At 74.2% G+C, this 56,183-nt stretch carries 53 protein-coding genes and 2 pseudogenes (1 of these 55 running past the window's edge); 31 read left to right on the forward strand and 24 right to left on the reverse strand.

The genetic code is table 11. From position 1 onward, the window contains the following. The first annotated feature begins 543 nt into the window (after positions 1-543). Both G9H71_RS14730 and G9H71_RS14735 read left to right on the forward strand, forming a co-directional pair. A complete protein-coding gene (locus G9H71_RS14730) occupies positions 544-1,488 on the forward strand; it encodes a hypothetical protein (RefSeq protein ID WP_166283147.1) in 945 nt (314 codons plus the stop codon). A gap of 260 nt (positions 1,489-1,748) precedes the next feature. Further along, a pseudogene (locus G9H71_RS14735) lies at positions 1,749-3,007 on the forward strand (IS110 family RNA-guided transposase). 438 nt (positions 3,008-3,445) lie between these two features. On the opposite strand, the gene G9H71_RS14740 reads toward G9H71_RS14735, so the two are convergent. Together G9H71_RS14740 and G9H71_RS14745 are read right to left on the reverse strand one after the other, a co-directional pair. Continuing rightward, positions 3,446-5,137: a DUF6297 family protein gene (locus tag G9H71_RS14740; protein ID WP_166283149.1), complete on the reverse strand. Its 1,692-nt coding sequence runs from the start codon at positions 5,135-5,137 to the stop codon at positions 3,446-3,448. Continuing rightward, positions 5,134-5,796 (reverse strand): ATP-binding cassette domain-containing protein, encoded by a 663-nt coding sequence (locus G9H71_RS14745; RefSeq protein WP_166283151.1) that lies wholly within the window; start codon positions 5,794-5,796, stop codon positions 5,134-5,136. The genes G9H71_RS14740 and G9H71_RS14745 overlap by 4 nt, the downstream gene beginning before the upstream one ends. 78 nt (positions 5,797-5,874) lie before the next feature. Between G9H71_RS14745 and hrpB the strand changes: the two genes are divergently transcribed. The 6 genes from hrpB (at position 5,875) to G9H71_RS14775 (ending at position 11,690) form a co-directional block, all read left to right on the forward strand. After that, positions 5,875-8,361, forward strand: a complete 2,487-nt coding sequence (hrpB, locus tag G9H71_RS14750; protein WP_166283153.1) for an ATP-dependent helicase HrpB — start codon at positions 5,875-5,877, stop codon at positions 8,359-8,361. A 59-nt stretch (positions 8,362-8,420) separates the two neighbouring features. Then, a complete protein-coding gene (locus G9H71_RS14755; protein ID WP_166283155.1) occupies positions 8,421-8,816 on the forward strand; it encodes a hypothetical protein in 396 nt (131 codons plus the stop codon). A gap of 2 nt (positions 8,817-8,818) precedes the next feature. Further along, positions 8,819-10,024 carry a glutathionylspermidine synthase family protein gene (locus G9H71_RS14760; protein WP_166283157.1) on the forward strand — a complete coding sequence of 402 codons (1,206 nt, stop codon included), beginning with the start codon at positions 8,819-8,821 and terminating at the stop codon, positions 10,022-10,024. A gap of 25 nt (positions 10,025-10,049) precedes the next feature. Further along, complete coding sequence (locus tag G9H71_RS14765) at positions 10,050-10,466, forward strand: DUF350 domain-containing protein (RefSeq protein WP_166283159.1); 417 nt, start codon at positions 10,050-10,052, stop codon at positions 10,464-10,466. 7 nt (positions 10,467-10,473) lie between these two features. Further along, complete coding sequence (locus tag G9H71_RS14770) at positions 10,474-10,866, forward strand: potassium channel family protein (RefSeq protein WP_166283161.1); 393 nt, start codon at positions 10,474-10,476, stop codon at positions 10,864-10,866. A 353-nt stretch (positions 10,867-11,219) separates the two neighbouring features. Further along, positions 11,220-11,690, forward strand: coding sequence for a hypothetical protein (locus G9H71_RS14775; RefSeq protein WP_166283163.1), 471 nt, complete (start codon positions 11,220-11,222; stop codon positions 11,688-11,690). A 157-nt stretch (positions 11,691-11,847) separates the two neighbouring features. On the opposite strand, the gene G9H71_RS14780 is transcribed toward G9H71_RS14775, so the two are convergent. From G9H71_RS14780 to G9H71_RS14795, 4 genes are all read right to left on the reverse strand, one after another. Beyond that, positions 11,848-13,641, reverse strand: a complete 1,794-nt coding sequence (locus G9H71_RS14780) for a thiamine pyrophosphate-requiring protein (RefSeq protein WP_166283165.1) — start codon at positions 13,639-13,641, stop codon at positions 11,848-11,850. Continuing rightward, a complete protein-coding gene (locus G9H71_RS14785) occupies positions 13,634-13,891 on the reverse strand; it encodes a hypothetical protein (RefSeq protein ID WP_166283167.1) in 258 nt (85 codons plus the stop codon). Before G9H71_RS14785 ends, G9H71_RS14780 begins: the two co-directional genes overlap by 8 nt. 29 nt (positions 13,892-13,920) lie before the next feature. Then, positions 13,921-16,953 carry an AfsR/SARP family transcriptional regulator gene (locus G9H71_RS14790; protein WP_166283169.1) on the reverse strand — a complete coding sequence of 1,011 codons (3,033 nt, stop codon included), beginning with the start codon at positions 16,951-16,953 and terminating at the stop codon, positions 13,921-13,923. A gap of 214 nt (positions 16,954-17,167) precedes the next feature. Then, entirely contained in the window at positions 17,168-17,851 is a 684-nt protein-coding gene (locus G9H71_RS14795) for a TVP38/TMEM64 family protein (RefSeq protein WP_166283171.1), read from the reverse strand. Between the two features lie 169 nt (positions 17,852-18,020). On the opposite strand from G9H71_RS14795, the gene G9H71_RS14800 reads away from it, so the two are divergent. Next, entirely contained in the window at positions 18,021-19,112 is a 1,092-nt protein-coding gene (locus G9H71_RS14800) for an MFS transporter (protein ID WP_331273015.1), read from the forward strand. Here G9H71_RS14800 and G9H71_RS14805 read toward each other — a convergent pair. Further along, positions 19,106-20,041, reverse strand: coding sequence for an NAD-dependent epimerase/dehydratase family protein (locus G9H71_RS14805; RefSeq protein WP_166283173.1), 936 nt, complete (start codon positions 20,039-20,041; stop codon positions 19,106-19,108). The two genes, G9H71_RS14800 and G9H71_RS14805, sit on opposite strands and share 7 nt — an antisense overlap. 81 nt (positions 20,042-20,122) lie before the next feature. On the opposite strand from G9H71_RS14805, the gene G9H71_RS14810 reads away from it, so the two are divergent. From G9H71_RS14810 to G9H71_RS14860, 11 genes and pseudogenes are all read left to right on the forward strand, one after another. Beyond that, complete coding sequence (locus G9H71_RS14810) at positions 20,123-20,788, forward strand: TetR/AcrR family transcriptional regulator (protein ID WP_166283175.1); 666 nt, start codon at positions 20,123-20,125, stop codon at positions 20,786-20,788. Positions 20,789-20,932: 144 nt separating this feature from the next. Then, positions 20,933-23,443, forward strand: a pseudogene (locus G9H71_RS14815) (DEAD/DEAH box helicase); the annotation flags it as partial. A gap of 110 nt (positions 23,444-23,553) precedes the next feature. Continuing rightward, positions 23,554-23,838: a hypothetical protein gene (locus tag G9H71_RS14820; protein WP_166283179.1), complete on the forward strand. Its 285-nt coding sequence runs from the start codon at positions 23,554-23,556 to the stop codon at positions 23,836-23,838. Between the two features lie 68 nt (positions 23,839-23,906). Further along, on the forward strand, positions 23,907-24,608 hold the full coding sequence (locus G9H71_RS14825; protein ID WP_166283181.1) for a DUF4230 domain-containing protein: 702 nt from the start codon (positions 23,907-23,909) through the stop codon (positions 24,606-24,608). 144 nt (positions 24,609-24,752) lie between these two features. Then, entirely contained in the window at positions 24,753-25,694 is a 942-nt protein-coding gene (locus G9H71_RS14830) for an ABC transporter ATP-binding protein (protein WP_166283183.1), read from the forward strand. After that, positions 25,691-26,515: an ABC transporter permease subunit gene (locus G9H71_RS14835; RefSeq protein ID WP_166283185.1), complete on the forward strand. Its 825-nt coding sequence runs from the start codon at positions 25,691-25,693 to the stop codon at positions 26,513-26,515. The genes G9H71_RS14830 and G9H71_RS14835 overlap by 4 nt, the downstream gene beginning before the upstream one ends. 108 nt (positions 26,516-26,623) lie before the next feature. Next, positions 26,624-27,313: a sensor domain-containing protein gene (locus tag G9H71_RS14840; protein ID WP_166283187.1), complete on the forward strand. Its 690-nt coding sequence runs from the start codon at positions 26,624-26,626 to the stop codon at positions 27,311-27,313. A gap of 106 nt (positions 27,314-27,419) precedes the next feature. Next, a complete protein-coding gene (locus G9H71_RS14845; RefSeq protein WP_331273016.1) occupies positions 27,420-28,703 on the forward strand; it encodes an MFS transporter in 1,284 nt (427 codons plus the stop codon). Then, positions 28,700-28,879, forward strand: coding sequence for a hypothetical protein (locus G9H71_RS14850; protein ID WP_166283189.1), 180 nt, complete (start codon positions 28,700-28,702; stop codon positions 28,877-28,879). The genes G9H71_RS14845 and G9H71_RS14850 overlap by 4 nt, the downstream gene beginning before the upstream one ends. Positions 28,880-28,945: 66 nt before the next feature. Continuing rightward, complete coding sequence (locus G9H71_RS23855; RefSeq protein WP_166283191.1) at positions 28,946-30,124, forward strand: sensor histidine kinase; 1,179 nt, start codon at positions 28,946-28,948, stop codon at positions 30,122-30,124. 50 nt (positions 30,125-30,174) lie between these two features. Then, positions 30,175-30,777, forward strand: coding sequence for a response regulator (locus G9H71_RS14860; RefSeq protein ID WP_196792131.1), 603 nt, complete (start codon positions 30,175-30,177; stop codon positions 30,775-30,777). Between the two features lie 8 nt (positions 30,778-30,785). On the opposite strand, the gene G9H71_RS14865 is transcribed toward G9H71_RS14860, so the two are convergent. Continuing rightward, positions 30,786-31,388, reverse strand: coding sequence for a TetR/AcrR family transcriptional regulator (locus G9H71_RS14865; RefSeq protein WP_166283195.1), 603 nt, complete (start codon positions 31,386-31,388; stop codon positions 30,786-30,788). Between the two features lie 68 nt (positions 31,389-31,456). Here G9H71_RS14865 and G9H71_RS14870 point away from each other — a divergent pair, with 68 nt between their 5' ends. Beyond that, positions 31,457-32,011, forward strand: coding sequence for a hypothetical protein (locus G9H71_RS14870; RefSeq protein ID WP_166283197.1), 555 nt, complete (start codon positions 31,457-31,459; stop codon positions 32,009-32,011). Positions 32,012-32,101: 90 nt separating this feature from the next. Here G9H71_RS14870 and G9H71_RS14875 read toward each other — a convergent pair whose 3' ends face one another. Beyond that, positions 32,102-32,665 carry a hemerythrin domain-containing protein gene (locus G9H71_RS14875; RefSeq protein WP_166283199.1) on the reverse strand — a complete coding sequence of 188 codons (564 nt, stop codon included), beginning with the start codon at positions 32,663-32,665 and terminating at the stop codon, positions 32,102-32,104. A gap of 84 nt (positions 32,666-32,749) precedes the next feature. On the opposite strand from G9H71_RS14875, the gene G9H71_RS14880 reads away from it, so the two are divergent. Further along, positions 32,750-34,882 (forward strand): MMPL family transporter, encoded by a 2,133-nt coding sequence (locus G9H71_RS14880; protein ID WP_166283201.1) that lies wholly within the window; start codon positions 32,750-32,752, stop codon positions 34,880-34,882. Between the two features lie 70 nt (positions 34,883-34,952). Here G9H71_RS14880 and G9H71_RS14885 read toward each other — a convergent pair whose 3' ends face one another. Continuing rightward, positions 34,953-36,173 (reverse strand): MFS transporter, encoded by a 1,221-nt coding sequence (locus G9H71_RS14885; protein WP_166283203.1) that lies wholly within the window; start codon positions 36,171-36,173, stop codon positions 34,953-34,955. An 83-nt stretch (positions 36,174-36,256) separates the two neighbouring features. Between G9H71_RS14885 and G9H71_RS14890 the strand changes: the two genes are divergently transcribed. Next, positions 36,257-36,583, forward strand: coding sequence for an ArsR/SmtB family transcription factor (locus G9H71_RS14890; protein WP_166283205.1), 327 nt, complete (start codon positions 36,257-36,259; stop codon positions 36,581-36,583). 18 nt (positions 36,584-36,601) lie between these two features. Here G9H71_RS14890 and G9H71_RS24620 read toward each other — a convergent pair whose 3' ends face one another. From G9H71_RS24620 to G9H71_RS14900, 3 genes are all read right to left on the reverse strand, one after another. Beyond that, a complete protein-coding gene (locus tag G9H71_RS24620; RefSeq protein WP_269204685.1) occupies positions 36,602-36,736 on the reverse strand; it encodes a hypothetical protein in 135 nt (44 codons plus the stop codon). Between the two features lie 85 nt (positions 36,737-36,821). Next, positions 36,822-37,277: a GatB/YqeY domain-containing protein gene (locus G9H71_RS14895; RefSeq protein ID WP_166283207.1), complete on the reverse strand. Its 456-nt coding sequence runs from the start codon at positions 37,275-37,277 to the stop codon at positions 36,822-36,824. Positions 37,278-37,315: 38 nt separating this feature from the next. Beyond that, positions 37,316-38,773 (reverse strand): gamma-glutamyltransferase, encoded by a 1,458-nt coding sequence (locus G9H71_RS14900; protein ID WP_166283209.1) that lies wholly within the window; start codon positions 38,771-38,773, stop codon positions 37,316-37,318. Positions 38,774-38,871: 98 nt separating this feature from the next. Between G9H71_RS14900 and G9H71_RS14905 the strand changes: the two genes are divergently transcribed. The 3 genes from G9H71_RS14905 (at position 38,872) to G9H71_RS14915 (ending at position 40,549) form a co-directional block, all read left to right on the forward strand. Continuing rightward, the gene (locus G9H71_RS14905) at positions 38,872-39,450 is read left to right on the forward strand and encodes a DinB family protein (RefSeq protein ID WP_166283211.1); all 579 of its coding nucleotides are present in this window, start codon (positions 38,872-38,874) and stop codon (positions 39,448-39,450) included. Positions 39,451-39,478: 28 nt separating this feature from the next. Next, the gene (locus tag G9H71_RS14910) at positions 39,479-39,916 is read left to right on the forward strand and encodes a VOC family protein (RefSeq protein WP_166283213.1); all 438 of its coding nucleotides are present in this window, start codon (positions 39,479-39,481) and stop codon (positions 39,914-39,916) included. 105 nt (positions 39,917-40,021) lie between these two features. Further along, positions 40,022-40,549 carry an Hsp20/alpha crystallin family protein gene (locus tag G9H71_RS14915; protein ID WP_166283215.1) on the forward strand — a complete coding sequence of 176 codons (528 nt, stop codon included), beginning with the start codon at positions 40,022-40,024 and terminating at the stop codon, positions 40,547-40,549. Positions 40,550-40,649: 100 nt separating this feature from the next. Here G9H71_RS14915 and G9H71_RS14920 read toward each other — a convergent pair whose 3' ends face one another. Next, positions 40,650-41,210: a phosphoribosyltransferase gene (locus tag G9H71_RS14920; RefSeq protein WP_331273019.1), complete on the reverse strand. Its 561-nt coding sequence runs from the start codon at positions 41,208-41,210 to the stop codon at positions 40,650-40,652. Positions 41,211-41,299: 89 nt separating this feature from the next. Then, positions 41,300-41,476 (reverse strand): hypothetical protein, encoded by a 177-nt coding sequence (locus G9H71_RS14925; RefSeq protein WP_166283145.1) that lies wholly within the window; start codon positions 41,474-41,476, stop codon positions 41,300-41,302. Positions 41,477-41,692: 216 nt separating this feature from the next. Between G9H71_RS14925 and G9H71_RS14930 the strand changes: the two genes are divergently transcribed. Genes G9H71_RS14930 through G9H71_RS14945 form a run of 4 tightly spaced genes read left to right on the forward strand, consistent with a single transcriptional unit; the run spans position 41,693 to position 44,695 of the window. Further along, on the forward strand, positions 41,693-42,106 hold the full coding sequence (locus G9H71_RS14930) for a PPOX class F420-dependent oxidoreductase (protein ID WP_166283217.1): 414 nt from the start codon (positions 41,693-41,695) through the stop codon (positions 42,104-42,106). 5 nt (positions 42,107-42,111) lie between these two features. Beyond that, positions 42,112-42,645, forward strand: a complete 534-nt coding sequence (locus tag G9H71_RS14935; RefSeq protein WP_166283219.1) for a DUF2243 domain-containing protein — start codon at positions 42,112-42,114, stop codon at positions 42,643-42,645. Further along, positions 42,642-43,445: a cytochrome c oxidase assembly protein gene (locus G9H71_RS14940; RefSeq protein ID WP_331273020.1), complete on the forward strand. Its 804-nt coding sequence runs from the start codon at positions 42,642-42,644 to the stop codon at positions 43,443-43,445. The genes G9H71_RS14935 and G9H71_RS14940 overlap by 4 nt, the downstream gene beginning before the upstream one ends. Continuing rightward, positions 43,442-44,695 (forward strand): cytochrome P450, encoded by a 1,254-nt coding sequence (locus G9H71_RS14945; RefSeq protein ID WP_166283221.1) that lies wholly within the window; start codon positions 43,442-43,444, stop codon positions 44,693-44,695. The genes G9H71_RS14940 and G9H71_RS14945 overlap by 4 nt, the downstream gene beginning before the upstream one ends. 28 nt (positions 44,696-44,723) lie before the next feature. On the opposite strand, the gene G9H71_RS14950 is transcribed toward G9H71_RS14945, so the two are convergent. From G9H71_RS14950 to G9H71_RS14990, 9 genes are all read right to left on the reverse strand, one after another. Next, positions 44,724-45,155: a VOC family protein gene (locus tag G9H71_RS14950; RefSeq protein WP_166283223.1), complete on the reverse strand. Its 432-nt coding sequence runs from the start codon at positions 45,153-45,155 to the stop codon at positions 44,724-44,726. Positions 45,156-45,165: 10 nt separating this feature from the next. Continuing rightward, positions 45,166-45,597, reverse strand: a complete 432-nt coding sequence (locus tag G9H71_RS14955) for a helix-turn-helix transcriptional regulator (RefSeq protein WP_166283225.1) — start codon at positions 45,595-45,597, stop codon at positions 45,166-45,168. A 199-nt stretch (positions 45,598-45,796) separates the two neighbouring features. Then, entirely contained in the window at positions 45,797-49,159 is a 3,363-nt protein-coding gene (locus G9H71_RS14960; protein ID WP_166283227.1) for an ATP-binding protein, read from the reverse strand. After that, on the reverse strand, positions 49,156-50,124 hold the full coding sequence (locus tag G9H71_RS14965; RefSeq protein WP_166283229.1) for a DUF4194 domain-containing protein: 969 nt from the start codon (positions 50,122-50,124) through the stop codon (positions 49,156-49,158). The genes G9H71_RS14960 and G9H71_RS14965 overlap by 4 nt, the downstream gene beginning before the upstream one ends. Next, positions 50,121-51,647 carry a DUF3375 domain-containing protein gene (locus G9H71_RS14970; protein WP_166283231.1) on the reverse strand — a complete coding sequence of 509 codons (1,527 nt, stop codon included), beginning with the start codon at positions 51,645-51,647 and terminating at the stop codon, positions 50,121-50,123. Before G9H71_RS14970 ends, G9H71_RS14965 begins: the two co-directional genes overlap by 4 nt. A gap of 332 nt (positions 51,648-51,979) precedes the next feature. Beyond that, entirely contained in the window at positions 51,980-54,109 is a 2,130-nt protein-coding gene (locus tag G9H71_RS14975) for an amylo-alpha-1,6-glucosidase (protein WP_166283233.1), read from the reverse strand. Further along, the gene (locus G9H71_RS14980; protein ID WP_166283235.1) at positions 54,106-54,408 is read right to left on the reverse strand and encodes a hypothetical protein; all 303 of its coding nucleotides are present in this window, start codon (positions 54,406-54,408) and stop codon (positions 54,106-54,108) included. Before G9H71_RS14980 ends, G9H71_RS14975 begins: the two co-directional genes overlap by 4 nt. Positions 54,409-54,411: 3 nt before the next feature. Next, positions 54,412-55,557 carry a glycosyltransferase family 4 protein gene (locus G9H71_RS14985; protein ID WP_231134866.1) on the reverse strand — a complete coding sequence of 382 codons (1,146 nt, stop codon included), beginning with the start codon at positions 55,555-55,557 and terminating at the stop codon, positions 54,412-54,414. Positions 55,558-55,658: 101 nt separating this feature from the next. Then, positions 55,659-55,973 (reverse strand): MerR family transcriptional regulator, encoded by a 315-nt coding sequence (locus tag G9H71_RS14990; RefSeq protein WP_331273021.1) that lies wholly within the window; start codon positions 55,971-55,973, stop codon positions 55,659-55,661. Positions 55,974-56,140: 167 nt separating this feature from the next. Between G9H71_RS14990 and G9H71_RS14995 the strand changes: the two genes are divergently transcribed. Further along, a protein-coding gene (locus G9H71_RS14995; RefSeq protein WP_166283237.1) for an STAS domain-containing protein crosses the window boundary here: on the forward strand, positions 56,141-56,183 show its 5' portion. It continues 479 nt past the right edge of the window; the window shows 43 of its 522 coding nt (coding positions 1-43); its start codon is at positions 56,141-56,143; its stop codon lies off the right edge, out of view.

Here is a 56,183-nt window from a genome sequence, read left to right on the forward strand (position 1 = left end):
GGCTCAGGGAAGTGTCAACGCCCCCACGGGGTCCTCGTCAGAGAGACTCCCTGAGTGGACTGGTGGCAGCTGCTCGTAGGCATCGCGTGGATCAGTGTGGGCCTGGGGCTGGTGGACAGCTCTCGCCGGAACAGGCGAGCTTCTCAGCGCCGCCGGCTGCTGGGGCAGTCCTTGGGGTCGTTGCTCGTCGTGATCGGGTCAGTGAGTCTTGTCGTCACGCTCGCGACGAGCTGAGGCCCAGCCTGCGCGCGACCTCAGCGAAATGGGAGGACGATCATCAAAGCATCGGACGCGCGCGTGACCGGGGTACGGTGCCGGTCGTGAAGATCCTCCGCCAGATGGGACAAGCCCTCGGTCTGCTGTATCGCGACGACGGCCGGTGGCGTCCGTTCTGGGCGCCGAAGCCGCTCCGCGACAGGAACTGATCTCGGCCGATCGCAGGCACACCCCCGTGACGCGTCGCGGAGCGCGGCATGACCGGTCGTACGTGACGGTCCGGTACTGCGAAAAGGTGCGGACGCCCAGGGCTGGGACACTCGCCCTGTGACGGAGATCAGTCCACTGGCGCTTCTCGAGCGCGCCGAGCGAGCGCTGCAGGCGGCGACGCTCTGGACCGCGACAGGGAGAGAGGACGGCGTCGAGGTCGAAGCGGGCCGGCGAGGTCAGACTCAGTGGATGGGGTGGGGGGAGGGCCGCCCGCAGGTTCTGATCCACGACGACGTCGTTCTCGTCCGCGGGGACTGGGCGTGGTCCTCGGCCACCATGCACGCAACTGAGGAGCAGTTCGGGGCGGTGCTTCAGGGGCGGTGGATGCGCTTCCCGCTCAAGCGCACGCTGCGCGAGAACCCTGACCTTCTGCCCGCCGCGAAGATCCTCGCCCGGATGGAGGCGGCGGACCACGAGCTGGCGGGGCTGTGCGAGGTCGCAGGGCAGGAGTGCGCTCAGGTCGTCACCACCGACACCTTCTGGACCTTCGACGGCGAGGCCACGGCACCGCTGGAGGTCACCGAGCGCACGACCTGGACAGTGCGACTGGCAGACGTGGCCGTTATGTCGGGAGAGGGCGAGAATGGAGGGTTCCAGATCGCTTTCGACTACCGACGTGCCGACGCTCCCCGGATACCAGCGCCCTCAGAGGTGGTCGATGAGGCCGAGGTGACCGCTGCCCTGCAGCCCAAGCGGCGGGCTCGCGGTGCTCGCCGTGCCGCTACCCGCCTCGAAGTGACAGTTTCGGGGCCGCTCGACCTGGACGACGGAGCAGAGGAGACGCCCTGGACGGTAGAAGTATCCGGCCTGGCCGAAGCGCTGGGCGCCGCGCACGAACTCGAGGTTCAGAGCGATGTCCTGGCGGCCCTGCAGAAGGCCGACCCCGCGCTTGCGGACCGCGTGGCATTCGACAGCGAACGTAGCGCGATGGTCGTCCGCTGCGAGACCGAGCAGGACGCCCACGCGGTCGCCGAGCTGCTGCAGCGGCGGACCGGCTCCTGACCGGCGTACACCGCACGCGCTGACGGCGGCTACTCAGAGACTGGACGTACGGCCTGAGCGTGGCCAGTCTCGGGTCGAGGCGTCCGGTGGGTCGCTCTCTCTAGCGGCTGCCCACTCGCTTTTGGGTGTGGCTCTCACATGGGCTGCGGTCCCGCCGGGCGCCGGGCAGGGCGTGGCTCGAGAGGGGAATGCCAGGCTCGCAGTAGCAGTGCCCGCCCTGTCGTTTTCTCCATCGTTCTCGACGCGAGGAGGAAGTGGCGATGGGACGGGTGATTGTGGGTGTCGACCCGCACAAGCTGTCGGCCACGATCGAGGTGCTCGACGACCGGGCGGTCGTGCGCGCGACGGGCCGGTTCGGGTCGGACAAGGCCGGCTACGGTTGAGGGTGGCGTTCGTGCGGCAGTGGCCGCACCGGGTGTGGGCGGTCGAGGGCGCGAACGGCACCGGCCGGCCGCTCGCGCAGCGGCTGCTCGCCGACGGCGAGGACGTGCTCGACGTGCCGGCAAAGCTGGCGGCCCGGGTGCGGGTGTTCGACACCGGGCAGGGCCGCAAGACCGACGCCACCGACGCGCACTCGATCGCAACGGTGGCGCTGCGCACTCAAGGGCTGCGCCGGCTGCAGCCGGACGAGCGGATGGTCGCGCTGCGGCTGCTGTGCGACCGGCGCGACGAGCTCGCGCGGCTGCGGGTGCAGACGGTGAACCGGCTGCACCGGCTGCTCGCCGAGCTCATCCCGGGCGGCGCGTCGCGGGACCTAAGCGCGGACAAGGCCCGGCGCCTGCTCGCGACCGTGCGCCCGCAGGACCTGGCCGGCTCCACCCGCCGCCGCATGGCGGTCGAGGAGCTCGCCGACCTCGTGGCGGTGGACGCCAAGCTCAAGGCGCTGAAGAAGGAGCTCGCCGCCGCTGTGGTGGCCGCCGGGTCGGGGCTGATGCGCATTCACGGGATCGGCCCGGCCGGCGCGGCGCGGATTCTGGCCGACGTCGGCGACGTCGCCCGGTTTCCCGACCGGAACAGGTTCGCCTCCTGGACCGGGACCGCGCCCTTGGAGGCCTCGAGCGGCGAGCAGGTCCGCCACCGGCTGTCCCGGGCCGGGAACCGGCGGCTGAACCACGTGCTGCACATCGCCGCGATCGTGCAGCTGCGGCACGACACCCCCGGGCGGGCGTACTACCGGCGCAAGCGGGCCGAGGGCAAGACCGCGATGGAGGCGTTGCGCTGCCTGCGCCGACGGATCTCCGACGCGGTCTACCGCCAGCTCGTCGCCGACGCCACGCGCATGTCCGCCGAGCGTCACGAGCTCGAGGTGACGGGCCCGGGAGGGCAAACGGGGGCGGCTTTGTCATCCAGCGCGGCCGACCTCACCCCGGTTGTCGGCTCTTCGGATCAGCCACAGCCCGGGCCCGCCGATCCCGACCCTACGCCCGCCCGACGCCCATCAACCAAGCATTCTTCGGCTCGTTCTCGGCGCCCTTCCCGAGCGACGGCCCGCAGCCGCGGTCAAGCGCCTTCTGCTTGACCGCGACGAGGACCGACGCACACTCCCCGAAGAGCCGCGAACGAGAACCCTTGACCTAGAGGGGATCCATGACCGGATACCCGTCGGGCCTCGTGAACAATTGGCCTTCGACCTCGGGCCCGGGCGCGTTCTAGGGCCGGTGCAGCGGGGTGCCGTGCTGGGACCGTGCCGTTGCGGCCGCTCGCTCCTGCAGTAGTCGCTCTGCCGGCTGCCACACCGTCGCACCGTCCGCATGATCATCGAGCCGCTGCCACACCAGCTGGCCGGGCTGCTTCATGGCCTCAGCGAAGCCCCGGTGGGCAGGCTTGAGCTGTCGCGCCCACAACAGAGGGGTGCCATGTCCGCGAAACCCAAACGCCGGCCGCAACCTCGGTCGCCTCCTCGACCCCGCCCGGCGCCACCGCAACCGCCGCGAGCCCCAGCCCACCTAACCCCGGATCACCCTCGCGAGTAGTGCCGCCCCGCCGTCCAGCGCGCCCACCACCCCATGAGCCACCCGAGCGCCAGGCCGTACGCGATCACCAGCGTCCCGCCGTCGGTCACGGAGCGGATGTCGCCCGCGCCGGCCAGCAGGATCGGCGGTGCGAGCAGCACGGTCGCGACGAGCGGGCCACGGGCGTACCAGACGAGGATCTGGACGATGGCCGTGTTCCCCGTCGGGGTGTCCGAGCCGATCATCATCTTCGTCGGCAGGGTGCCACGGCACGCGCTGACGAGCCCGCCGGCGACGAGGGCGGGGACGCCGGCGAGCAGGACGAGGGACGGGGCGACCGGGCGACCGGTCGCGGCGACGAAGGCGACGACGCCGGCGTGCGCGAGGAGTAGTAGGGCGAGGGGCGCGGCGCCGTGCGCGAGCACCAGCTGCGGGAAGCGCATGGGCAGGGTGCGGGAGGGGCGTACGTCATCGGCCTCGATGCGGGCCGCCTCGAGCAGTTGCGCGCCGGCGACGTAGGCCGCGACCAGGGCGACGGCCGCGAGCCCGGCCCGCTCGGCCCCGGTGACGGTGGTCGTGAGCACGGCGGCCACGTGGGCGCCGGCGAGCAGCAGCAGACACTTGACGACGCGCGCGGGGTCACGCAGCCAGCCGACGGTCGTACGCCATGGCAAGACGAGCCGGCGGCGGCGCGGGCGCCGGGGCACGGGGAGCCGGGAGGCGGGGCGGGACCCGGCCGCCGACCGTACGACCTGACGGGCCTGCCGCGGGTCGCCGCTCATCAGCGCCGCGGCCACCCCGCGGGCCGCGGCGCCGCGCGCCCGCAGCGCCCAGCCGGGCACGGTCGCGATGCGCGCGTCGGCGAGCAGAGCGGCGGCCCCGGCGGCCGCAGTCAGCGCGAGGAGGGCGAGCGGCAGGAGCGGCTGCCCGAGCCCGGCGGCCGCGGCCAGCGCCTGCGCCGCCCAGCCCCACGGGCCCGACCACAGCGCGACCGTCCCGACCGTCGAAGGGACTGCCTCGGGATGCCAGGCCCGCACCGCGGCGGCGACGAGCAGCAGGAGCGCGACGCCGCGGGCGGCCGCGACCCACCGCGCGTGGCGTTGGACGGCGTCGCCGTAGCGCTCCACGAGCCCCCCGACTCCGCCCGCGAGGCCGCCGAGGAGGGCGCCCGCCGCGGCGACCGACGCCAGCCGGCGGTCCACGCCGGCGTGGACCGCGATCTGCACGAGGAAGCCGGCGGCGGTGGCCCCGAGGGCGCCGGCCGCGGCGTACAGCACGATCGACAGCCGCAGGCGGGGGCGCAGCAGGCGCTCCCAGGCGGCGGGGGCGGGGAGCAGCCAGGAGCCGGTCGCGGCGTCGAGCGTGACCGGCCCGCGCCAGCGTGCGTCGGAGGCGGCGGCGACCAGGGTGAGCAGGGCGAGCCCCGTGGCCGCGAGCGGCACGGCGTCCGTCAGCCGGTCGGCGATACCGAGCGCGGGGCCGTGCTCGTCCGCCAGGTGCAGCAGGCCGCCGGTGTACGGCGCGAGGTAGAACCCGGCGAACAGCGCGACGACGTACGCGTAGAACGCCAGGTCGCGCTGGCGCTGCCGCCGGTGCTCGGCGCGGGCGCGCCGCAGGTGGGCGAGGGCCTCGTCGGCTAGCTCGCGCCAGTAGGGGTCGTCCCGGGCGGGCAGGGCCTCGGTGGAGGAGGCACTCACGCCGGCTTCCCGCGCGAGACCACACGGCCCTCGTCGAGGACGATCACCGAGTCCGCGACCGCGGACGCGAGGTCGGCGGAGTGCGTGGCGAGCAGCACCGCCACCCCGTCCGCCCGCTCGGCGAGCAGCCGCTCGGCCAGCCGCTCGCGCGCCCCGGGGTCGAGCCGCTGCTCGGGCTCGTCGAGGACGAGCAGGTCGCGCGGCCGCACGAGCGCGGACGCCAGCAGCATCGCCTGCACCTGGCCGGAGGAGAGCGTGGAGGGCCGGGCGTCCCGGTGGTCGGTGAGCCGCCGGTCCTCGAGCGCCCAGTCGACCCACGCCTCGGCGTCGTCGCCGACGCCGTGCGAGACCGCCACCAGGAGCAGGTGCTCCCGCACGGTCAGGTCGGGATAGAACGCGGGCGCGTCGGCCACGACCGCCACCCGCGCCCGGACCGCGGGGTCGTCCTCGCGCACCGGCGCCCCGTCGAACAGCGCGGTGCCGGTGGTCGGCGCGTCCCGGCCGCAGGCGATCCGCAGCAGCGTGGACTTGCCCGAGCCGTTCTCGCCGACCAGCGCGACGCAGCCGCCTGCCTTCAGGGCCAGATCGACGGGGCGCAGCGCGAGGCGCTCCTCGAAGCGACGGCTGACCCCCTTCAACTGCACCAAGGGATCGCTCATCGACGACCAGGCTAGGTACCCCAGGCATCATGGCCCTGTCCGGGAGCAGCTCCGGCGACGTACGGCAGAAGGAGACGCGTGCTGCCCGACCCGGCCGCGGTGCCCGCGTCGGCGCTGCCTGTCCGGTCCGCCCTCCCGTCGCTGGGCGAGGCGCTGACGTCCGGCGCCGCCGTGCTCGTCGCGCCTCCCGGCACCGGCAAGACGACGCTCGTGCCTCTCTGGCTGGCCGACCGCTGCGCCGAGCGGGTCGTGGTGGCCGAGCCGCGTCGTGTCGCCGCGCGCGCTGCGGCGCGCCGGATGGCGTCGCTGCTGGGCGAGCAGGTGGGCGAGCGCGTCGGCTACACCGTGCGCGGGGACAGCCGGACCAGCCCGCGCACCCGGGTCGAGGTGGTGACGACCGGCGTCCTGGTGCAGCGGCTGCAGCGCGACCCGGAGCTGCCTGCCACCGACGCGGTCCTGCTCGACGAGTGCCACGAGCGCCACCTCGACACCGACCTCGCCCTGGCGTTCTGCGTGGACGTGCGCGCCGCCCTCCGGCCCGACCTCACCCTGCTGGCGACGTCGGCCACGGCGGAGGCCGAGCGGCTGGCGGACGTGCTCGGGACGGCGCAGGTCGTGACCGCTACCGGAGCGCTGCACCCGGTCGACGTCGTGTGGTGCCCGCCGCCGGCCCCGGTCGATCCGCCGTACGGCCTGCGGGTCGACCCGCGCCTGCTCGACCAGGTGGCCGCCACCGTCCGCCGCGCGCTCGCCGAGGCCCCCGGTGACGTGCTCGTGTTCCTGCCCGGCGTCGGTGAGATCCGCGGCGTCGAGCGCCGGCTGGAGGCGCTGCCGGTGCAGGTGCTCGCGCTGCACGGGCGGCTCGACGCGGCAGCGCAGGACGCCGTGCTGCGGCCGGGCGCGGGCCGCCGCGTCGTGCTCGCGACGTCGGTCGCCGAGAGCAGCCTGACCGTCCCGGGCGTCCGGGCGGTCGTGGACGCGGGGCTGGCCCGGGTGCCGCGGCTGGACCCCGCGCGCGGGCTGGGGTCCCTGGTGACCGTACGCGCCTCCCGCGCCGCCGCCACCCAGCGCGCGGGGCGCGCCGGCCGCGAGGCGCCGGGGCGGGCGTACCGCTGCTGGAGCGAGGCCGACCACGCCCGACTGCCGGCCCAGCCCGAGCCCGAGGTGGCCGCCGCCGACCTCACCGGGTTCGCCCTCGAGCTGGCGCGGTGGGGCGCTCCCCGCGGACGCGGGCTCGCGCTGCTCGACCCTCCTCCGGCGGGCCGGTTCGAGGCGGCGGAGCAGGTGCTCCGCGCGCTGGGCGCGGTCGAGGCCGACGGCAGGGTCACCGCCGCCGGCCGGCGGCTGGCCTCCGTCGGGGCCGACCCGCGTCTCGCGCACGCGCTGCTCGAGGGCGCCGCCCTCGTGGGGCGCCGCCGGGCGGCCGAGACGGTGGCCCTGCTCACCGAGGACGCGGCCGGCGGCGACGACGACCTGGCCCGGGTGCTCGCGGCCCACCGCCGTGCGCCGGGTGGCCCGGCGGCCCGCGGGTGGCGCGAGGAGGCCCGCCGGCTCGAGGCCGCCGTCCCGCTGTCCGTCCCCGACCCGTCGCGCCCTGTCGCGGCCGACCTCGCGGCGGGCCTGGTGGCGGGGCTGGCCTTCCCCGAGCGGCTGGCGCGCGTACGCACCCCGGGCGGGACCGCGTACCTCATGGCCGGCGGCACCGCCGTGGAGCTCCCCTCGGGGTCGCCGCTGCGGGGCAGCGAGTGGCTGGCGGTCGCCGTCGCCGACCGGGCGCCCGGGGCGACGACGGCCCGGGCCCGGCTCGCGGCGGCGGTGGACGAGGACACCGTGCGGGAAGCCGGGGCCGCGCTGCTCGCCGTCGAGGAGCGCGTGGTGTGGACGGCGGGGGACGTCGAGGCCGTACGCGTCGAGCGGCTCGGCGCGGTCGTGCTCTGCGAGCGCCGGCTGGACGACCCGCCGCGCGAGCAGGTGCGCGCCGCGCTGGAGGACGGGCTGCGCCGCGAGGGGCTGGAGCTGCTCGAGTGGGGCGCCGCCGCGACGGTGCTGCGCCAGCGGCTCGCCTTCTGCCACGAGGCGCTGGGCGAGCCGTGGCCCGACGTCGCCGACGACGCGCTCCTCGGGCGGGTGGAGGAGTGGCTCGGCCCCGAGCTGGCGTCCGCCCGCCGCCGGGCGGACCTACGGCGGGTCGACGTGACGCGCGCGCTGCGCCGGCTGTTGCCGTGGCCCCACGCGTCCCGGCTCGACGAGCTGGCACCCGAGCGGCTCGAGGTGCCGAGCGGCGCGCACCGACGTGTCGACTACACGGACCCGGCGGCCCCCGTCCTCGCCGTCCCCGTGCAGGAGGCCTTCGGCTGGCTCGACGGCCCGGTCCTCGGCGACGGCCGCCGCCCCGTGGTGCTGCACCTGGTGTCGCCGGCGGGCCGGCCGGTCGCCGTGACGCGCGACCTCGCGTCCTTCTGGCGGCAGGGCTACCCGCAGGTCCGCGCCGAGCTGCGCGGCCGCTATCCCAAGCACGCGTGGCCGGAGGACCCGCTCACCGCACCGCCCCGACGGCGGCGCTGACTCCCGGGCCCGCGGTGGGGCAACCGGCGATCGTGCGGGCTTGCCGCTACGGTGACGCCGTGCGCCGGTCGAAGTCCGTCACCCTCGGGGTCACCGCCCTGCTCGCCGCCGGGCTCACTAGCTGCAGCAGCTCCGACGGCGACGACGTCAACGCCGTCTGCGTCGACGCCCAGACCCAGCAGCGGGTCGACGACGACGAGTGCGACGACGACGCCTACAACGGCTCGATCGCGGGCTCGCCGTTCCTCTGGTACTTCCTTGGCCGGGCCACGGCGGTGCCGGCCTTCGGGGTGCCGATCGTCGGCTACGCCGGGAGCTTCAGCCCGCCGGCCAACCTGCGCGGCGTCCGGACCGGCATGCCGCGCGCGGGCGCGGCGAAGGGCTACACCGGCGGCAAGGTCACGAAGGTCTCCCGGGGCGGCTTCGGCTCCTCGGGCGGCAAGAGCGGCGGCTGACCGTGTGGCGGCACTCCTCGCCTCCCCGCAAGGACTGGCGGCGCAAGGTCGAGGCCCAGGGGCTGGTCTACCCGACGACCAAGCACCCCGACGGCAGCGAGACGGCCTACTGGAACGAGTCCGCGTTCTACGAGCTCTCCGAGGCCGAGGTCGAGCACCTCGAGGAGGCCACCGAGGAGCTGCACCGGATGAGCGTGGAGGCCGCGCGCTTCCTCGCGTCCGGGGAGCTGGGCGACCTCGGGCTCGTGCCGGGGGCCCTCGAGCTCGCTCGGGCGAGCCTCGAGCGCGGGGACGTCAGCGTCTACGGCCGCTTCGACCTGCGCTACGACGGCACCGAGCCGGCGAAGCTGCTGGAGTACAACGCAGACACCCCGACCGGGCTGCTCGAGGCCAGCGTCGCGCAGTGGTATTGGCTCGAGGACGTCATGCCGTCGACGGACCAGTGGAACTCGCTGCACGAGCGGCTGGTGCAGGCCTGGCGGTCGGCGCGGCCGAAGCTGCGTTCTCCTGTTGTCCACTTCGCTCATCACCCGGACGACGAGACCAACGAGGAGTGGATGACCGTCGCCTACATGCGCGACGTCGCCACCGAGGCCGGGCTCGAGACCGTGGGGCTGACGGTCACGGACATCGGGTGGGACCACGACCGGCGGCGGTTCGTCGACCTCGACGACGCCCCGATCGACACGGCGTTCGTCCTCTACCCGTGGGAGGACATGCTGCGCGACGAGTTCGGCCGCCGCATCCTCGAGGACCCGCTGGGCACGACGTGGGTCGAGCCGGCGTGGAAGGTGCTCGCCAGCAACAAGGCGCTACTGGCTGCGTTGTGGCACTGCTTCCCTGATTCGGAATACCTGCTTCCGGCGTACCTCGACGAGCCGGGCTCGCTCACCGACTGGGTGGCGAAGCCGCTGCACGGCCGCGAGGGCGATGGCATCCGCATCCGCACCGCGGACGTCTCGCACGACCAGGGCAGCGAGCGCTACGGCGCCGAGGGGTTCGTCTACCAGCAGTACGCCGCGCTCCCGGCCTTCGACGGCAACTACGCCGTGATCGGGTCCTGGGTGGTCGACGGCAAGGCGGCCGGCGCCGGGATCCGGGAGTCCGACGGCCTCGTCACCGACAGCCGCGCGCGTTTTGTGCCCCACGTCCTGTCGGCCCCTCGGCCGGACGAGGCGACGTCGGCCGCCTGGCTCCGCGAAGCCTGAACCACACATCAGCGAAAGGGAGCACATGCTCGAGAGCCTCGGCTACGCCCTCGCCTACACCGGTGTCGGCCTGGTGATGCTGTACGCCGGGTTCCTCGCCCTGGACCTGCTCACGCCCGGCAAGCTGTCGCACCGCATCTGGCGGGACCACAGCATGAACGCGGCCGTCGTCCTCTCGGCCGGAACGCTCGGGCTGGGCGGGATCGTGTTCACGGCGATCTGGACGAACGCCGAGTCCGGCTTCGGTGATGCGCTGTGGTGGACGATCGTCTTCGGGCTCGTGGGCGTCGCGCTGCAGGCCGTCGCGTTCGTGCTGCTCGACCTCGTCACGCCGGGCAAGCTCGGCGACATGGTGACCGAGCGCGCCTTCGCCCCCGGGACGCTGGTCGTGGCCGCGTCGCAGCTGGCGGTCTCGCTCATCGTCATCGCCTCCATCGCCTGAGGCCGTCGTGCTGGCGCGCGGGCGCGACCTGGTCCTGCGGCTCGTCCTGAGCCTGGCCAACAACGGGCGCGTGCTGATCTGGGCGATCCTCGCCGACTACGTCGTCTGCGCGGGGGCGTACGCCCTGCTCGAGGACAAGGGCCCCATCTCGGCGATGTGGTGGGCGATCGTCACCGGCTTCACGGTCGGCTACGGGGACCTCTACCCCGAGTCCACCGCGGGCCGGGGCATCGGGGCGTTCCTCATCGTCACCACGTGGTTCCTGTCGCTGCTCGCCGGCGCCTTCATCACGGCGCGGGCCGTGATCGACGCCGACGAGTTCAGCCACGAGGAGCAGGAGGAGATCAAGGCGTCGCTGCGCCGGATCGAGGAGCGGCTGGGGACGCTGCCGCCGCAGTAGGCCTCCGAGTGCGCGTTGGGTCCCCAGGTCCGCGTCGCACCTCCGACCGCGCCGCACTCCTCGGATTGCGCCGCACCTCTAGACCCTGGGCGCCCTCGGCCCGGGCCACGTCCTGCCTGCGTCGCCCCCTCGACCCTGGGTCGCGCCCCGGCCCCGGCCACGTCCTGACTGCCTCGCACCCCTCGACCCCGCCTTGCTCCCCGGGCCGCAGGTGCGAGGCGGGGTGGAGGGGAGCAAGGCCTTCCTGCGCCACCCGGACGAGTGACTGCCCGGTCGGGCAAAGGGCGGGACAGCCTCTCCGCGCCGTGCTTGGATGTCGCCGCAATCGAAGGACCTGCAACGGGGGGACACCCATGAAGGCACGGACCCTGGCGCGCGCCGGCGCGGCCGTGGCCGCCGTCGCCGTGACGGCCATGCTGCCCGAGGCGGCGTACGCCCAGTCGGGCCGCGTCGTCGTCAACACGGCTGGCGTCAAGATCGGTGGCATCAACGAGGCGATCTCCGACGACGGCTTCCTCAACGTCTGGGTGCGCTACCGCTGCGCGCCGGGCCAGACGCCGAAGCCCGGCGGCCGCGCGAGCATGCCCGCGACGGGCGGCCCCGACGTCGGCCTGCACTTCCGGTCCGTGTCGCGCGGCATCACCTGTGACGGCAAGAACCACGAGGCCGTCTGGAACTTCCAGCAGGACGGCTGGTGCGGCAACGACTGGTGCACCGAGGAGCCGCCTCCGGTCACGGGCCTGCCCAACGCGAAGCGCGCGTACATCAAGATCACGCTCGGCGGCGCGAGCCTGGAGCAGTTGCAGCACCGCGGCGCCCGCTAGGCCAGAGATAACGGGCGGGACGGGCTCCGGCCCGCTCCGCCCGTGGCGCGGCTCAGCCCGGCGAGCTCCTACCGGGGTCGCCCGCAAACAGCCCACTCGTGCTCCGGCCCGTCGGCGACGCCGCTGAGCCCACCGCGCTCCTTCCCTGCCGCCGCGGTCAGCCCAGCTCGCGCTCCTGCCGGGCCTGCTCGTCGAGCAGGCGCAGCGCACGCTCGCCGGCGGCGCCCTCCTGCGCCAGCCCCTTCTTCATCTGGTCGAGCTTCTGCTCGCCCGCCGGGAAGGGGGGCAGCAGCGGCACCTCCGGATCCACGACCGCCTCCAGCACCACGGGGCGGTCGGCGGCCAGCGCGGCGTCCCAGGCGGGCCCGACCTGCGCGGGGGAGTCGACCCGGATGCCGCGCAGCCCGAGCAGCTCGGCGTACCCCGCGAAGGGGAAGGACGGGAGGCGCTGGCTCGCCGCGAAGCGCGGGTCGCCCTCCATCTCGCGCTGCTCCCAGGTGACCTCGGCGAGGTCGCCGTTGTGCAGCACGCAGACGACGAACCGCGGGTCGCTCCACTCGCGCCACCGCGCGGCGACGGTCACCAGCTCGTTCAGGCCGTTCATCTGCATGGCCCCGTCGCCCGCGAGCGCGACCAGCGGCCGGTGCGGGGCGTCGAGCTTGGCCGCGATCCCGTAGGGCAGCGCCGACCCCATGGTGGCCAGTGTCGAGGACAGGTGTGCGGGCACGCCCGGCGGCAGCGTGAGGTGGCGGGCGTACCAGTAGACGACCGACCCGACGTCGACGCTGACCCGCGCATCCGCCGGCAGCCGCGGCGTGAGCTCGCGGACGACCAGCTCCGGGTTGAGCGGCTCCGCCGGCAGCGCGGCCCGCTGCTCGGCCAGCGACCGCCAGCTGCGCACGGCCTGCTCGACTTCGTCGCGCCACGAGGAGTCCCTGCGCGGCTCGAGCAGGGGCAGCAGCGCCGACAGAGTCTCGGCGGCGTCGCCCGGCAGGCCGACCTCGACGGGGTAGCGGTTGCCGAGGTTGCGGGTGTCCAGGTCGATCTGGACGGCGCGGGCCTGCCCCGGCGGCGGGTAGAACTCCGTCCACGGGTCGTTGCTGCCGACGATGAGCAGCGTGTCGCACGAGCCCAGGACCGACGCGCTGGCGCTGGTGCCGAGGTGGCCCATGACGCCGGCGCTGGAGGGGAGCCGCTCGTCGACGTACGGCTTGCCGAGCAGGCTGGTCGTGACGCCGGCTCCGAGCCGGTCGGCGACCGCCTGGACCTCGTCGCTCGCGTGCCGCGCACCCTGGCCGACGAGCAGGGCGACCTTGTGCCCGGCGTTGAGCACCGCGGCGGCTTCGCGCAGGTCCGCGTCGTGGGGCCGCACGCGCGGCCGGCGCCACTCCGCGGAGCTGACGATGACCGCGTGCTCCTGGGGCATCGGGTCGGGCGCGGGCAGCATCTGCACGTCGTGGGGGAGGACCACGGCGCACGGGCCGCGGGTGGCCAGGGCCGTGCGGAAGGCGCGGTCGAGCACCATCTGCGCCTGCTCCGCGGCGGTCACGGTCTGCACGTAGCTCGTGGCGTCGCCGAACAGCGTCTGCAGGTCGACGCCCTGCTGGTACGCCGAGCCCAGCACGCTGCGCTGCTGCTGGCCGACGATCGCGACGACCGGCACGGAGTCGAGCTTGGCGTCGTAGAGCCCGTTGAGCAGGTGGATCGCTCCCGGCCCCTGCGTCGACAGCACCACGCCGACGCCGCCGGCGTACTTGGCATGGCCGACCGCCATCAGCGCGGCGTTCTCCTCGTGCCGGGCCTGCACGAACTCCGGCTGCCCGTCCGCCCGGCGCATCGCGCCGAGCACGGTGTTGATGCCGTCGCCGGAGTAGCCGAAGACGCGCCCTACGCCCCAGGCGCGCAGCCGCTCGACGACCAGGTCGGCGACCAGGCGTTCCCCGTCACCCACCCGATCCCCGCTCGACGTCGGAGGCCGCCGGGGTGCCGGCCTCGGTCGCCTCGGCGGCGATGCCGTGGGCGGGGTCGAGGCTCACGTCGCTGATCGGATGGCCCTCGGCGGTGCCCGGCACGTCCGCGGAGGGGTCGACCGTGCGCCCGGACCCGCTCGCCGCGGGGATCCCGCGGTCCAGCGCCTGCTCGCCGTACCTGCTGCCGCCGCTGTCGGAGCCCTCGGGGCCGGATGTCGTCTCGCTCGTCATGCCCGGCCTTGTAGCCGTTCCTGGCGCGTTCAACCGCCGCCCGAGTCCCGGCTGCCCACTGCCGGCACGTCGTACGCCAGGGCGAAGGCGGCGGCGTCGTGCGGCCCCAGCGCCCGGCCGGCGCGGACGGTGTCCTCGTAGCGCTCGTCCCCGAGCTCGGCCCGCGCGCGGTCCGCCGTCGCCTGCCGGAGCGCCTCGTCGGGCAGGTAGTAGCCGTAGACCGCCGACCCCACGCTCTCGCGCAGCGCCTCGGCGGCCCCGACCAGCACGGCCACCCGGTGGGCCTGCCCGATGCCGCCCTCGACGACCGCCAGCTCCTCGAGAAAATAGGCGAGGTTCGCCAGGTCCCCGGTCTGCAGTGACAGCCGGATGCCGCGGAGCAGGTGGTCACGGGCCGCGGCCGGGTCTCCGGTGACGATCGCGGCCTGGGAGAGGTTGAACAGCGCGATGTACGCCGCCAGCCGGTCCCCGCGGCGCTCGGCCTCCTCGAGCCCGGAGCGCATCCGCGCCAGTGCCGCCGTGGTCTCGCCCCTGGCGAGCAGGACGGTCCCGAGCCAGATGAGCGTCAGGGTGCGCAGCCACGCCCCGACCGGTCCGGCGGCGGTGGCCAGCGGCAGTGCATGGAGGAACCTCGCTTCTGCTGTGGCTAGGTCACGGCGAGCGAGAGCGACTAGACCGATTCCGGCAATGGAGTTCGCCAACATCAGCGAGTCGCCCTCGCGTGCGGCCAGCTCGGCGGCCTCGGACCAGCGCTTCTCGGCGTGCGGGAGGTCGGCTTGCGCGAAGCCCATGCACGCGGAGGCGATCAGGGCGCCCACCCTTGCCGCGGTCGGTAGGTCGTGCCGCAGCACGTGCTCCATGGACCGCCTGCCGAGGAGGAGCCGCCCGCGAAGCCACCAATAGAGCCAGAGCGCCCAGCCCATGCGCGCGGCCGTCAGCGGGTCGGACTCCAAGCACCAGGCCATGGCCGCGCGCAGGTTCGCGTCATCGCGCTCGATCCGGCACAGCCACTCGACCTGGTGCTCGCCCTCGTACTCCGGCGCCGCCCGCCGGGCGAGGTCGAGGAAGTACGCGGCGTGGGCCGCCGCCACCCGCTCGCGCTCCTCGCCCACGAGCAGGCTCGCGGCGTACTCCACCACCGGCTCGAGCAGGAGGAACCGCGGCTCGTCGAACCCCGGTGTGCCGCTGCCCCACGTGTCGACGACGACGAGCGAGTGCTCCACCAGCGACTCCAGCAGCGCGAGCACCTCGGTGCGGGCGAGGCCGGCGCCCTCCGCGACCACCTCGACCGCAGCCAGGCTGAAGCCGCCGGAGAAGACCGAAAGGCTTCTCAGGAGTTGTTGTTCGGGCTGCGGCAGCAGGCCGTAGCTCCAGTCGAGGGTCGCGCGCATCGTCCGCTGCCGCGCGGGCAGGTCGCGCGACCCGTCGCGCGCCATCGCCTCGGCGAGGCGGTCGAGCAGTGCCTCCGGCGGGAGCAGCCGCACCCGTGCGGCCGCGAGCTCCAGTGCCAGCGGGATGCCCGCGAGCCGGTGGCACAGCGCCGCGACCGCGGGCGCGTTGGCGGGCGTCAGCCGGAAGGACGGCACGACGGCGGCCGCCCGGTCGGCGAAGAGGGCGCCCGCCCCCGAGGCGGCGACCTCCTCCACGGTGGCCGCGTGCTCGGAAGGCAGCACGAGCGGGACGACGGGGTGCTCCACCTCGCCGCGGACGCGCAGCGGCGCCCGGCTCGTCGCCAGCACGGTGAGCCGCGGGCACTGCGCCACCAGCTCGGCGACCTGCGGGGCGATTCCGAGCAGCTGCTCGAGGTTGTCCAGCACGAGCAGCGCGGGGGCCGCCTGCAGGCTCTCGACGACGGCCTCGAACGCCCGGGCCTCCTCGACGTGGTCGAGGCCGAGGGCGTGCGCGACCGTCGGGAAGACGAAGGCGGGGTCGGTGAGCGCGGCCAGCGGGACGACCGTGACGCCCCCGTCGAGCTCGGCCTCCACCGCGGACGCCGCGGCGAGCGCGAGCCGGGTCTTGCCGACGCCGCCGATGCCGGTGAGCGTGACGATGCGCGCGTCGGCCCGCCGGAGCAGGGCGCCGACGGCGGCGACGTCGCGCTCGCGCCCCCACAACGGGGTGCCGGGCGACGCGAGCCCGCCGGTGGCGCGGGGGCGGGCTGCGGCGGGCGGGCGCGGCGCCTGGCCGGCGGTCGGTGACGTCGGCGGAGTCGGGGCAGTGCCTGGTGCCGTGCCTGGTGCCGCGGCTTCTGCGGGTGGCGGCGCGGGTTGCTGGGCTGGCTCGGGGGCCTGCGCCGGTTCCAGGGCCGGGTCCTGATCGAGCACCGCGGCCTCCAGCCGGCGCAGCGCCGGACCGGGGTCCAACCCATGCTCCTCGAGCAGGACCCGGCGCGCGTCACGCAGCGCAGCCAGCGCGTCGGCCTGCCGCCCGCTGCGGTAGAGCGCCAGCGCGAGCAGCTCCCAGCCGCGCTCCAGCTGCGGGGACGACGTGACGAACGCCTGCAGGCCCGCCACCGCATCGCCGTGCGCGCCGAGAGCGAGCAGCACGTCGAACCGCTCGAGCTCGGCGGCGCGGCGCAGCTCGTCCAGCCGGCGGCGCTCGGCGAGGACCGCGGGCACTGCGGGCGCCCACGCGTACGCCTCGCCGCGCCACCGCTCCAGGGCCGCGTCCAGCACAGGCAGGGCCGCCGCCGCCTGGCCGTCGCGGGCCAGCCGGGCCGCCCGCGCTGTCTCCTGCTCGAACAGCTCCGCGTCCGTGGCGACCGTGCCGCCGGCGATGCGGTAGCCGCCGGCCTCGCGCACGACGACCACCTCGTCCCGGTCGGCCGCGGCGGTCAGCGCGCCGCGCAGCCGGGAGACGTGGGCGCGCAGGCTGCCCAGCGCGGTCGTCGGCGGGTCCTCGGGCCACAGGGCGTCGACCAGCGCGTCGTCGGACACGGTCCGCCCGTGCGCAGCGAGCAGCACGGCCAGCAGGGCGGCCCGCTGCGGGCCGCCCAGGTCGACCGCCCGGCCGTCGACGACCACGCCGACCGGCCCCAGGACGCGGCACAGCCTCGTCGTCAAGAGTTCCTCCCCGCTGCACGCTAACCGTTGTGGAGCGGGTTCAACCGCCGCCTCGGCCGGCGTCACCCGTGCCAGGGCGGGGCGAGGTCCGGTTCGCCCACCAATCCACCCCTTCCCCGGTGATCATGCACATGTGGCGAGTTGTCCACAGCTCGCAAGCCTGGGGACAACTCGCCACATGTGCATGATCAGCGCGGGGATGGGGGCGCGGGAGTCAGCGGGCGGGGGGGGGCGGGGTGGCGGTGCGGCGGCGGGCGACGAGCCACAGCGCGAGCGACAGCAGCAGCACGAGCACGAGCACGACGGCCTGCTCGGCGATGCTGCGGGCCTGCGCGCCGACGACGGCGTAGACGAGGGCGGGGACGATGTTGCCGAGCACGCCGCCGAGGAGCGCCCTGCGCCAGGGCATCGTCGTCGTCCCGGCCAGCAGGGCCACGGTCTCGGCGACGATCGGCACGGGCCGGGTCACCACGAGCGCGAGGACGCCGTAGCGGTCGAGCAGGGCGGCGACCCGCGCGCGCTCCGCGGGGCGTACGCGGCGCTCGACCGCCCCGCGTCCGCGGCGGCCCAGCGCGAAGGCCGCGAGGGTGGCGCCGGTGCCTCCGAGCAGCGAGAGCGCCGCGCCGAGCGGGATGCCGAAGAGCGCGCCGTGCGCGGTCATGACCACGCTCGACGGCGCGGGCACGAGGACGTCCACCACGAGCAGCGTCACGCCGACGACCGCGGCGACCGGGCCTGCCTCGTCCATCCATGGCGAGGGGTCGGTGAGGATCTCGGGCCGGACGAGCTCGACGGCCACGAAGAGCACGAGCAGCACCGCCACGGCGACCAGGCCCGCGAGCGCGTAGCCGCGGGGGACGCCCGACCGGCGCGTCCGCTGCCCACGGCCGTCGATCATCGCCGTCCTCCCGTCACCACGCGCGAAAACGCGCGTGCGGCGCGGTCGGCAGGTCCCTATTGTGCGTTGCATGCCGTTCCTTTGACGCCCGGCCCTCGCCCTCGACGCCGACACCGACGCCGACCCAGCCGGCACGCGCCGGCTCGCCCGGCGGGCCCTCGCCTGGGCGGTGCTCTCCGACGTCCTGCCGATCTACCCGCTCTACGCGCTGCTCTTCGCCGACAGCGGGCTCGACGGCGCGCAGATCTCGGTCCTGCTCGCGGTCTGGTCCGCGGTCGGGATCGTTGCGGAGGTACCGACCGGCGCGCTGGCCGACCGTTTCTCGCGGCGCACGGCCCTGGCGGTCGCGGGGGTGCTGCAGGCGCTCGGCTACGTGCTCTGGATCGCCCTCCCCGGCTTTGCCGGGTTCGCCGCCGGCTTCGTGCTGTGGGGCCTCGGCGGCGCGCTCGCCTCGGGGGCCTTCGAGGCGCTGGTCTACGACGGGCTGGCCGCCCGCGGGGAGGCGGCGGCGTACCCGCGGCTCCTCGGGCACGTGCGGGCGGCCGGGCTGCTCGCCCAGCTACCTGCCGCGGGCGGCGCGACGGTGCTCTTCGCGGTCGGTGGCTACGCGCTCGCCGGCTGGGTGAGCGTCGCGCTGTGCCTCGCGTCGTCGGCCGTGGCGCTGCGGCTCCCCGAGGCGCCGACCGCTGAGGACGACGAGCCGGAGCCCGGGTACGTCGATCTGCTGCGGGCGGGCGTCGCCGAGGCCGCGTCGTCCCCGCCGCTGCGGTCGGCGGTGCTCGTCGTCGCGCTGCTCGAGGGGCTCGACGCGTTCGAGGAGTACTTCCCGCTGCTCGCCCGCGCGTGGGGGGTGCCGACCGCGGCCGTCCCGCTGGCGATGGTCGCGATCCCGCTGGCGGGCGCCCTGGGGGCGCTCGTCGCGGGGCGCCGGCGCCCGCCGGGCGCGCGGCGGCTGGGTGGTGTCCTCGGCACCGCCGCCGTCGTGCTGCTGGCCGCCGCCCTGGCCCACCGCGCGGGTGGGATGGCCGCCGTCGCCGTGTTCTACGGGCTCTACCGCTACGTGCTCGTGTTCGCCGAGGCGCGGCTGCAGGACGAGGTACGCGGCCCCGCCCGCGCGACCGTCACGTCCGTCGCCGGGCTGGGCAGCGAGCTGTCGGCGTTCGCGGTCTACGCCGCGTGGGCGCTCGGCGAGGCCTGGGCCGTGGGCGCGCTCGTCCTCGTCGCAGCGGGCTTCCTCACGCGCTCGGGGCGCCGTCAGTGAGCGGGGACGGGCTGTCGCGCGTACCACTCGACCGTCTCCTGCAGCGCCGTGCGCAACGGGGTGGGGGAGACGCCGAAGGCGGCCTCGAACGCCGACGAGTCCATGATCTGCGGCTCGAGGTACTGGTAGAAGAGCTCCTCGTACTCCCGCACGAACACCTCGTCGAGCGCGCCCCACGGGCGCAGCGGGTCGAGCGCCTCCACGTCGAAGGCGCGGCCGGTCAGCTCGCGGACCAGGCCGTGCACCTCGCGGGTGGACAGCGCCGGTGCGGTGGGCAGGTGCCAGACGCGGCCCGCGTGCTCGGGGTGCGCGCCGAGGAGGACGAGCCCCCGGGCCACGTCCTTGATGTAGCTGTAGCTGTGCGGCAGGTCGAGGTCTCCGAAGGCCAGCGCCGTCCCGCCCGAGAGGGCGGCGGGGAAGAAGAAGCCGCCGAGGCTCGACACGAGGACGCCGGGCCCGAAGAAGTCCGCCGCCCGCCCGAGCGACACCTGGGCCCGCCCGGCCGCGTGGGCTTCGAGGTATGCCGCGTCGAGCTCGGCACGCATCCGTCCCTTGCGCGAGGTCGCGTTCCACGGCGTGCTCTCCGTCATCGGGGCCCCGCCGGTGGGGCCGTAGGGGTAGAGCGTGTCCATGACGACGAGCCGCGCGCCCGCGGCCGCGACGCCGGCCAGCACCGCGCGCTGCACCTGCGGCATCACCTCGACCTGGAGCTCGTACGCCACATTGACGGCGTGGTAGACGACGTCCGCGCCGGAGACGGCCCTGGCAGCGGCGTCAGGGTCGCGCAGGTCGGCGGCGCACGGCTCCGCGCCGGGGACGGCCTCCTCGCCGCGCCGGTCGACGATGCGCACGTCTGCGCCGGCTCGCAGGAGCTCTGCCGCGACGGTCCGCCCGACCGGCCCCGATCCCAGCACCACGTGGAGTGTCATCTGCTTCTCCCGTCCAGGTCAGTTATAGGCTCTAACTCAACGGTGCGCCCAGGAGAGGGTGGCTGTCAAACGGAGGCCGCGATGCAGGAGACGGCGGGCGGACGTGCCGAGCAGAAGGCGCGGACGCGGGAGGAGATCAAGCGCGCCGCGTTGCGGCGGCTGCGAGAGGGCGGCCCCGGAGCGGTCTCGGTCAACGCGCTCGGCAAGGAAATCGGACTGACGGGACCCGCGGTCTACCGGCATTTCGCGAGCCGCGACGAGCTGCTGACCGAGCTCATCGTCGACGCCTACGGTGATCTCGCGGCAGAGCTGCGCGCCGCGGTCGAAGCGGCCCGACGCCGTTCACGGCCGGGCCGGGTGGCGGCGCTGGCCGCCGCGTACCGGGCGTGGGCGCTGCGCGAGCCGCACCGCTACCGGCTGCTGTTCAGCGCGCCGCTGCCCGGCTACGACGCCCAGTCCGAGCCGCTCGTCGCGGCGTCCCAGGCGGCGATGGACGTGCTAGTCGAGCTGCTGGCGGCCCCCGGGCCTCCCGCGCCCGCCCCACCGCGGGCGCTCGGTACGCAGCTCGGCGGCTGGGCGCGGCGGCGGGGGGTCGGTCACGTCGAGCCGGCGACGGCGCTGCAGGCGGTCCGGCTCTGGTCGCGGCTGCACGGGCTGGTCAGCCTCGAGATCGAGGGCAACTTCGCCTCGATGGGGCTCGACGTGGAGGCTCTGCTGCGGCTGGAGGCCGACGACGTCGTCGGGTGACGCGTGCGGCCGCGCACTTCGGCCCCCGCCTCGGCCCCGCTGCCCCCGGTCCGAGGTGGGGCCGCGGGCCGAAGTCGACGGGCGACCCGCTCGGTCCGGGCCGTGCCCGCGTGGCGGAGCGCCGCGTACGCGAGGATGGGGAGGGTGAGCCTCACCGACCGCATCCCGCCCGCGCCCGACCCGGACGTCCTGTTCGAGACGTTCGAGGCGTGGGCCGCCGACGCGGGGCTCGCGCTCTACCCCGCGCAGGAGGAGGCGCTCCTCGAGGTCGTGACGGGCGCGAACGTCATCCTGGCCACGCCCACCGGGTCGGGCAAGAGCCTCGTGGCGACGGGCGCGCACTTCGCCGCGATGGCCGAAGGACGACGCACGTTCTACACAGCGCCCATCAAGGCGCTGGTGTCGGAGAAGTTCTTCGCCCTCTGCTCGACGTTCGGCGCCTCGAACGTCGGCATGATGACCGGCGACGCAAGCGTGAACCCGGGTGCGCCCATCATCTGCGCGACGGCGGAGATCCTGGCCAACATCGCGCTGCGCGAAGGTGCCACGGCCGACGTGGGCCAGGTCGTGATGGACGAATTCCACTTCTACTCCGACCCGGACCGAGGCTGGGCCTGGCAGGTGCCTCTCATCGAGCTGCCGCAGGCCCAGTTCCTGCTCATGTCCGCGACCCTCGGCGACGTGACGCGGTTCGAGGAGGACCTGACCCGGCGTACGGGCCGGCCGACCGCCGTCGTCAGCTCGGTCGAGCGCCCCGTCCCGCTGCACCACTACTACGTGACGAAGCCGTTGCACGAGACGATCGAGGAGCTGCTCAGCACCAAGCAGGCTCCCGTCTACGTCGTGCACTTCACGCAGGCGAGCGCGATCGAGCGGGCGCAGTCGCTGATGAGCGTCAACATGTGCACCAAGCAGGAGAAGGAGGAGATCGCCGCGCTCATCGGCGGCTTCCGCTTCACCACGGGCTTCGGCCGCACCCTCTCGCGGCTGGTCCGGCACGGCGTCGGCGTGCACCACGCCGGGATGCTGCCGAAGTACCGCCGGCTGGTCGAGCTGCTCGCCCAGGCCGGCCTGCTCAAGGTCATCTGCGGCACCGACACCCTCGGCGTCGGCATCAACGTCCCGATCCGCACGGTCCTGCTCACCGCGCTGGCGAAGTACGACGGCACCCGCATGCGCCACCTGAAGGCGCGCGAGTTCCACCAGATCGCGGGCCGCGCCGGGCGGGCGGGCTACGACACCGCCGGCACCGTCATCGTCGAGGCGCCCGACCACGACATCGAGAACGCGCGCCTGCTCGCGCGCGCCGGCGACGACGAGAAGAAGAAGAAGCGCATCGTGCGCAAGAAGCCGCCGGAGGGCTTCGTCTCCTGGAGCGACCGCACCTTCGAGAAGCTCGTCGCGGCGGACCCGGAGCCGCTGACGTCGAGCTTCAAGGTCACCCACTCCATGCTGCTCAACGTCATCGCCCGGCCCGGCGACCCGTACGAAGCCATGCGCCACCTGCTCACCGACAACCACGAGACGCCGGCCAAGCAGCGCGAGCACATCCGGCGGGCGATCTCGATCTACCGTGAGCTGCTGGCGGCGGGCGTCGTCGAGCGCTTGCCGGAGCCGCTGCCCGACGGGCGCACCGTCCGGCTCACCGTCGAGCTGCAGGCCAACTTCGCGCTCAACCAGCCGCTGTCGCCCTTCGCCCTCGCCTCGCTGGAGCTGCTGGACCGCGAGTCGCCGACGTACCCGCTGGACGTGCTCTCGATCGTCGAGAGCGTGCTGGACGACCCACGGCAGGTGCTGGCGGCCCAGCTGTCCAAAGCCAAGGGCGAGGCCGTCGCGCAGATGAAGGCCGACGGCATCGAGTACGACCAGCGCATGGAGCTGCTCGAGGACGTGACCTATCCGAAGCCGCTGGAGGAGCTGCTCGGCGCCGCGTTCGACATCTACCGGCGCGGCCACCCCTGGGTCGCCGACTACGAGCTCTCGCCGAAGTCGGTCGTCCGCGACCTCTACGAGCGGGCCATGACGTTCACCGAGTACGTCAACCTCTACAGCCTCGCCCGCTCCGAGGGGCTGGTGCTGCGCTACCTCGCCGACGCGTACAAGACGCTGGCGCAGACCGTCCCGGACGAGGCGAAGACCGAGCAGCTCGAGGACCTCATCGTCTGGCTCGGCGAGCTGGTCCGGCAGGTCGACTCCAGCCTGCTCGACGAGTGGGAGGAGCTGACCAACCCCACGGAGGTGGAGGCCGCCGCGGCGGCCTCCTTCCGCGACCGCGTCACGGGGGTGACCGCGAACGTCCGGGCCTTCCGCGTCATGGTCCGCAACGAGCTCTTCCGCCGGGTCGAGCTCGCCGCCCTGCGCCGCTACGACCTGCTCGGCGAGCTCGACGGCGCGGCGGGGTGGGGGTTCGAGCGCTGGCGCGACGCGGTCGAGGCCTACTTCGCCGAGTACCCCTCGCTCGGCACCGGGCCGGACGCCCGCGGACCGGCGCTGCTGCACGTCGCCGAGCGCCCCGGCACCTGGTCCGTCCGGCAGGTCTTCGACGACCCGGAGGGCGACCGCGACTGGGGCATCCGGGCCGAGGTCGACCTCGCCGCCTCCGACGAGGAGGGCACGGCGGTCGTCCGCGTCCTCGACGTCGGGCCGCTGAGCGCCGCGGGCGCGGGCAGCGACCTGGAGGACCGCGACGACCGGGACGACGCCGACGATCTCGACGACGCCGGCTGACGCGGTAGACCCGGCGCGGTTCGGGGAACGACCCGGACGTGTCGAGACTCGACGAGCGCATGACGACCCCGGTGTCCATCGACGACGACGGGCGGGGGCGGGTGAAGGTCGCCTCGGACGTCGCGCTGGAGGCGTACGCCCAGGCGATGCAGAGGTACGCCTCGAGCTACCTGGCCTTCCGGGTCGGGGAGCTCGAGGCGCAGCCGGACCCGGCCTCCGTCGGCTGCGACACGGCGGCGGCGGCGGTGGTCCGCAGCATCGTGGAGCAGGAGCTGCACGCCGAGGTGGCCGGGCAGCCCACCGCGGCCGCGGCGGTGGAATAGCCACCGAGCGTCCCGGGCTGTAGAGAGGGAATCGCGACCGCCCCTTCCCGCTCTGACAGGGAGCCGCATTGGCCGCCGTTGTGTTCTCCTCCTCCGCCCGTCGCGCCCGCAGCGGCTTCCGCCTCGGGGCCTTCGCCGTGCTCGCGCTCGTCGTCGCCGCCGTGCTGCTGGCCGCCCTGCGTGGCATCGGGCTCTGGGGCGGGCTGAGCAACCCGTTCGCCTCCACGACCGTGGACCGGAGCGGGCCGGCGATCGTGAAGGCGCTGGAGGACCTGAACCAGTACACCGGCGCGCGCGCGAACTACGAGCAGATCGTCGAGATCGAGAAGGACTACAAGTACGTCCCGTCCTTCGTCGCCGGGCAGCGGACCCTCTTCACCGCCGCCGGCAGCGTCGACGGCATCGTCGACTTCGACAAGATCGGCGGCGATGCGGTCTCGGTGTCCGAGGACGGCAAGTCCGTGACCGTGACCCTGCCCCACGCCCACCGGGGCGAGGCGCGCCTCGACGCCGAGCGCAGCCACGTCGTCTCCCGCGAGCGCGGCGTCGTCGACCGGTCGCTGAGCGCCCTGAGTGACGGCGGCAACGACAGCGAGTTCTACAGCCTGGGCCAGCAGAAGCTCGCGGCCGCGGCCGCCGCCGACCAGGACCTGCTGCCGCGCACGGAGGAGAACACCCGGCAGATGCTGACCCAGCTCATCAAGGCGCTGGGCTACGAGCAGGTCACGGTCAACTTCACCGACAGCGCGTCGCCCGCGCCCTCGCTCTGACGCCGCGGCTCCGACCCGCGAGTCCCCAGCAGGACCGGACTAGCCGCCGGGGCCGTACGCGCCCGGCGGCTGAACCCGTTTGGGCTCCCGGCCGTCCACTCCCTAGGGTGGATCAGCGGCGGACGGTGACGAGGGGAGTCCCGCATGATCGAGGCCCGTGGCCTCACGAAGGTCTACGGCTCGAAGAAGGCCGTCGACGACCTGTCCTTCACGGTCTCACCGGGGATCGTCACCGGCTTCCTCGGCCCGAACGGCGCCGGCAAGTCGACGACGATGCGCATGATCCTGGGGCTGGACCGGCCGACGTCCGGTCAGGCGCTCGTGAACGGGCAGCCCTACACGGCGGCCAAGGTGCCATTGCGGGAGGTCGGCGCGCTGCTGGACGCCAAGGACGTCCACGGCGGCCGCACCGCGCGCGCACACCTGACCGTGCTGGCGCTCTCGAACGGGCTGCCCAAGCGCCGCGTCGACGAGGTGCTGGAGCTGACCGGCCTGACGGGCGTGGCCAAGAAGCGGATCCGCGGCTTCAGCCTCGGCATGTCCCAGCGGCTCGGCATCGCCGCCGCCATGCTCGGCGACCCGGATGTCCTCATGTTCGACGAGCCGGTCAACGGCCTCGACCCCGAGGGCATCCTCTGGATCCGCAACTTCATGCGGTCCCTCGCGGCCGGTGGCCGGACCGTCTTCGTCTCGAGCCACCTCATGAGCGAGATGGCGCTCACGGCCGACCATCTGATCGTGATCGGCCGCGGCAAGCTCCTCGCCGACATGGGCACCAAGGACTTCATCGCGCAGAACTCCGCGACGACCGTGCGCGTGCGGTCCCCGCAGGCCGATCAGCTCGCCCGGGCGCTGGCCGAGCGTGGCACGCAGACGCGGCAGGTCGACGGCTACCTCGAGCTGTCCGGGGTGGCCACCGACCAGGTCGGCGACCTGGCCGCGAGCCGCGGCATCACCATCCACGAGCTGTTCCAGCAACGCTCGTCCCTTGAGGAGGCGTTCATGGAGCTCACCCGAGACAGCGTCGAGTACCACGCCGAGGTGCCGACGGCGGCCTCCGGCTCCGTCCCCGGCGGTGCCGCGTGAGCGCCCCGGTGGCCCAGCGCCCCCAGCAGCAGCAGGCCGGCGGCGTGACCTTCGTCAACGTCCTGCGCGCTGAGTGGGTGAAGTTCTGGTCCGTGCGCTCGACGGCCTGGGCGGTCCTCGCCCTCGTGGTCGTGACGATCGGCATCACGACGCTGTTCTCGTGGGGGATCTCCGAGAGCTACGACCAGCTCGACGCGTCCGAGCGGTCCGACCTCGACCCGGCCAACGCGTCCTTGTCGGGCCTGTTCTTCGGCCAGCTCGTCATCGCCGTCCTCGGCGCGCTCGTCGTCACGGCGGAGTACTCCACCCGCGGGGTGCGCTCCACGTTCACGGCGGTCCCGCGCCGCCTCAACGTGCTGGCGGCCAAGGCGCTCGTCCTGGCCGTGGTCGCCTTCGTCGTCGGCCTCGTGACCTGCTTCGTCGCGTTCTTCATCGGCCAGCTCTTCTTCGCCTCGGTCGACATCGACGTCTCCCTCGGCGATCCCGGGGTCCCGCGCGTGATCATCGGCGGCGCGCTCTATGTCGTCGGCTGCGGGATGTTCGGCTTTGCCCTCGGGACCCTGCTCCGGCACAGCGCGGGCGCGATCACCACGGCCGTGGCGCTGCTGCTCGTCGTGCCGCCGCTGATCGGCCTCATCCCCGACGCCCTGGGTGGCGAGCAGATCAGCAAGTGGTTCACGTCCAACGCGGGGACCCACATCATGGAGACGGTCTCCTCCACCGAGGGCATCGGGCCGTGGAGCGGCTACGCCGCCTTCACCCTCCAGTGGCTGGTCCTGCTCGTGATCGGCGCTTGGCTGGTCAAGCGCCGCGACGCCTGACGGGTGGGCCGCCGCCCGTCGCTTGGGCGGGCGGCGCCCCGACCGCGTACGCTCCTGCGCCGGTGCGCCCGGGCAACGGGCGCGTCTCATCACGACGGGGGAGCCTCGATGACGTACGCCCTGCCGCGCCCGGCGCGCGCGCTCGCCGCCACCGCGGTGCTGGTGTCGGCGGCCACGGTGGCCGCGGCCACGCCGGCGCAGGCCGCGCAGCTCAAGCCCGCTCAGCTCGAGACCGTGCTGTTGACGGCCAAGGAGCTGCCGAAGGGCTTCTCGAAGGCGTCCGGGGCGGTCAGTGGCGGTGGGACGGGTGGCGTCGCCGACGGGCTGCGCCCCGTCGACGACTGCTCCAAGCAGTGGCTCGACGCCGAGACCGGGGCCACGCACGTGACCGGCAACGCGCTCGCGACGTTCGTGCGCGGCGGTGGTGCTGCCACGATCGTGAACGGCGCCACCCAGTTCGCGTCGCCTGCGGGGGCCAAGGCCTTCCTCGCCGTCGAGCGGGCGCTCGCGAAGAAGTGCACCACCGTGAGCTACGAGGTCGGCGACGGCGTCACGATGACCGTGCGCTACAAGCCGCTGTCGATGCCGCGCCAGGGTGAGGAGTCCCTGGCGCTGACGACGTCCACCGTCGTGGACGACAACGGCGAGAAGGTGCCCGCCAGAGGCGCCACCGTGCTGATCCGGCGGGGGCCCGTCGTGACCTCGATCAACACCACGGTCTTCGCCGGACCGGTGCCGTCGGCCCAGGCCCTTGCGGTCAAGGCGGCGGCGCGGCTGCAGAAGGCGCTCAAGCGCTGAGCCGGTGCGCGGGCGGAATTGCCGCCGCCCGCGCATCGTTGCCCGACAACAGCACGTCACACCGCGGTGGCGTAGTACGCACGCCATCGACGCGAAGGACCCGACTGTGCAGGACCTCGACCATTCCTCGCGGGCACCGGCACAGCGGCGGCCCCGCCTCGCGCTCAGCCTGCTCGCGCTCGCGCTCGGTGGCTTCGGCATCGGCACGACCGAGTTCGTGACGATGGGCCTGCTGCCCGACATCGCCCGCGGCGTCGACGCCTCGATCCCGAGCGGCGGCCACCTCGTTTCGGGCTACGCCCTCGGTGTGGTGGTCGGCGCCCCGCTGCTCGCGGTGCTCGGCGCCAAGCTGCCACGCAAGACGATGCTGCTCGCGCTGATGGCGGCGTTCACGGTCGGCAACCTGGCGTCCGCCCTCGCTCCGACGTTCGACACGCTGCTGGCGGCGCGCTTCCTCAGCGGCCTGCCGCACGGCGCGTTCTTCGGCATCGGCTCCGTCGTCGCGGCGTCGCTCGTCGCGCCGGAGCGCCGCGGCTGGGCCGTGTCGATGATGATGCTCGGCCTGACGGTCGCGAACGTCGTCGGCGTGCCGGTCTCCACGGCGGTCGGCCAGACGATGGGCTGGCGCAGCACCTTCCTGGTCGTGACGGCGATCGGCGTGGCAACCCTGTTCGCGATCACGCGCTGGGTGCCGGACGTGCCGGTGCTCGCCGGCGCGAGCGCGCGCCAGGAGCTGGGGGCGCTCAAGCGGCTGCAGGTCTGGCTGGCGCTGCTGACGGGAGCCGTCGGCTTCGGTGGCTTCTTCGCGGTCTACAGCTACATCACGCCCACGATGACGGAGCTGTCCGGCATCGCCGAGAGCTCGATGCCCATCGTGCTCGCACTGTTCGGCATCGGCATGACCCTCGGCAACCTGCTCGGCGGCCGGCTCGCCGACTGGTCCGTCATGCGCACCGTCTACCTCGGGCTCACGTCGGTCGTGCTCACGCTCGTGCTGTTCACCTGGACGGTGCACCACCCCGTTCCCGCCGCGCTCACCGTGCTGCTGCTCGGCGGCACGGGATCGGCCATGATCCCGGCGCTGCAGACGCGGCTCATGGACGTCGCCGACGACGCGCAGTCACTCGCGGCGGCGCTCAACCACTCGGCCCTCAACGTGGCGAATGCCCTCGGCGCTTGGCTCGGCGGCCTCGTGATCGCTGCGGGCTACGGCTACACCGCGCCCGCATGGGTGGGCGCCGGGCTCGCGGTCGCGGGCCTCGTCGTGCTGACCGTCTCCGCCCTCGTCGGCCGCGGAACGCGGGGCGCACGCGTGACCGAGCCACTGACCGGGCAGGTGCACGGCGAAGAGCACGGTTTGCGCGTAGCCACCGGAGGTGGGCCTGCATGACCAGCAGCAGCGAAGAGCCCCAGCAGTTCGTCGACGGGGACCTCGAGGCGGGCGCCGACCCGCAGCCGGAGGCCCCGCTCGGGGACTCCGGGATCGCCCTCGGGCTCGACCCGTCGAACGCGTCGAGCTTCGAGCCGGAGGAGGATGCTGCGGCCGCCGAGACGCCCGCCGACTGACGCGTACGCCCGGGCCTCCCTCGCGAGGGGGAGGCACCGGCGCGCGGAAGCTGCCACGATCACGGCGTGAACCGCCAGGCCCTCCGACGTGACCGGCTCGTCGACGTGGGCATCGCCGTCGTCGCCCTCGTCCTGCTGCTCCAGCCGGCCCTGCGCAACCCCGACTGCGACTGCCGCTCCTACCCCTGGTGGGGCTACCTGCTGGCCGTCGGCAGCGCGCTGCCGCTCGTGTGGCGCCGCCGCCTCCCGTTCCTCACGTCCGGCGTCACCGGCGCCTTCTCCGTCGCCACCGGCCTCTCCACGCTGCCCGACCCGCCGGTGCAGGCGGCGGGCCTCGTCGGGCTCTACACCGCCGCCGCGTACGCCGCCCGGCCGTTGGCGCTCGCGGCCGCGGGCATCGCAACGGCCGCGCTGGCCGTCGCGCTCGCGGTCGACGCCCGGGCCGACGCCCAGGACGTCGTCGTCAACGTCCTGCTCTTCGCCAGCGCCTGGCTGCTCGGCGACAGCACCCGCGGTCGCCGGGAGCGCGCCGCCCGGCTCGAGGAGCGCGCCGCGCAGCTGGAGCGCACGCGGGCGGCCGAGGCCGCGGCGGCCGTCGTCGCCGAGCGCAACCGCATCGCCCGTGAGCTGCACGACGTCGTGGCCCATCACGTCTCGCTCATGGTGGTGCAGGCCGAGGCAGGCCCCGTGGTCGTCGAGCGCGACCCGGCCCGGGCCGTCGCCGCCTTCGACTCCATCAGCGCGACGGGGAAGGCGGCGCTCGTCGAGATGCGCCGTCTGCTCGGCGTGCTGCGCAGCGACGTCGGCCCGGACGCGCCCGCCGCCCCGCTGGCGCCGCAGCCGGGGGCCGACCGCATCGACGAGCTCGTCGCCGGTGCGCGCGCCGCGGGGTTGGACGCCCGGCTCGAGGTTGCGGGGGACGTACGACCGCTGCCGCCCGCGGTGGACGTGTCGGCGTACCGGCTGGTGCAGGAGTCGCTGACGAACGCCGTCCGGCACGCCGGGCCGGCGCGCGCGGTGGTCCGGCTCGCGTACGAGCCGGAGTGCCTTGCGGTCGAGATCCTCGACGACGGCCCTGGCGCGGACTCGCCGACGCCGGGCAGCGGCCTCGGGCTGGTGGCGATGCGCGAGCGGGTGGCCGTCGTCGGCGGGTCGCTCCACGCCGGCCCGCGAGACGGTGACGGGTGGGCCGTGCGCGCCAGGCTGCCCCTGCAGCCGGCCGGGCTCGCCGAGGCGTACTCGTGACCCGGGTGCTGCTCGCCGACGACCAGGGCCTGGTGCGGGCCGGGTTCCGCATGATCCTGGAGGCTCAGGACGACCTCGAGGTCGTGGGCGAGGCCGGCGACGGCGCCGTGGCCGTGGCGCTCGCGCGCGAGACGGCGCCCGACGTCGTGCTCATGGACATCCGGATGCCGCGCATGGACGGGATCGCCGCGACGCGCGAGCTGGCGTCGGTGCTGCCCGCGACGAAGGTCCTGGTGCTGACGACGTTCGACCTCGACGAGTACGTCTACGACGCGCTCGCGGCGGGGGCGAGCGGGTTCCTGCTCAAGGACGTCGGCCGGGACGACCTCGTGGCAGCCGTGCGCGTCGTCGCCGCCGGTGAGGCGCTGCTCGCCCCGACCGTGACGCGCCGGCTGCTGGCCGACTTCGTGCGCAGCCGGCCCGTGCCGCGCACGACAGCGCCCGGAGTCGACGTGCTGACCGGCCGGGAGCGGGACACGCTCGAGCTGCTGGCGCGCGGGCTGTCCAACGCCGAGGCCGCCCGCGAGCTGTACGTCACCGAGCACACGGTGAAGACCCACGTGAGCAACGTGTTCCTCAAGCTCGGGCTGCGCGACCGGGTGCACGCGGTGATCTACGCCTACGAACACGGAATCGTGAAACCGAGTACGTGATCGGACCTTCAGCTGCTGAGCGCCGTTGACAGCTCGTCGAGGTGGTGCTCGAGCACCCGGCGCAAGTGGGCCGGGGGATAGCGCTCCGGCCACAGCGTGCCGTGCACGGCGAGGCCGTCCACGAGCGGGTACGTCCGGTCCGCCTCCGCCGCTGCGCTGCGGCCCGCGCCGAGCTCGCCGGCCCGTTCGAGCAGCTGCAGGGCGTACGCCACCGCTGCGCGCGTCGCCTCGTCCACGTCGTCGCGCACGGCGCGCAGGGCGGGGTCCGTGGTGGACCGGGCGACGAAGGCGAGGTAGACCTCGACCTCGGCGCGCCGCTCCTCGTCCATCGGGAGGACCTCGCCGAGGATGCGCAGGGCGCCGTCGCGGCCTTCGAGGCCGGGCAGCTCGGGGGCGAGGCGGGACGCGACCCGCTCGATGAGCGTCCGGAGGGCGAAGCCGAGCAGCTCGTCCTGGGTGGTGAAGTAGTGGCGCAGCGCGCTCGGCGACGTCCCGGCCTCCGCCGCCACGCCGCGCACCGACGTCGCGGTGATGCCGTCGCGGCGCACGACCCGCCACAGGGCTTCGGCGATCTCGGCCCGGCGGCGCGCGTGATCGACGACCCGGGGCACTCGCTTGTTGTAGCACAGCTGTGCGGCTAAGCTCTTTTTCGCACAGTCGTACTACCAAAGGGGGCGCCGTGCTCGTGGCCGCGATCGTCGCGTGCGAGGTCGGGTTCTGGGTCGTGCTCGCCGCCGGCCTGCTGCTGCGCTACGCCCTGCGGCTGCGGACCGCCGGCGCAGCCGTGCTCGCCGCGGTCCCGCTGGTCGACCTGGCCCTGCTCGCCTTCACCGTCGCGGACCTGCGCCGCGGGGCGGAGCCCGAGGAGGCCCACGGGCTGGCCGCCGTCTATCTCGGGGTGTCCGTCGCCTTCGGCCACGCGATGGTCCGCTGGGCGGACGTGCGGGTCGCGCACCGATTCGCCGGTGGGCCGGCTCCGGTGCCGCGGCCGGCGAGCGGGACGCCGGAGCGGGTGCGCAAGGAGTGGCGCGACTTCGGCCTCGCCTGCGTCGCCGCGGGGGTCAGCGCCGTCCTGCTCCTCGGTGCCGCCGCTCTCGCCGAGAGTGGTGGCGGGTCGTTGCTGGAGTGGCTGCCGCGGCTCGGCCTCGTGCTCACCGTGTGGCTGGTCGGCTGGCCCGTGTGGGAGACGCTGAAGCTGGTGACGACGGACGAGGCCCGCGCCGCGCGCCGGTGAGCGGCGCGGCGCGATGCCTTCCCTGGGCCTCAGGGCCCCGCACCGAGCGACGCCTGAGGCCGCTCGAGCTCCGGACCGGGCGGACCGGCGTCAGACGTTGCGGCCGCTCAGCTTGTCCCGCAGCCGGTCCACGAGCCCCACGCCGGGGCCCACGAGCTTGTGGAAGAGCTCGGCGTTCGGCGCGGCCGGGTGCGGGCGCGTCGGGGCGAGCTTCTTCGCCGTCTCCACCTTGCCGCCGAGCTCGACCAGCTGGTCCGGCGGGATGTGCGCGCGCAGCTGCGGGAACTGGTCGGCCTCCTCGTCCTCGACGTGGTCGCGCAGCGTCGTCTCGAGCTCGGTGAGCAGCTCGAGGAAGCGCGCGTCGGCCGCGTCGGCCGCCTCCATCGCCTTCATCGTCACCTCGAGCTCCTTGTGCTCCCGGGTGTCGTGCTCGACCTTCTCCGCGCCGTCGGGGAGGTGGTCCCGCATGGCCGGGTAGACGTACATCTCCTCGGCCACGGCGTGCCGGACCAGCTCGGCGATCAGGGTGTCGGCCAGGTCGCGCCGCTCGGCGGGCTCGGCGCTCGCGCGGATGGTGGTGATCAAGGCGAGGAACTCGGTGTGGTCGCTGCTGAGGATGTCGACGACGTCGCGTCGCGTGCCGGTGTCGGTCATGGTCGCCGGGTACCCCGCCAACCCGGGTCCAACCGGGTCACTACGGTCGTGCGCGACAAGCCGCGGACCAGGTCGGAGTGCTGCATGGAGTCGTTCGTCAGGGTGCTGCTCCGGCACCGGCGCTGGGTGGCGCTCGGCTGGCTGCTGGTGTTCCTCGCCGGGGCGCTCACGGCGGCCCGGCTGACCGACCGCCTCTCCTACGACTTCTCGCTGCCGGGGCAGCCGGGCTACGAGACCGAGCAGGCCCTGATCGCGGCGTACGGCACGGCGGCGCCCGCGGCGTTCGTGCCCGTCGTGACCGTGCCCGAGGGGACCACGGTCGAGGAGCAGCTGGGCCTGGTCTCCTCGATCTTCGAGAACGTGCGGCAGACGGTGCCCGGCGTCCGCGTCGTCGACTTCGCCAGCACCGGCGACCGCGGGTTCCTCACCGAGGACGGTCGGTCGACGTTCGGGCTGGTCTACGCCCCGCCGCCGCAAGGGCTCGACAGCCCGCTGCAGGGCGCGGTCGAGGAGGCGGTCGTGGACCGCGCGGCCAGCACCGGCTTCCAGGGCTACGTCACGGGATACGAGCAGCTCTCCTCGGGCAGCGAGTCGGCCGGGCCGAGCGTGCTCGTGGAGACCCTGCTCGGCGGCCTCGGTGCGCTCGCCGTGCTCGCGTTCGTGTTCGCCTCGTTCCTCGCCGTCGTGCCGCTGCTCGTCGCGGCGGTCGCGATCCTGACGACCTTCCTGGCCGTGCTCGGCCTGACCGTCGTCGCCGACGTCAGCTTCGTCGTGCAGTACCTCATCGCCCTCGTCGGCCTCGGCGTCGCGATCGACTACTCGCTCCTGGTCGTGTCCCGCTGGCGGGAGGAACGGGCGCGCGGCGCCGCCAACGACGACGCGGTCGTGACCGCGGTGCGCACGGCCGGGGCCGCGGTCCTCGCCAGCGGCGTCACCGTCGCGGTCAGCCTGCTGGCGCTCGTCGTCTTCCCCGTGCCGTTGCTGCGCAGCATGGGCTACGGCGGCATGCTGATCCCGCTGGTGAGCGTCGCGGTGGTGCTGACGCTCCTGCCGGTGCTGCTCTCGGCAGTGGGCCCGCGGGTCGACGTGCCGCGCATCCGCAAGGAGAGCAGCGCCTCGCGCGGGTGGACCGCCTGGGCCCGGGGGGTCGTACGCCTGCGCTGGGCCGCCGCGATCGGGGCCCTCGCCTTCCTGGCCGTGCTCATCCTGCCCGTGGGCGGCCTGCAGTTCGGCCAGGCCCGGTCGGCCTCGCTCGCGCAGAACGGGCCGGCGTACGACGCGGTCGAGGTCCTGCGCGACGGCGGCGTCGGCACCGGCGTCCTCACCCCGATGAGCGTGCTGTTCCGGCCGGAGGCGGGCGCGTCCGACACGCTGGCGGGGGTGATCGCGGGGGTGCCGGGCGTACGCGTCGCCGTGGCCGCGCCGCCCGCCGCGGACGGCTCCTTCGCCGTCGACGTCGTGCCGGAGGAGGAGACGGTCGACAACGCGAGCACCGGGATCGTCGACGACGTCAGGCGAAGTGTGAAGGACGTAGCAGGCTTCGTCGGTGTTGCGGGGTCGGGCGCGCAGGTCGAGGACTACGGCACCGCGGTCTACGACAACTTCCCCTATGTGCTGGCGGCCATCTCGGTCATCACGTTCCTCCTGCTCGTACGCACCTTCCGGTCGGTGCTGCTCCCGCTCAAAGCCGTGCTGCTGAACCTGGTGTCCGTGGCGGCGGTGTTCGGCCTGGCCACGTGGTTCTGGCAGGAGGGGCACGGCTCGGACGCGTTGTTCGGGGTGAGCGGGACGGGCGCGATGACGTTCTGGCTGCCCGTGCTGATCTTCGCCTTCCTCTTCGGCCTGTCGATGGACTACGAGGTGTTCATCCTGGCGAGGATGCGCGAGGAGTACGACGCCACCGGCTCGACGGACGGCGCGATCGTCGCGGGCCTCGGCCGCACCGGCCGGCTGGTCACGTCGGCGGCGCTGATCCTGTTCTTCTCGTTCGCGGCGCTCGCGTCGGCGCCCATGACCGACATCAAGGTCTTCGCCACCGCGCTCGGCGTGGGGATCCTGCTCGACGCCACGGTCGTCCGTGCCCTGCTGGTGCCGGCCCTGGTGTCGCTGTTCGGCACGTGGAACTGGTGGCTGCCGGCCTGGCTCGCGCGCGTGCTGCGCGTGCCGCCGGCCCCGGCCGCTCCCGCCCCTGCGCGAGCACCCGTCCGGAGTCGCTGACCGGGTGCCGCTGCGGGCGCCTCCGACAGCTATCGGGGAGGCGCCGGCAGCGGCCCGGACGTGGCGCGCGTCAGCTCGACAGCGCGAGGGCCCGGGGACGCGCCGCCCGCGGGAGGGCGGCGACCAGGGCCAGCAGGATCACGACGACGCCGTACGCGGTGGCGGTCGTCCGCAGGCCGGCCGAGGGGACGACGACGCCCGCGACGACCGCCGGGATGCTGAACGCCAGGTAGCTCACGACGAAGACCGCGGAGAACAGCTCGGCGCGCTCGTGCGGCGCGGCCAGGGCGACCAGCGACTTGAACGCGCCGAGGAACGCCGAGCCGAAGCCGAGCCCCGCGACCGCCGTGCCGACGAAGAAGAGGGGCGTCAGGCCCAGGTCGAGCGCGACGAGGGTGACCGCCGTCCCGGCGACCAGGACGCCGGCGCCGCCACGCATGACCGCCCGCGGCGCGACGTCGCGCACGACGACCGAGGCGACGGCGCCGGGCGCCATCAGCGTCGCCACGACGATCCCGCCGACGAGGTGGCTCTCGAGGCCGAGGACGCCGACGGCCAGCGATGGGCCGAGCGAGAGGTAGAGCCCGCCCATCGCCCAGGTCGCGACGACGACGGGAGCGGCGACGAGGAAGGCGCGACGGGCCGCCGGCGGCACGGCCACCCGGGGCCGCAGCGCGGCGAGCGCTCCCGGCGCGCGGCTCACGGTCTCCGGCAGGGCCAGCGCGACGGGGACCAGCAGGAGCAGCGCCGCGCCGAGCACGGCATAGACCAGGTGCATGGGGGCGGGGGCGTACTCCACGAGGACGCCGGCCAGCAGCGCTCCGGCCGCGAGCCCGACGGTGGAGCCGGCGCTGTTGACCAGTGCGCCGAGCTTCGGGTTGTGCGCGGGCTGCAGGTCGATGAGGTACGCGCTCAGCACCCCGAGCGCGGCGCCGATGGCGACGCCCTGCACGATCCGCGCGGCGACGAGCCACCCGACGCCGTCGGCGGCCCAGAACACGCCCATCGCGGCCGCGTCCAGCACGAGGCCGACGACGAGCATGGGCTTGCGGCCGACGAAGTCCGACAGGCCGCCGACGGTCAGCAGCGCGGCGAGCAGTGCGACGGCGTACACGGCGAAGACCGCGGTCAACGTCAACGAGGAGAAGCCCCAGCGCTGCTGGTAGACGACGTAGAGCGGCGAGGGGGCGCCGGCGGCCGAGGTCAGGACGAGCAGCGAGAGCGCCACCAGCCAGAACGCGGGGGTACGCGGGAGGTGCCGCGTGCGCGCGGCGGGTCGCGGGGTGTCCATGCCGGCTCCTGACTGTTCTACGGATCTCGAACAGTCAGGGACAGTACTCGCCCCGAGCGTCATAGTTCAACTATTATCGAACCATGCCCGCGACGACGCGCGACCTCGAGCACCCCGACCCGGCCGACCTCGTGCTGACGGACGTGCTGTTCGCGCTGAGCGACCCGGTCCGGCTGCAGATCGTGCGCCAGCTCGCCGAGGGGCCGCTGGTCGCGATGAGCTGCCAGGCCGTGCTGCCGGACATGGCGAAGTCGACCCGGTCGCACCACCTGAAGACGCTGCGCGAGGCGGGCGTGGTGAGCAACGTGCCGCACGGGCGCGAGCGGATGGTCAGCCTGCGCCGGGACGCGCTCGACGCGCGGTTCCCGGGGCTGCTGGACTCGGTGCTCGCGGCCGCGCCGGCGGAGTAGGAACCGCCGGGGGAGGCTTCAGCTCGTCGCAGCCTTGCGCATGACGGTGTAGGCCTCGCCGTGCTCGACGCCCTCGCCGACCTTGACCCAGCCCAGCGTGGCCAAGGTGGCGGCGGCAGCGGGGCTGAAGCAGCGGCGGTCGGACGTGGTCATCGGCGTTCCTCCTGTGCGGAGCCCTGGCGGGCCGGTCGTATCGACCTGGCAGATGTCGGAGGCCCAGCGCGCCGACTTGAGCACCTCAGCCCAGCTGCTTGCGGACCTCCGCCGCCACCCGGCCACCCTCGGCGCGGCCCGCGATCCGCGGGTTCAGGACCTTCATGACCGCCCCCATGCCCTTGGGCCCCTGCGCGCCGCTCTCGGCCACCGCGGCGGCCACCAGCTCGGCGAGCTCGGCGTCGGACAGCTGAGCCGGCAGGTAGCGGGCGAGGACCTCGCCCTCGGCCTGCTCGCGCGCCGCGAGCTCGGGCCGGCCGGCGGAGGTGAAGGCGTCGGCCGCCTCGCGCCGCTTCTTGGCCTCCCGGGTGACGACGGCCAGCGCCTCCTTGTCGTCGAGCTCGCGTGCGCTCTTGCCGGACACGGCCTCCGTCGCGAGGGCCGCGAGCGTCATGCGCAGCGTCGCGGTCGTCACCTCGTCACGCCCGCGCATCGCCGTCGTGAGGTCGCTGCGCAGGCGCTGCTCCAGCTCGCTGGCCATGGACGTGCTCCTTTCCCGGCGCCCGGCGGCGCACGACCTCACCGTAGGTCCACCACGACCCCGGCCCCGCCCCGGCGGTCGTCGCCCACCGCTGACACCTCGCCGTCGGCGTCGACCGCGACCGAGTGCACGCCTCCGAAGTACAGGTCGCGCGCCGACCAGACGTTGGCCGGCCACCGCTCCGCAAGCGCCCGCGCGACCTCGACCGGCAGACCGGGCTCCACCTGCAACTGCGCGCGGTCCCAGTGCAGCCGCGGCGCGCGGACGGCGTCCTCGAGGCCGAGGCCGCGGTCGAGCAGGCCGGAGAGCACGCAGGTGAGGGCGCTGCGGATGCGCTCGCTGCCGCCGCTGCCCAGGCCGACTGCGCTGCCGTCGCCACGGCGTACGACCGACGGGGCCATCATGGAGCCGATGCGGGTGCCGGGCGGCGTGACGTGGAACCCCTCCGGGTGCAGGTCCGCCTCGCCCATCACGTTGTTGAGCTGGATGCCGGTCCCGGGGGCGAACGTCCCCGAGCAGCTGCCGTTGGACGTCGTCATGGCCGCGACGTTGCCCTCGGCGTCGACGACGCTCACGTGCGTGGTCCCGCGCACCGATGCCGGCCCCTGCACGTGGCGCTCGGACATGGCGACGAGCACCTGGCAGAGGCGGGAGTACGCCGCCGGCGAGGCGTCCACCGGCTCGTCGCCGAGCTCGCGCAGGCCGCGGGTGACGAGCCCGCCGCCGAAGGAGGGCGCGGGGTTGGTGGCGATCGTGGCGCCGCGATAGGCCAGCACGAGCGGCTCCCGCTCGACGACCTCGTACGCCACGAGGTCCTTGGCGGTCACGAGGCCGCCGTTCGCCTGCATCGCGGCGACGAGCGGTTCGCCGATCTGCGGATCGCTGAAGCTGGCTACACGTCCGGACGCCACGTCCGCGAGGAGCGCTGCCAGTGCCTCGTTGTGCAGCCGCTCGCCGGCCTCGAGCAGGCGCCCGCGCGGGGCGAAGACCTCCCGCCCGTCGGGCGTCAGCGTGAGGATCTCGCCGAGCAGGGCGATCACCTCGGCCTGGGCGGCGTCGAGCACCGCGCCCTCCGCGGCCAGCCGGCGGGCCGGCTCGACCACGTCGGCCAGCGGGAGGCGGCCCAGCCGCCGGTGGGCGTTCAGGTAGCCGTCCAGGCAGCCGGGCACGGCCACCGAGCCCCAGCCGGCATGGAAGACCTGCTGCGCCCCGGTCCAGTGCACCTTGACGGGCAGGAAGTGCGGCTCCAGGTCCGCCGGCGGCCGCCCCCGGCCGGGGGCGTCGACGAAGAAGTCGAGGACGACGGGCTTCCCCGCGGCCGGGGAGGCGAGCAGGAACCCGCCACCGCCGAGGCTGGACAGGGTGGGCTCGGCCACCGCGGCCGCGAAGCCTGCGGCGACCACCGCGTCGAAGGCGTTGCCACCGCTGCGCAGGGCGAGGGCCGCCGCGGCAGCGGTCTCGCTGTGCCCGGCGGCCACCGCTGCGCGTGCTGCCACGCGCGCACTCTAGAGGCCGGCCGGCCGGGGCGGCCGGTCGGACCAGGCCCGTCGCAATGCGGTCGCGATCTGACCGCTAGCGGCGGCAGGCTGGCCGCATGAGCGATCTGGCGTGGAACCCGCTGCTCCGCGAGCAGATCACCTGGCACTGGGACAACCAGCTGCGCGCCCGGCTCGACGGGCTGCGCGACGAGGAGTACTTCTGGGAGCCGGCCCCGGGCTGGAACGTCCGGCCGCGCGGCACCGGGACCGCGCCCGTGCAGGGCGGCTCGGGCACGATGACGATCGACTTCGCCTTCCCCGAGCCCGACCCGCCGCCCTTCACGACCATCGCCTGGCGGCTCGGCCACGTGATCGTCGGGGTGCTCGCGGTGCGCAACGCCACGCACTTCGGCGGCCCGCCCGCGAGCTACCAGTCCTTCGACTACGCCGCCACCGCCGACGACGCGCTGGCCCAGCTCGACGCGGCCTACTCGGCCTGGATCGCCGGGGTCGAGTCGCTCGGCGAGAGCGGGCTGCGCCGCCCGTCGGGGCCGGAGGAGGGGGAGTACGCCGAGCTGCCGCTCGCGACGCTCGTGCTGCACATCTCCCGCGAGCTGATCCACCACCTGTCCGAGGTCTGCCTGCTGCGCGACCTCTACGGGCACCTGCACCGCGAAACCGAGACCGAGATCTAGACCGAGACCGAGCGGAAGGCGGGCTGAGATGGCGCGCGACGTGCAGATCACCTTCGACTGCGCCGACCCGGAGGCGCTGGCGACGTTCTGGGCCGACGCCCTGGGCTACGAGCTGCAGGGGCCGCCGCCGGGGTTCGCGTCCTGGGAGCAGGCGCTCGACGCCTTCGGCGTGCCCCGCGAGCGGCACAACGACGCGCACGCCGTGGTCGACCCGGCCGGGAACAGGCCGCGGCTGTTCTTCCAGCGCGTGCCCGAGGGCAAGACCGTGAAGAACCGCGTCCACCTCGACGTACGCGCCGCACCGGGGCTGGCGGGCGAGGAGCGGATGGCGGCGCTGGAGAAGGAGGCCGAGCGGCTGGTCGGCCGCGGCGCGACCCGGCTGGAGCGGCATGAGCCCGCGCCTCCGATGGCGGGCGGGCACATCGTCATGGCCGACCCGGAGGGCAACGAGTTCTGCCTCGACTGAACTGGTCGCGGGAAGGTTTGGCGAGCCCGCGAAGTTGGCACTCTCGTACCGTGAGTGCTAGCCCTCCCGGGAGGACCGGGAGGCGGTTTTCAGGAGGAGTCAGCCATGGCTGTCACCCGTTGGGATCCGTTCACCGCGCTCGCCCGCCTCGACCGCGAGCTGGACTCGTCCTTCGACGAGCTGGTCCGCCGCGCGTGGGGCTCCGGCCAGCGTGGGACCGCCGGCTACGTCCCGGCCGTCGACATCCGCAAGGACGGCGGTGACGTCGTCATCTCCGTCGAGCTGCCCGGCGTCGACATCGACAACGACGTGTCCATCGAGGTCGCGAACGGCCGCCTCGCGATCTTCGGCGAGCGCCGCGACGAGCGGACCGCGAGCAGCGAGCAGGCCGAGCAGGGCAAGGGCGTGCTCGTCCGCGAGCTGCGCTACGGGGCGTTCCGCCGCGAGTTCGCGCTCCCCGAGCACGTCGGGGCCGACGACGTGGACGCGACGTACGACCGCGGCATGCTCCGCGTCGTCGTGCACAACGTGGCCAAGCCCGTCCCGGAGCCGCGCCGCATCCAGGTGCGCAGCGCCGAGACGCCGCGCGAGGTCGGAACGGACCGCACCGTGCAGGGCCAGGTCGAGGCCTGAGCCTCGCGCGCCGCATGAGGAAGGGCCGGCCCGCGGGCCGGCCCTTCGTGCGTTCGCGGACTGCGCGGCCTGTGCGGCCGGGACGCCGGTCGCTCGGTGCTCACGCGGCCGGCCCGGCGGCGAGCGCTTGCCTGACCTCGGCGTCGGTGGTCTGGCGGAAGTCCGCGTAGTGGGCGCCCACGGCCAGGAAGCGCCGCGGCACGTGCAGGCACACGGCGCGGTCGGCCTCCCGCTCGAGGAGGCGGCAGCTCTCGGCCGCGCCCACCGGGACGGCGACGACGACCGCCAGCGGGCGGAGCCGGCGTACGGCCTGCACCGCGGCCCGCATCGTCGACCCGGTCGCTAGCCCGTCGTCGACGAGCACCACGTGCTTGCCGGACGGGTCGAGCGGCGGCCGGCCGGCGCGGTACGCCGCCTCCCGCCGCTCCAGCTCGGCCGTCTCCTGCCGCGCGACCCGCTCGAGCGCCTCGGCCGGCACCTGCAGCCGCCGGACCACGTCGTCGTTGAGGACGCGCACGCCCCCGCCGGCGATCGCGCCCACGGCCAGCTCCGGCCGGCCCGGGGCGCCCAGCTTGCGGACGACGAACACGTCGAGCGCAGCCCCGAGCGCGGCGGCGACCCCGGCCGCGACCGGCACCCCGCCTCGCGCGAGCCCGAGCACGACGACGTCCCGGGCCGGAACGACGTCCGCGAGCCGCGCCCCGAGCTCGCGGCCGGCGGCGACGCGGTCGGAGAAGGCCGGCGGAGCCGTCAGCGCACCGCGCCCGACACCGAGAAGTAGCGGTCGGCAATCGTCTCCGCCTCCTCGAAGCGACGTTCCGCCACCGCTACGGCGAAGCGCCGGGTGGCCCGCCCGTGCAGGCGGCGTCTGACGAGCACCGGCGTCGACGTCAGAGCCACGAGCAGCAACGCGATCAACAGGAACACGGCCTTCCCCTCTGCTGCGCTCGCCGCGTCCGAGCCCGACGCCCCACCGGTCCCGGCTCGGCACACGCTTCCCGGCAGCCCTCGCCCGGCGGCTGCCCTCGGCCGCAGCTTTCCCGCGCCGAGTCGCTGCAAGCGCCGGCTCGGCCGCCGAAGCGGGTGGGTGACCGGCGCCTGCGTGGGCAGAGGGGCGGCAGCGGCACCTACCGGAGGACGGACATGGCGCAGACCAGCAACGGCCCCGAACTGCTCCCGACGACGGTCGAGCTCGCCCGGGGCGCGAACTACGCGGCGATGAGCACGCTGCTGCCCAGTGGCGCGATCCAGACGCAGTACGTGTGGGTCGGCACGGACGGGAAGCGGCTCCTCGTGAACACCGAGGTGCACCGCGCGAAGTTCAAGAACGTGGAACAGGATCCACGGGTCACGCTCTGCATCCGGGACGAGGCCGACCCTTACCACTACGCGGAGGTGCGCGGCACGGTGGTGGAGCGGGTGACCGGTCCGGCCGCGAGGCAGAACATCGACGAGCTGTCGCAGAAGTACACCGGCAAGCCCTATGACGAGGCCGCGATCTCCAGCGAGCGGGTCATGGTGTGGATCGTTCCCGAGCGGCAGACGATCGCGGGCTGACCGGCATGGCGACGGACACGCAGACGACGGACGCGCGGTCCCAGAGCATCCGGCTCCCGGGCGTGGTCCTCGGGGTCGGGCTCGGCGGCTTCGTCGACGGGATCCTGCTGCACCAGATCCTGCAGTGGCACCACCTGCTGACGAGCACGGACACCGACAACATCGGTGTCGCCTACTACCCCCGCGACACCGTGCACGGCCTGGAGATCAACACCCTCTGGGACGGCATCTTCCACGCCTTCACCTGGCTGAGCGTGCTCGTGGGGCTGGCGTTGCTCTACTCCCGCGTCACGGCCGGGCGCGGACGGGTCTGGGGCTCGCGCGCGCTGTGGGGGTGGGTCCTCGTCGGGTGGGGCCTGTTCAACCTCGTCGAGGGAGTGCTCGACCACCACATCCTCGGCATCCACCACGTCCGCTCCGGTGAGCACCAGACCCTGTGGGACCTCGGGTTCCTCGCCTTCGGGGTTCTCCTCGTCCTCGCCGGCTGGCTCCTGCAACGGGGCGCGCGGCCGCGCGACGCCCGGCAGGGCACTCCGTGACGCTGGCCCACAGCGGGCACGCGGACGCCGCCCTGCTCGACGCCACCTCCGCCCTGGCCCTGGTTGCCGCCGCGGCGCTCGCCGTCGCGTACGCCGTGGCCGCCCGGGCGCGCAGTCGCGAGCCGCGCGGGTGGAGCGCGTGGCGGACCGCGAGCTTCCTCGCCGGCTGCGCGGTCCTCGGGCTCGTCCTGCTGCCGGGGCTGTCGCCCTATCCGGCCGGGGACTTCCGCTGGCACATGGCCCAGCACCTGCTGATCGGGATGGTCGCGCCGCTGCTGCTCGTCCTCGGGGCGCCGATGACGCTGCTGCTGCGCACCCTGCCGCGCCGGCACGGGCGCCTGGTCGGGCGGGCGCTGCGCTCGTGGCCGGTGCGGCTGGTGGCGAACCCGCTCTCGGCGCTGGCGCTGAACGTGGGCGGGCTCGCGGTCCTCTACTTCACCCCGTTCTACGGCGTGGTCGAGGCGCACGAGAGCGTGCATGCCCTGGTGCACCTGCACTTCGTGGCGGCGGGATACCTCTTCGCCTGGGTCATCGCGGGGCCGGACCCGGCGCCGCACCGGCCCTCGGTGCCCGTGCGGCTCGTGGTCCTGGGGGCGGCCGTCGCTTTCCACGCCTTGATCTCACAGTTGCTCTATGCAGGAATCGGAGTGCAGGTGCCGGTGGGGGAGGCGGAGCGGCGCGGGGCCGGTGAGCTCATGTACTACGGCGGCGACATCGCCGAGCTGCTGATCGCGCTCGCACTGGTGACGAGCTGGCGGCCCCGGGCGCGGGCGCGTGCCGTCGCGGCGGCGCAGGCATGAGCAACACACCGCGCGACCGGCTGCCCGACAGCACGCCGGCGCTGCTCGCGCAGGGCTACGGCTTCCTGGAGCGGCGGCTCCTGCGCCGTGGCCGCGAGGTCGCGGAGGCGCGGCTGCTCCTGCAGCGGACGACGCTGCTGTCGGGCGCCGAGGCGGCCCGGCTGGTCTACGACCCGGGCAAGTTCGTGCGAGCCGGCGCCATGCCGCGTGTGGTGCAGAAGACGCTGATCGGCGTCGGGGGAGTGCAGTCGCTCGACGGGGACGAGTTCCGCGCCCGCAAGGCGATGTTCCTGTCCCTGCTCGGGCCCGAGCGCGCCCCCGAGGTCGCGGGCGAGTTCACCACGGCCTGGCGCGCCGCCGTGCCGCGGTGGGAGGCCGCAGGGCAGGTCGTCCTGCTCGACGTCGCCGCGGAGGTGCTGTGCCGCGCGGTGTGCCGGTGGGCCGGCGTGGCGCTGCCCGAGCAGGACGTCCGCCGCCGCACCCTCGGCCTGCGGGCGCTCATCGAGTGCGAGGGGGACCCTCGGCTGGGCTACGTGCGGTCCCGGCTCGCCCGGCGCCGCTGCGAGGCGTGGGCCGCGGGGCTCGTCGAGCAGGTGCGCGGTCGCGGGGCGTACCCCGACGAGGGAACGGTGCTGCGCACGATCGCGGAGTTCCGCGGGGCGGACGGGAAGCTGCTGGACGCGCGCACCGCCGCGGTCGAGCTGCTCAACGTCCTCCGGCCGACCGTCGCCATCGCCCGCTACATCGCCCTCGTCGCGCTGGCGCTGCACGGCCACCCGCGCTGGCTCGCGGCGCTGCGCGCGAGCGACGCCGACGTCGTGCCCTTCGTGCAGGAGGTACGCCGCTACTACCCGTTCTTCCCGGCGATCCCGGCCCGCGCCCGTGAGCACCTGCGCTGGCGCGGCGTCGAGGTGCCGGCGGGGAGGCGGGTGATGCTCGACGTGCACGGGACCAACCTCGACCCGCGCTCCTGGGACCGCCCCGACGAGTTTCGCCCGGAGCGCTTCCGTGCATGGGCCGACGACGCGTACGCCTTCATCCCGCAGGGCGGCGGGGACCATGCCACGGGGCACCGCTGCCCCGGCGAGTGGGTCACCGTCGAGGTCCTCGCCGCCACCGTGCGGCTGCTCACCCGGGAGATGGAGTACGCCGTCCCGCCGCAGGATCTGCGCGTCAGCATGCGACGGCTCCCGACCGGGCCGCGCAGCGGGTTCGTGCTCTCGGGGGTGCGTCCCGTCGTGAGCGCCTGACCTCGTGCGGGACGGCGCCGAGCGCCGCTCAGCCACGGTCCGGCACGTACGCCATCACCTGCGTGAGGCGGATGTTGTTGCCCGACGGGTCGCGGAACGACGTGTCGATGCCGTACGCCTGCCGCGTCGGCGGGTCGTTGAACACCACCCCGCGCGCCGACAGCTCGTCGTAGGCGGCCTGGCAGTCGTCGGTCTCGAGGAACAGGGTGCCGGCCGCGCCTTTCGCGACGAGCTCGGCGAGCTGGGTGCTCGTCGTGGCGTCGAGCATCGGCGGGCGTGGGACGGGCATGAGGACGAGCCCGACGTCGTCCTGGCCAACGGGCCCGACGACCAGCCAGCGGAAGCTCCACTCCTGCATCGTGACGTCGGAGCGGACCTCCCAGCCGAGAACGCCGGTGTAGAACGCGAGGGCCTCGTCCTGGTCGTGGACCCAGAACTGCGAGTTGGCGATTCGATGCATGCCGAGGACGCTACGGGCCCGGTCGCACGTCGTCTTCTCGAAACGTGCGGTTCGGGCGCCGCCCGTAGGCGCGCACGACGCACGGCGGGATGCGCAGCATCGCCTCGGGCGGGTGCTCCTGCCGGTAGCGCTCGGGGCTGAGCCCGTAGATGCGGCGGAAGCTGGTGGTGAACGACCCGAGGCTGGACAGGCCGACGCGTACGCAGATCTCGCTCACCCGCCAGTCGGTCGTGCGCAGCAGCGTGGCCGCGCGCTCCAGCCGGCGGGTCAGGAGGTACTGGTGCGGGGACTCGCCGAACGCGGCGCTGAACGCCCGGCTGAAGTGCGCCGGTGACAGGTGCGCGGCTCGGGCGAGGTCGGCGACGGTGAGCGGGTCGGCGTAGCGCGCGTCGGCGAGGTCCTTGGCCCGGACGAGGTCGCGGATGCGCGTCGCCGGTGGCACCCGCCGAGTATGGCGGCACGAGGGCCGGGCCGGCGGGAATGCCGGCGCAGGAGGGGGAGTTCTCCTTCACGGTCGGTCCGCACGTCCCCGGGCCTCACCTTCTGCCGCTACGAGCGGTCACTCGCCGAGAGGCGACTGTCGGATCGGCCAGCGACCTCAGCGGCCGCCGGGCACACTCGCCCGGCGGCCGTTCGCACGTTCAGGCCTCGTCGACGGCGCGCAGCCGCGTGACGTGGGAGTAGCCCTTCGGCGACTTGGTCACGGTGAGGATCAGCCGCATGGCCGGCTCGAGCGCCGTCACCTTGTCCAGCGGGGCCCCGACGATCAGCTGGAAGCCCAGCTTCTTCCAGGCCTGCACCGACCGGCCGGCGAACTCCGAGTCGGACTTGATGAAGCCCTCGTCGAGGAACACCGGGGCGAAGCGCGGCAGCCGGTCCTCGTCGCCCAGCTGGTAGCGCAGCGCCGAGCCGACGATGAACGCCATCAGCTCCTGCGTCTCGCCACCGCTCTTGCCACCGAGGTGCGCGTAGGTCGCGAGCTCGCGGCCCTGCCGGTCCACCCGGACGGCAGTGATCTCGACGTGGCGGCGCACGTCGAGGTAGACGTCGCGGCTGACGGCCGTAGGGCGGCTGCCCGGGTCGGGCTTGCGGATCAGGCCGATGAACGAACGCAGTTCCAGGAATCGGCGTTCTGCCTCGTCGTCCGTCGCCTCGGTGGCCAGGCCGGCCGCGAGCGCGGCCAGCTGCTTGCGGAAGCGGGCGACGTCCTCGGAGTGGATAAGCCGCAGCGAGATCCGCAGCCGGTCGCTCTGGGGGCCGAACGGCAACGTGGAGAGGATGTCGTTGACCGGGTCGAGCCGGGCGCGGATCTCGTCGAGCGCGGCGCCGAAGGCACCGGACAGCGGCACGAGGTCCTGCCCGCTCCACTCCGACAGGCGTCGCCGCCACTCCTGCCGCCGGTCCGCAAGGCCGGTCGCGACGATCTTGTCGAGGATCTCGCGGTAGTCGGCGTAGGAGTCGATGCCGACGCCGCGGTTCGGGTCCGGCCAGCGCGACTGGAACTGCTCGAAGATCCCGACCAGGGTCGCGGTCGCCGCGGCGCCGCGCTCGCGGGCGTGGGCGGTGCGCTCGGACAGCCGGCCGCGCAGCTTGGGCAGGCCCTTCTCGAACTCCCCGATCGTGTCGAGGCTGCCGACCTCAAGGAGCAGCGCGTCGAGATAGCCCTGCTGCTCCTCGGTCAGCGTCACGACGCCGTCGGCCGCGACGCGGTCCACCTCGCGGGTGGTGGCGTCCTGCTCCTCGCAGAGCCGCTCGTACTCCGCATCCGCGGCGTGCAGGAGGTCCTTGGCGCGTACGGCCTCGGCCTCCGCGTCGGACAGCCGGGCCTCGATGCGGGCGTGCTGGGCCGCGAGGGCCGCCAGCACGTCGTCGGCGGCCAGGATGCGCCCCAGCTCGTCCTGCTTGGCCGCGAGCTGGGCCTGCACACCCGCGACGTCGATGTCGGGCCACTCGGTCGCGAGCAGCCAGCGGTGGGCGCTCTCGAGCCGCCGCAGCCGCTTGGACGCCTCCTCCAGGCCGCGCTCCTGGGCGAGCAGGGTCCCGAGCTGCTCGTCCAGCTCAGCGATCTCGGCGTCGATCTCGCTGAGCCGGTCGACGGAGGAGAAGCCGATGATCGAGGCGTCGCCGAGCTCGCCGTGCGAGCCGCGGCGCCCGTTGCGGGTCTGCCCGTTGCGCGTCACGCGCGGGCCGCCGCCGTCGAGCTCGCCCGGCGTCTCGACGCAGAGGTGGTCGGTGCCGCGCCGGGTGACGCGCTCGCGGATCCACCAGCTGAACGGGCTGTCCTTGTAGAGCAGCTTGCCCGAGACGTAGCGCGCGTCCGCCGGCTCGTCGACGTGCGGCTGCAGCGCGACGCCCTCGAACTGGATGCGCACGGGCAGCCGGATCGGGTCGATGGCCCGCGAGAGGTGCTGCAGCCGGCGCTCGTCGACGAGCAGGACCCGGGCGACCGAGAAGAGCGTGACCTCGGCCGCCTTGCGCCAGCTCGACTCCTCGGGCGCGACGTCGATCAGCTCGGCGACGAACGGCAGCTCCGACGGGTCGATCCCGGCGGCAGCGGCGATCGCGAGCCGGGCCTCGTGCAGGCGCCGCGGCACGCGTCCGGTGCGCCCGGCGAGCGAGTCGCGCTCGGCCAGCAGCTCGCCGCGACGTGCCTGCGTCGGCCAGCCCGCCTCGCGCAGTTGCTGCTGCTGCGCGCTGAGCCCCTCGAGCCGGTCGGGCAGCTCGGTCAGGAACTGCTCGGCCGCGACCTGCGCACCCGCGAAGTCCGCTGCGGTGGTCAGGTCGAGCTCGAGGTCGACCGTGCTCGCCGCGAAGCGGGTGTAGCGGCTGTCCGCGGCGTCCTTGGCGGCCCGGGCGGCCTCGATCTCGGCCTCGAGGCGCTTGATGCTGTCGCCGCCCGCGGCGCGCTGGGACTCCTCGACGTTGGCGAGCTCGCCCTTGAGCCGGGTCTGCTCCTCGCGCGCGGCGCGGTAGCGCTCGCTGAGCGCCTTCTTCGACTCGAGCGCGTCGCGGGACGCGGCCTCGAGCAGGCGCTCGCGGGTGTGCAGCTGCCAGACGGAGAACGCCGAGCCCCCGGCGCGCTGGGCGCCGAACGTGTCGATGAGCTGCTCGTCGGCGAGCGCCTTCTCCCGCTCCTCCCACAGCTGGGGGAGCCGGGCCAGCGCGTGCTGCTTCTCCGCCGCGGTCTGCATCTCCTGGTACGCCGCGTCGAGGTCGTCGAAGTGGCGCGCCGCGCTGTCGGCCGCGGCGTAGGTCGCGGGCTGCTCGAGCACCATCGACTTGTAGAGGCCGTCGACCGTGCGCACCTGCTGCCCGGCCTGGATGCGCGCCAGCAGCCGGAGCGCCTTGGCGCCGTTGCCGCCGGCGCCGATGCCGAGCCGGTCGAAGAGCCGCTGGGCGAACTCGGCGTACGTCCCGGCGACGAACATCGCCGGCCAGCGCGCCGTGAGCGACCGCTTGTCGAACCGCTGCGAGGCGAGCGGCTCGAGCTCGCGCAGGTCGAGCCGACCCTCGATGGTCGCCATCTTCATCGTGACGTCCTTGAACGACGTCGCGGCGCGCGGCACGGAGTAGGCGCGCAGCGCCGTGAACCGGCGGCCGTCGCGGTCGGTGAACGTCATCGCGAGCGCGCCCCACGTCGGGCCGTCGGCGCCGCGCAGCACCTTGTCGGTGAGCGCCCCGGTCTCGGCCTCGCGGCTGTCGTCGGTCTTGCCGCGCAGGTAGGACAGCAGGTTGCGCTGGTCGGGGTTGCGGGCCCGGCCGGTCGCCGCGTCGTTGGAGGCGCCGTTGAACGGCGTGTCCGACGGCATCATCAGCGCGAGGTAGGCGTCGAGGATCGTCGACTTGCCCGTGCCCGAGGCGCCGGACAGCAGCGTGGCCTCGGGGTCGAGCTCGATCGAGGTGTGGCCGTGGAAGCCGCCCCAGTTGACCAGCTGCATGGACTCGGCGACCCACTGGGCGTCGCCGAGCTCGGCGAAGTCGGGCAGCAGCGCGGGCTGGCTCATGCGCGCTCGTCCTCCGTGTCGTCCTCGGACGCCGTTCCATGGGTGCCGGAGCCGGCGTCGGCGTCGCTGTCGGCGAGCTCGGGCGCGTCCAGCCACCCGAGGTCCTCGCCCGTGCGGTTGCCGCGGGCGGGGGCCGGCATGTCCAGCCCGAGCTCCTCGGCGTGCGCCTCGACGGGGGCGGCCGGAGCGCCCTTGCCGTTGAGGTTCTCGAGGGTGTGCAGCAGCTCCTGCAGGCGCGACACCGGCAGCAGGACCTCGATGACCGGGGAGACCCGCAGCCGCTGCTCGTCGGCCGTCTTGAGCAGGATGCCGGAGCGCTGCAGCGACTGGACCGCGTTCTCGACCTTGCGGGCGTCGCCGGCGTGGTCATTGGCGTCGGCCGGGCGGAAGTGCGCGACGGCGGCCTGCAGCTGGTCGCGGTCGACGAGCACCGCGTCGACGCCGTCGGCCCGGTCGGAGCGGTAGCGCTGGCGCAGGAACACCAGCAGGATCGTCTCCTCGCGGGTGTGCGCGACGTCGTGCAGCAGGGTGGGGAACCGGCCGTCGCCCTCGGGGCTCGCCTGCCGCTTGAGCGCGACCTGCGCGCGCAGGTCGACGTGCAGCTCGAGGAAGAGGTCGTTGAGCCGCGAGCGCAGCTGCAGCTGCGAGTCCAGCAGCGTGTGCCACTCGGCCGGGTTCTGCTCCGCGCTGATGTAGCGGTTCTTGAGCAGGTGCACGAGGGTCCGGCGCTGCTCGTAGGTCAGCGAGCCCTCGTCGCCCTCGAACAGCGACAGGCTGCGCCCCTCGACCTCGGCGTCCTCGACCACGCCGGGGCCGTCGATGAACGCGCTGTCGGCGGAGGTGGCGTCGTCGGGGGTGCCGGCGGAGGTGGCGTCGTCGGGGGTGCCGTCGACGACCGTGCCGCCGAGCCCGTCCTCGCCGTCGACGGCGTCGGGGCGCGGGGCTGCCTGGGAGGGCACAGTCATGGGCGGGCTCCTTCGACGAGAGCGTCCGCGTCGGACGCGCGCAGCGGGAGGACGGGGACGGTGAAGGCGCGGCGGGTGCCGTCGGGGCGTACGGCCTCGACCAGCTCCTCGCCGTCGAGCGCAGCCAGCAGTGCCTCGGCCTCGGGGAACCCGTCGCCGTCGTCGGGACGCGCCCCGAGCAGCAGGTGGACCATGCCGAGCAGCTCGACCGGCCGGCGCAGCCGCTCGGGCAGCGCCGAGAAGACGTCGGCGACGCTCGATCCGTCGGGGGTCATCGCGGCGATCACGAGCGCCTGGCGCAGCTCGACGAGGCTGGGCCCGCCCTGTCGGCGGATGGCCTCGAGGTCGGGCGCCGCCGGCGCGTTGTCGGACACGTCCTCGAGCGGGGGCGGGGGCGCGGCGTCGGCCGGGTCCCAGAACCGCTCGCGCAGGTGCTCGACGTCGATGCGCGGCGGCACGAGCTCCACCTCGACGGTCGCGCGCGGACCGGCGGTCTGCATCCAGGCCTCGAGCTCCTGGTTGATCTGGCGCAGCACGGCGTCGAGCTCGCGGTCCTTGGCGACGTCGTAGCCGACGATGTGCGCGCGCAGCGTCGCGGACAGGCGCTGCCGCTCGCCGAGCACGTCGCGGATGCCGTCCTGGATCGTCTTGACCGTACGCCGGAACTCGCGCTGCTCGCCCGGGGCCAGCGTCTGGGCGAAGGGGTGGGTCAGGATGACGTCGAGGTCCCGGCGCAGGTCGACGAGGAGCGGCTCGTCCCGCAGCAGGGCGAAGGCGCCCTCGAAGGCGCGGCCCTCCGGTGTCAGCTTCATCAGCGAGTCGGACTTCGCCAGGTATTCGTCGAGCACCTCGACGACCGGGCGCTCCTCGTTGCGGAAGTCGCTGATGATCTGCCGGTGCATGCCGGCGACGGCTTCCTCGACCCGCTTGAAGTCACTGGGCAGCTGCCCGATGAGCGAGTGCAGGTTGGTGTAGGAGTCGAGCATGTGGTCGTCGGTGGCCGGCTCGATGTCCCCGCCCTCGGCCAGCCGGTCGCGCTCGGCCGTGAGCTCGGCAATGTGCGCCTCCAGGCGCGCGATGCGCGTGTCGCGGTCCGGGTCCGCCTCGTTGGCGAAACGGCGCACGACGTCGAGGATCGTGTGGATCCGGGACTCGCTGATCAGAGTCCGGTCCCGGGTGAGCGACTGGACCAGGTCGAGCGCCTCGAGCGCGTGCGAGGTCAGGCTGTAGAACTCCGCGCCGTCCTCGTCGCGCGAGCGGACCAGCCACTTGTGCGCCAGCCACTGCATGCACAGCGCGCGGCCCGGCCCCTCGGGGCTCGGCTCACCGGCGAGCTTGAGCTCGTCGAGGTAGTTGTCGACCTGCTGGTGGAGGCGCTCGGCGGGCACGGTCTTCTGATCACGGGTGAACGTGGTGCGGAACACGGCCAGCACCAGCGGCGCCCACTTGCGGTCGAGCAGCCGCAGCGTCGGCTTGTCGAACGCGTCGCGGACACGGGTCAGCTCCGCGAGGATGTCGCTCACGTACCCCCGCCTCTCGTTCCAAGTGTGCCTGACGACGTTAAGCGGTGGGTGCAAGTCCGTCAGTCCCCGTGTCGCCCGGACGTGGCCCACGTCACGAGGGGGGCGGGCGGGGCCGTGGCCGTCAGCGGAGCGGCCGGGGAGCAGCCCCCGCCGGGGAGGGCGCCGGCGCCGCGCCGCCGGGGCGGCGGCCATCGTCCCGGGCCGCTCGCCCCGGCGCGGAGCGAGCGCCGGGCCCACGTCCCCCGTGTCGCCCGCCGCCCCGCGTCCCCGTCCCCGTCCCAGGTCACGCGCCCAGGTCACGGCCCAGGTCACGGCCCAGGTCACGTCCCAGGTCACGTCCCGGCCGCGCGGAGCACCTCCGGGTCGTGCGTGTCGAGGTCCATGCGCCCTCGACCGATCGGCAGCCCGGAGAGCCGCACGTGGCCCCAGCGGCGGGGCGGCACGGGAGCCACGCGGAGGTCGCCGTGCGGGAGGCACGGGTCGAGCCGGAGCATGGACGTCAGCAGCGAGAGGGGGGCAGCGGCCGACCACGCCTGCGGGGAGCACGACGTGGGGTAGGGCACGGGGACGCCGGTGGCCGCTCGCTCGAAGCCGCAGAAGAGCTCGGGCAGCCGGCCGCCGAAGGCGCCGGCGGCCTCGACGACCGCCTCGGCGATGCGCTGGGCGTGCCCGACGTAGCCGTAGCGCACGAGCCCGGCCACCACGATCGCGTTGTCGTGCGGCCAGACCGAGCCGTTGTGGTAGCTCACCGGGTTGTACGCGGCGGCCGTGGTCGCGAGCGTGCGGACCCCCCACCCGGAGAACATCGCCGGGGAGAGCAGCGCCTCGGCCACCGCTCCGGCCTTGTCGTCGTCCGCGACGCCGGACCACAGGCAGTGCCCCTGGTTCGAGGCGAGCGCGTCGACAGGCTTCTTGTCCCGGTCAAGGGCGAGCGCGAAGTAGCCCCGCTCCGGGAGCCAGAAGCGCTCGTTGAAGCGGCGCTTGAGGTCCGTCGCCCGCGCCTGCCAGTCGGCCCCCGCATCGGTCCCCCCGACGAGTCGGGCGAGGTGCGCGCGGGCGATGTAGGCCGCGTAGACGTAGCCCTGCACCTCCGCGAGCGCGATGGGGGGATCGGCGAGCCGTCCGTCGGCGAAGGAGATGGAGTCCAGCGAGTCCTTCCACCCCTGGTTGAGCAGGCCGCGGTCGGTCTTGCGCTGGTACTCCACGAAGCCGTCGCCGTCGGCGTCGCCGAAGCGCTCCACCCAGTCGAGCGCCCGGTCCGCGGCCGGAAGCAGCGCCGCGACCTCCTCGAGCGGCGCGCCCCACCGCGCCACGCGGTCGAGCAGCATCACGAACAGCGGCGTGGCGTCCACGCTCCCGTAGTAGACCGAGCTGCCGCCCAGCGCCCGGCTCTCGTCCATGCCGAGCCGGACCTCGTGCAGGATCTTTCCCGGCTCCTCCTCGCTCATCGGGTCGACGGCCCTTCCCTGGTGCCGGGCCAGGGTCTGCAGGGTCGACAGTGCGAGCCCGGGGTCGAAAGGCAGCGCCATCCAGCTCGCAAGCAACGCGTCCCGTCCGAACAGCGCCATGAACCAGGGGGCGCCGGCCGCCACGACGTTCGCACCGGGTCGTTCCGGGTCCTGGATGCGCAGCGCGCCCAGGTCGAGGACGCTCCGCTCGACGGCAGCCTGCAGATCCGGGTCGCCGCAGCGGAATTCGGGAGTTGCCGATCGCCAGTCCTGCATCCGCCGGGTCGGTTCTGCCTGCTCCAACGGGCGATCGAGTGGGAACGCCGTCGCCACCTCGTGACCAGCCGACGAGGCGAGCACCTCCACGCTCGTCCGCCACTCACCCTGCGGAGCGATGGTTGCGCGCCACACGAGCGCGCCGGGCAACGCCGTTGCCCCCTGGCCGCGTACGCGGACACCCCGCCGCCGACCGCCGTGGCCCGCGGCGAGGGCGAGCTCCTCGCCGGCCCACCTGCGCTCCACCTCGGGGGTGGTGCCCCGGCGCCCGTCCTTGACGTCGAAGAGGTCCGCGAAGTCCGCGTCGACGAGCAGCTGCACGGTGACACCGGCGGGCTCGCGCCCGTGGTTGCGGACGACGAGGTCTTCGCGGAGCCCGTCGGCCACCATGCGTCGTCGCTCCACCACGAGTGTCGCGTCGTGCACGCCGGGCCGGGGAGCGGCGCGCGTGAGAAAGGTGGCCTCGAACGGCTCGCCGAGGACGACGGCGAGCGGCTCCACCGGCTCGTCGTCCACGAGCAGTCGCCACGTCGAGACGATGCGGTTGTCGAGGAAGAACACGCCGTGCGGGCGGTGGGCGGAGATGTCGCCGGCCCGGTTGCTCACGCAGAAGGAGGAGCCTTCGACGACCGTGACGTCGTCGGCGGGGGCCGGCGGGGGCGTTGCGGTGGAGGCGCTGCCGAGCTCGGCGGGGTCGAACGCTGCGTCGGTGGGCCGGGTGGCAAGGGTGTCGGTCATGGCGTCGGGCAGAGGTCTGTCGGGTCGGGCTGGTCGGTCGCGTCGGGCTGGTCGGACGGGTCGGATCGGCCGGATGGGGCGGGTGGGCCGGAGGGGTCGCATCGGCCGGGAGGCGCAGCGGTGCCGGTCGTGGGGCGCCGCGCCCCGGTGGGCGCGGCCGCGGCCAGCTGGGCGAGCGCGGCGAGCGCCCGCTGGGCCTTGCGGTCCTCGCGAGGGCGCTCGGCCGCCCACGACGTCACCAGTTGCAGCATCCAGCCCACGAGGACGAGGTACGCGGCGGTGAGGGTGAGCCCGGCCATGGCTCAGCCCGCCCGGCCGGCCGACCGGCGCTGCCCCGGCGTGTCAGCGGTGATCTCCTGCAGGTCCCGGCTGCCCTCGACCAGGGCGCGGTAGACGCGCTCGTACCCCGCCGCCATTACGGGTAGGTCGAACCGGCGCTGCGCCTGCTGCCGGCAGCGCAACGGGTCGAGCCCGTCGGCCGTCCGCAGCGCGTCGGCGAAGCCGGCGTAGTCGTCGACGATCAGACCGCTGACCCCGTGGTCGACGACCTCGGGGACGCTGCCCCGGCGCAGTGCGACGACAGGTGTGCCGCACGCCATGGCCTCGATCATCACCATGCCGAACGGCTCCTCCCACTGCACGGGGAAAGCGAGCGCCGCGGCCCCGGCGAGGAGTTGGCGCTTGAACGACGCGTCCGCCTCGCCGACGTACTCCACGTCCTCCCCGAGGCGGGGGGCGATCTCGGACTCGAAGTACGCCTTCTCCGCGGGCTCGCTGCACTTGCCGGCGAGGACGATCCACCGCCCGGCCTTGCGCGCGGCGTCGATGGCGAGATGCGCGCCCTTGTCGGGGCTGAACCGGCCGAGCCACAGCAGGTAGTCGTCCTTGTCGGGCTGGAACGGGAAGGATGAGACGTCGATGGCGTTGTGCACCCGGCCCACCCAGTTGATGCCCGGGTTCAGCCTGCGCTGGGCGTCGGAGATGGCGACGACGTCGACCGTCTCACCGAGACGTGCGAAGTACTCGCCCTGTTCGCCGTCGACCGGCCCGTGCATGGTCACAACGGTCGGAACGTCGCGCCCACGGGCGAGCAACGGGCCGGCCAGCGTGTGGTCGTGGACGATGTCGACGTCGAGGCCGTCGAGGGCTGCGGCGGCACCGGCGGCGTGGATGACCTCGGGAGCGGGCGTGCCCAACCGCGCCGAGGGTGGATCGTCGAAGACCGGTACGAAGCGGGTTGCCGCGGTGCGGTGACGCCCGGCTCCGACGAGTGTCACCTCGTGCCCGCGGGCGGCAAGCTGGTCGACGAGGTCAGCGACGACGGACTCGATCCCGCCGTAGCCGCGGGGCGGCAGCTCGAACCACGGCGGCGCGATCATGGCGATGCGCAGCGGCGGCGCGGCGGGAGTGACGGGGGACTGGACAGGGGGCTGCAACTGCACGGTCATCGAAGGTCCTCCGGACGACGGGTCGTACGGGGGGCCAGCGCTTTCGCTGGGCCGCAGGAGCGGTGCGGCGGGCGAGCGGCACCGCGGGGGACGGAGCGGGCTCAGCTGCCGGGCGGCCGGTCGGCACGGCGACGGGCAGCCAGCTCGTCCTCGAGCTCGGCGATCCGCGACTGCAGCAGGAAGACGCGGCGCACGCCTGCGAGGGTGAGCCCCTCGCCCACGAGCTCCTGCACCTGCTGGACCTGCTCGACCTGGCGCCGGCTGTAGCGCCGCTGCCCGCCCCCGGACCGGGCCGGGGTCACCACCTCGTGGTCGTCCAGCCGGCGTAGGAACGCCTGCTGCACGTCGAGCATGTCGGCGACCTGGCCGATGGTGAACAGGGGCGCGTGGACGTCCTCGAACGGAAGACGTGCCACCCGGCCTCCCGAATACTGCGCGCTGCTCTCGCTCGGGTGGCAGCGTACCACCACCCCCGATGGCAGCAAACCTTCAACTTGATGTCTAACTTCGTCGCAGCCTCGGGACCAGCAAAGTGTCCTCACGGCGTGCAGCTGTTCATCTCTTGGATCCGGAGGGGGAGAAGATGACTGTTCCGGACGTCGGCCTGTCGGTGGTCGCCTCTGAGC

Origin of the sequence: Motilibacter deserti (genome assembly GCF_011250635.1) — a bacterium.
Lineage (GTDB): Bacteria > Actinomycetota > Actinomycetes > Motilibacterales > Motilibacteraceae > Motilibacter_A > Motilibacter_A deserti.

Coding starts and splice junctions, on each gene's coding strand:
- G9H71_RS14745 (WP_166283151.1), bottom strand. CDS start 5,796: ATGAGCGATCCCTTGGTGCAGTTGAAGGGGGTCAGCCGTCGCTTCGAG.
- G9H71_RS14765 (WP_166283159.1), top strand. CDS start 10,050: ATGCTCGAGAGCCTCGGCTACGCCCTCGCCTACACCGGTGTCGGCCTG.
- G9H71_RS14775 (WP_166283163.1), top strand. CDS start 11,220: ATGAAGGCACGGACCCTGGCGCGCGCCGGCGCGGCCGTGGCCGCCGTC.
- G9H71_RS14785 (WP_166283167.1), bottom strand. CDS start 13,891: ATGACGAGCGAGACGACATCCGGCCCCGAGGGCTCCGACAGCGGCGGC.
- G9H71_RS14795 (WP_166283171.1), bottom strand. CDS start 17,851: ATGATCGACGGCCGTGGGCAGCGGACGCGCCGGTCGGGCGTCCCCCGC.
- G9H71_RS14805 (WP_166283173.1), bottom strand. CDS start 20,041: ATGACACTCCACGTGGTGCTGGGATCGGGGCCGGTCGGGCGGACCGTC.
- G9H71_RS14810 (WP_166283175.1), top strand. CDS start 20,123: ATGCAGGAGACGGCGGGCGGACGTGCCGAGCAGAAGGCGCGGACGCGG.
- G9H71_RS14830 (WP_166283183.1), top strand. CDS start 24,753: ATGATCGAGGCCCGTGGCCTCACGAAGGTCTACGGCTCGAAGAAGGCC.
- G9H71_RS14840 (WP_166283187.1), top strand. CDS start 26,624: ATGACGTACGCCCTGCCGCGCCCGGCGCGCGCGCTCGCCGCCACCGCG.
- G9H71_RS14850 (WP_166283189.1), top strand. CDS start 28,700: ATGACCAGCAGCAGCGAAGAGCCCCAGCAGTTCGTCGACGGGGACCTC.
- G9H71_RS14860 (WP_196792131.1), top strand. CDS start 30,175: ATGATCCTGGAGGCTCAGGACGACCTCGAGGTCGTGGGCGAGGCCGGC.
- G9H71_RS14875 (WP_166283199.1), bottom strand. CDS start 32,665: ATGACCGACACCGGCACGCGACGCGACGTCGTCGACATCCTCAGCAGC.
- G9H71_RS14880 (WP_166283201.1), top strand. CDS start 32,750: ATGGAGTCGTTCGTCAGGGTGCTGCTCCGGCACCGGCGCTGGGTGGCG.
- G9H71_RS14885 (WP_166283203.1), bottom strand. CDS start 36,173: ATGGACACCCCGCGACCCGCCGCGCGCACGCGGCACCTCCCGCGTACC.
- G9H71_RS14890 (WP_166283205.1), top strand. CDS start 36,257: ATGCCCGCGACGACGCGCGACCTCGAGCACCCCGACCCGGCCGACCTC.
- G9H71_RS24620 (WP_269204685.1), bottom strand. CDS start 36,736: ATGACCACGTCCGACCGCCGCTGCTTCAGCCCCGCTGCCGCCGCCACC.
- G9H71_RS14895 (WP_166283207.1), bottom strand. CDS start 37,277: ATGGCCAGCGAGCTGGAGCAGCGCCTGCGCAGCGACCTCACGACGGCG.
- G9H71_RS14905 (WP_166283211.1), top strand. CDS start 38,872: ATGAGCGATCTGGCGTGGAACCCGCTGCTCCGCGAGCAGATCACCTGG.
- G9H71_RS14910 (WP_166283213.1), top strand. CDS start 39,479: ATGGCGCGCGACGTGCAGATCACCTTCGACTGCGCCGACCCGGAGGCG.
- G9H71_RS14915 (WP_166283215.1), top strand. CDS start 40,022: ATGGCTGTCACCCGTTGGGATCCGTTCACCGCGCTCGCCCGCCTCGAC.
- G9H71_RS14930 (WP_166283217.1), top strand. CDS start 41,693: ATGGCGCAGACCAGCAACGGCCCCGAACTGCTCCCGACGACGGTCGAG.
- G9H71_RS14935 (WP_166283219.1), top strand. CDS start 42,112: ATGGCGACGGACACGCAGACGACGGACGCGCGGTCCCAGAGCATCCGG.
- G9H71_RS14945 (WP_166283221.1), top strand. CDS start 43,442: ATGAGCAACACACCGCGCGACCGGCTGCCCGACAGCACGCCGGCGCTG.
- G9H71_RS14950 (WP_166283223.1), bottom strand. CDS start 45,155: ATGCATCGAATCGCCAACTCGCAGTTCTGGGTCCACGACCAGGACGAG.
- G9H71_RS14960 (WP_166283227.1), bottom strand. CDS start 49,159: ATGAGCCAGCCCGCGCTGCTGCCCGACTTCGCCGAGCTCGGCGACGCC.
- G9H71_RS14965 (WP_166283229.1), bottom strand. CDS start 50,124: ATGACTGTGCCCTCCCAGGCAGCCCCGCGCCCCGACGCCGTCGACGGC.
- G9H71_RS14975 (WP_166283233.1), bottom strand. CDS start 54,109: ATGACCGACACCCTTGCCACCCGGCCCACCGACGCAGCGTTCGACCCC.
- G9H71_RS14980 (WP_166283235.1), bottom strand. CDS start 54,408: ATGGCCGGGCTCACCCTCACCGCCGCGTACCTCGTCCTCGTGGGCTGG.
- G9H71_RS14985 (WP_231134866.1), bottom strand. CDS start 55,557: ATGACCGTGCAGTTGCAGCCCCCTGTCCAGTCCCCCGTCACTCCCGCC.